The sequence below is a fragment of the Paenibacillus sp. FSL R5-0766 genome (assembly GCF_037971845.1).
Lineage (GTDB): Bacteria > Bacillota > Bacilli > Paenibacillales > Paenibacillaceae > Paenibacillus.
In genome coordinates this window covers 2421851-2479521 of sequence record NZ_CP150227.1, presented here as the reverse complement: position 1 = coordinate 2479521, position 57671 = coordinate 2421851, and the positions used below count along the sequence as shown (strand labels likewise).

59 protein-coding genes (2 of these 59 running past the window's edge) are annotated in these 57671 nt (G+C 45.1%); 2 read left to right on the top strand and 57 right to left on the bottom strand.

Features of this window, described 5'->3' with window-relative positions:
* The 36 genes from MKY66_RS11220 to MKY66_RS11045 form a co-directional block, all read right to left on the bottom strand.
* Positions 1-1867, bottom strand: partial view of a chemotaxis protein CheA gene (locus tag MKY66_RS11220; RefSeq protein WP_076208889.1) — the 5' portion only. Its footprint begins 206 nt before the window's first position; 1867 of the gene's 2073 nt are visible here — the first part of the coding sequence; the start codon lies at positions 1865-1867; the stop codon falls past the left edge of the window.
* Positions 1868-1899: 32 nt separating this feature from the next.
* Positions 1900-3342 (bottom strand): chemotaxis protein CheB, encoded by a 1443-nt coding sequence (locus MKY66_RS11215; protein ID WP_076208890.1) that lies wholly within the window; start codon positions 3340-3342, stop codon positions 1900-1902.
* Positions 3343-3374: 32 nt separating this feature from the next.
* On the bottom strand, positions 3375-4262 hold the full coding sequence (locus MKY66_RS11210) for a MinD/ParA family protein (protein WP_076208891.1): 888 nt from the start codon (positions 4260-4262) through the stop codon (positions 3375-3377).
* Entirely contained in the window at positions 4259-5611 is a 1353-nt protein-coding gene (gene flhF / locus MKY66_RS11205; RefSeq protein WP_076208892.1) for a flagellar biosynthesis protein FlhF, read from the bottom strand. The genes MKY66_RS11210 and flhF overlap by 4 nt, the downstream gene beginning before the upstream one ends.
* The gene (gene flhA / locus MKY66_RS11200; protein WP_076208893.1) at positions 5608-7641 is read right to left on the bottom strand and encodes a flagellar biosynthesis protein FlhA; all 2034 of its coding nucleotides are present in this window, start codon (positions 7639-7641) and stop codon (positions 5608-5610) included. Before flhA ends, flhF begins: the two co-directional genes overlap by 4 nt.
* A 25-nt stretch (positions 7642-7666) precedes the next feature.
* On the bottom strand, positions 7667-8749 hold the full coding sequence (flhB, locus tag MKY66_RS11195) for a flagellar biosynthesis protein FlhB (protein ID WP_179088479.1): 1083 nt from the start codon (positions 8747-8749) through the stop codon (positions 7667-7669).
* Positions 8750-8772: 23 nt separating this feature from the next.
* Positions 8773-9561: a flagellar biosynthetic protein FliR gene (gene fliR / locus MKY66_RS11190; protein WP_076208895.1), complete on the bottom strand. Its 789-nt coding sequence runs from the start codon at positions 9559-9561 to the stop codon at positions 8773-8775.
* Between the two features lie 10 nt (positions 9562-9571).
* Positions 9572-9841, bottom strand: coding sequence for a flagellar biosynthesis protein FliQ (fliQ, locus tag MKY66_RS11185; RefSeq protein WP_047842485.1), 270 nt, complete (start codon positions 9839-9841; stop codon positions 9572-9574).
* A gap of 25 nt (positions 9842-9866) precedes the next feature.
* The gene (fliP, locus tag MKY66_RS11180; RefSeq protein WP_036609355.1) at positions 9867-10622 is read right to left on the bottom strand and encodes a flagellar type III secretion system pore protein FliP; all 756 of its coding nucleotides are present in this window, start codon (positions 10620-10622) and stop codon (positions 9867-9869) included.
* Positions 10619-11155 (bottom strand): flagellar biosynthetic protein FliO, encoded by a 537-nt coding sequence (locus tag MKY66_RS11175; protein WP_143760270.1) that lies wholly within the window; start codon positions 11153-11155, stop codon positions 10619-10621. Before MKY66_RS11175 ends, fliP begins: the two co-directional genes overlap by 4 nt.
* A gap of 11 nt (positions 11156-11166) precedes the next feature.
* Positions 11167-11532 (bottom strand): response regulator, encoded by a 366-nt coding sequence (locus tag MKY66_RS11170; RefSeq protein ID WP_017689175.1) that lies wholly within the window; start codon positions 11530-11532, stop codon positions 11167-11169.
* 28 nt (positions 11533-11560) lie between these two features.
* Positions 11561-12835, bottom strand: coding sequence for a flagellar motor switch phosphatase FliY (gene fliY / locus MKY66_RS11165; protein WP_036609358.1), 1275 nt, complete (start codon positions 12833-12835; stop codon positions 11561-11563).
* Complete coding sequence (gene fliM, locus MKY66_RS11160; RefSeq protein ID WP_036609359.1) at positions 12825-13823, bottom strand: flagellar motor switch protein FliM; 999 nt, start codon at positions 13821-13823, stop codon at positions 12825-12827. Before fliM ends, fliY begins: the two co-directional genes overlap by 11 nt.
* 39 nt (positions 13824-13862) lie before the next feature.
* Positions 13863-14324 carry a flagellar basal body-associated FliL family protein gene (locus tag MKY66_RS11155; RefSeq protein WP_036609360.1) on the bottom strand — a complete coding sequence of 154 codons (462 nt, stop codon included), beginning with the start codon at positions 14322-14324 and terminating at the stop codon, positions 13863-13865.
* A complete protein-coding gene (locus MKY66_RS11150) occupies positions 14324-14545 on the bottom strand; it encodes a flagellar FlbD family protein (RefSeq protein WP_076208897.1) in 222 nt (73 codons plus the stop codon). Before MKY66_RS11150 ends, MKY66_RS11155 begins: the two co-directional genes overlap by 1 nt.
* Positions 14546-14613: 68 nt before the next feature.
* Positions 14614-15429 carry a flagellar basal body rod protein FlgG gene (gene flgG / locus MKY66_RS11145; protein ID WP_047842482.1) on the bottom strand — a complete coding sequence of 272 codons (816 nt, stop codon included), beginning with the start codon at positions 15427-15429 and terminating at the stop codon, positions 14614-14616.
* Between the two features lie 81 nt (positions 15430-15510).
* Positions 15511-15894: a TIGR02530 family flagellar biosynthesis protein gene (locus MKY66_RS11140; protein ID WP_047842481.1), complete on the bottom strand. Its 384-nt coding sequence runs from the start codon at positions 15892-15894 to the stop codon at positions 15511-15513.
* The gene (locus tag MKY66_RS11135; RefSeq protein ID WP_076208898.1) at positions 15891-16448 is read right to left on the bottom strand and encodes a flagellar hook capping FlgD N-terminal domain-containing protein; all 558 of its coding nucleotides are present in this window, start codon (positions 16446-16448) and stop codon (positions 15891-15893) included. The genes MKY66_RS11140 and MKY66_RS11135 overlap by 4 nt, the downstream gene beginning before the upstream one ends.
* A gap of 19 nt (positions 16449-16467) precedes the next feature.
* Entirely contained in the window at positions 16468-17856 is a 1389-nt protein-coding gene (locus tag MKY66_RS11130; protein ID WP_076208899.1) for a flagellar hook-length control protein FliK, read from the bottom strand.
* A 39-nt stretch (positions 17857-17895) separates the two neighbouring features.
* Positions 17896-18837: a DUF4088 family protein gene (locus tag MKY66_RS11125; RefSeq protein ID WP_076208900.1), complete on the bottom strand. Its 942-nt coding sequence runs from the start codon at positions 18835-18837 to the stop codon at positions 17896-17898.
* Between the two features lie 43 nt (positions 18838-18880).
* The gene (gene fliJ / locus MKY66_RS11120) at positions 18881-19333 is read right to left on the bottom strand and encodes a flagellar export protein FliJ (protein WP_076208901.1); all 453 of its coding nucleotides are present in this window, start codon (positions 19331-19333) and stop codon (positions 18881-18883) included.
* An 11-nt stretch (positions 19334-19344) separates the two neighbouring features.
* Positions 19345-20664 (bottom strand): flagellar protein export ATPase FliI, encoded by a 1320-nt coding sequence (gene fliI / locus MKY66_RS11115; protein ID WP_036609365.1) that lies wholly within the window; start codon positions 20662-20664, stop codon positions 19345-19347.
* Positions 20651-21514: a FliH/SctL family protein gene (locus MKY66_RS11110; RefSeq protein ID WP_076208902.1), complete on the bottom strand. Its 864-nt coding sequence runs from the start codon at positions 21512-21514 to the stop codon at positions 20651-20653. The genes fliI and MKY66_RS11110 overlap by 14 nt, the downstream gene beginning before the upstream one ends.
* Positions 21507-22523 (bottom strand): flagellar motor switch protein FliG, encoded by a 1017-nt coding sequence (gene fliG, locus MKY66_RS11105; protein WP_047842476.1) that lies wholly within the window; start codon positions 22521-22523, stop codon positions 21507-21509. The genes MKY66_RS11110 and fliG overlap by 8 nt, the downstream gene beginning before the upstream one ends.
* Before the next feature lie 11 nt (positions 22524-22534).
* Positions 22535-24118 (bottom strand): flagellar basal-body MS-ring/collar protein FliF, encoded by a 1584-nt coding sequence (gene fliF, locus MKY66_RS11100; protein WP_076208903.1) that lies wholly within the window; start codon positions 24116-24118, stop codon positions 22535-22537.
* Positions 24119-24255: 137 nt separating this feature from the next.
* Complete coding sequence (fliE, locus tag MKY66_RS11095; RefSeq protein WP_076208904.1) at positions 24256-24567, bottom strand: flagellar hook-basal body complex protein FliE; 312 nt, start codon at positions 24565-24567, stop codon at positions 24256-24258.
* Between the two features lie 58 nt (positions 24568-24625).
* Positions 24626-25075: a flagellar basal body rod protein FlgC gene (gene flgC, locus MKY66_RS11090; RefSeq protein WP_017689191.1), complete on the bottom strand. Its 450-nt coding sequence runs from the start codon at positions 25073-25075 to the stop codon at positions 24626-24628.
* Positions 25076-25081: 6 nt separating this feature from the next.
* Positions 25082-25489 (bottom strand): flagellar basal body rod protein FlgB, encoded by a 408-nt coding sequence (flgB, locus tag MKY66_RS11085; RefSeq protein WP_076208905.1) that lies wholly within the window; start codon positions 25487-25489, stop codon positions 25082-25084.
* A gap of 981 nt (positions 25490-26470) precedes the next feature.
* Positions 26471-27871 carry an ATP-dependent protease ATPase subunit HslU gene (gene hslU, locus MKY66_RS11080; protein ID WP_076208906.1) on the bottom strand — a complete coding sequence of 467 codons (1401 nt, stop codon included), beginning with the start codon at positions 27869-27871 and terminating at the stop codon, positions 26471-26473.
* A gap of 116 nt (positions 27872-27987) precedes the next feature.
* A complete protein-coding gene (gene hslV, locus MKY66_RS11075) occupies positions 27988-28530 on the bottom strand; it encodes an ATP-dependent protease subunit HslV (protein ID WP_076208907.1) in 543 nt (180 codons plus the stop codon).
* Between the two features lie 26 nt (positions 28531-28556).
* Positions 28557-29894, bottom strand: coding sequence for an FADH(2)-oxidizing methylenetetrahydrofolate--tRNA-(uracil(54)-C(5))-methyltransferase TrmFO (gene trmFO, locus MKY66_RS11070; protein WP_076208908.1), 1338 nt, complete (start codon positions 29892-29894; stop codon positions 28557-28559).
* 62 nt (positions 29895-29956) lie between these two features.
* Positions 29957-32056, bottom strand: a complete 2100-nt coding sequence (gene topA / locus MKY66_RS11065; RefSeq protein ID WP_076208909.1) for a type I DNA topoisomerase — start codon at positions 32054-32056, stop codon at positions 29957-29959.
* 105 nt (positions 32057-32161) lie between these two features.
* Positions 32162-33292 (bottom strand): DNA-processing protein DprA, encoded by a 1131-nt coding sequence (gene dprA, locus MKY66_RS11060; RefSeq protein ID WP_076208910.1) that lies wholly within the window; start codon positions 33290-33292, stop codon positions 32162-32164.
* Positions 33293-33535: 243 nt separating this feature from the next.
* Complete coding sequence (gene sucD / locus MKY66_RS11055; protein ID WP_036609382.1) at positions 33536-34465, bottom strand: succinate--CoA ligase subunit alpha; 930 nt, start codon at positions 34463-34465, stop codon at positions 33536-33538.
* Between the two features lie 63 nt (positions 34466-34528).
* Positions 34529-35689: an ADP-forming succinate--CoA ligase subunit beta gene (gene sucC, locus MKY66_RS11050; protein ID WP_076208911.1), complete on the bottom strand. Its 1161-nt coding sequence runs from the start codon at positions 35687-35689 to the stop codon at positions 34529-34531.
* Positions 35690-35933: 244 nt separating this feature from the next.
* Positions 35934-36389 (bottom strand): MarR family transcriptional regulator, encoded by a 456-nt coding sequence (locus tag MKY66_RS11045; RefSeq protein ID WP_076208912.1) that lies wholly within the window; start codon positions 36387-36389, stop codon positions 35934-35936.
* A 480-nt stretch (positions 36390-36869) separates the two neighbouring features.
* Here MKY66_RS11045 and MKY66_RS11040 point away from each other — a divergent pair, with 480 nt between their 5' ends.
* Positions 36870-38480, top strand: a complete 1611-nt coding sequence (locus MKY66_RS11040; RefSeq protein WP_076208913.1) for a YifB family Mg chelatase-like AAA ATPase — start codon at positions 36870-36872, stop codon at positions 38478-38480.
* Positions 38481-38720: 240 nt separating this feature from the next.
* Here the strand turns inward: MKY66_RS11040 and MKY66_RS11035 are convergent, their stop codons facing one another.
* The 10 genes from MKY66_RS11035 to rplS form a co-directional block, all read right to left on the bottom strand.
* Complete coding sequence (locus MKY66_RS11035) at positions 38721-39272, bottom strand: nitroreductase (protein WP_036609391.1); 552 nt, start codon at positions 39270-39272, stop codon at positions 38721-38723.
* Positions 39273-39553: 281 nt separating this feature from the next.
* Positions 39554-40750 (bottom strand): carboxypeptidase-like regulatory domain-containing protein, encoded by a 1197-nt coding sequence (locus tag MKY66_RS11030; protein WP_076208914.1) that lies wholly within the window; start codon positions 40748-40750, stop codon positions 39554-39556.
* 60 nt (positions 40751-40810) lie between these two features.
* A complete protein-coding gene (locus MKY66_RS11025; RefSeq protein ID WP_139331839.1) occupies positions 40811-40972 on the bottom strand; it encodes a paeninodin family lasso peptide in 162 nt (53 codons plus the stop codon).
* Between the two features lie 320 nt (positions 40973-41292).
* Positions 41293-41691 (bottom strand): YraN family protein, encoded by a 399-nt coding sequence (locus MKY66_RS11020; protein ID WP_076208915.1) that lies wholly within the window; start codon positions 41689-41691, stop codon positions 41293-41295.
* Positions 41685-41996 (bottom strand): EscU/YscU/HrcU family type III secretion system export apparatus switch protein, encoded by a 312-nt coding sequence (locus MKY66_RS11015; RefSeq protein ID WP_076208916.1) that lies wholly within the window; start codon positions 41994-41996, stop codon positions 41685-41687. The genes MKY66_RS11020 and MKY66_RS11015 overlap by 7 nt, the downstream gene beginning before the upstream one ends.
* Positions 41993-44035 carry a DNA ligase gene (locus tag MKY66_RS11010; protein WP_339807136.1) on the bottom strand — a complete coding sequence of 681 codons (2043 nt, stop codon included), beginning with the start codon at positions 44033-44035 and terminating at the stop codon, positions 41993-41995. The genes MKY66_RS11015 and MKY66_RS11010 overlap by 4 nt, the downstream gene beginning before the upstream one ends.
* 45 nt (positions 44036-44080) lie before the next feature.
* Positions 44081-44782 carry a ribonuclease HII gene (locus MKY66_RS11005; protein ID WP_143760254.1) on the bottom strand — a complete coding sequence of 234 codons (702 nt, stop codon included), beginning with the start codon at positions 44780-44782 and terminating at the stop codon, positions 44081-44083.
* Between the two features lie 462 nt (positions 44783-45244).
* Entirely contained in the window at positions 45245-46108 is an 864-nt protein-coding gene (gene ylqF, locus MKY66_RS11000) for a ribosome biogenesis GTPase YlqF (protein WP_036670353.1), read from the bottom strand.
* Positions 46109-46138: 30 nt separating this feature from the next.
* The gene (lepB, locus tag MKY66_RS10995; protein WP_076208919.1) at positions 46139-46759 is read right to left on the bottom strand and encodes a signal peptidase I; all 621 of its coding nucleotides are present in this window, start codon (positions 46757-46759) and stop codon (positions 46139-46141) included.
* A gap of 359 nt (positions 46760-47118) precedes the next feature.
* A complete protein-coding gene (gene rplS / locus MKY66_RS10990; protein WP_024630190.1) occupies positions 47119-47460 on the bottom strand; it encodes a 50S ribosomal protein L19 in 342 nt (113 codons plus the stop codon).
* 350 nt (positions 47461-47810) lie between these two features.
* Between rplS and MKY66_RS10985 the strand changes: the two genes are divergently transcribed.
* On the top strand, positions 47811-48776 hold the full coding sequence (locus MKY66_RS10985; RefSeq protein ID WP_076208920.1) for a polysaccharide deacetylase family protein: 966 nt from the start codon (positions 47811-47813) through the stop codon (positions 48774-48776).
* A gap of 3 nt (positions 48777-48779) precedes the next feature.
* Here MKY66_RS10985 and MKY66_RS10980 read toward each other — a convergent pair whose 3' ends face one another.
* The 11 genes from MKY66_RS10980 to smc all read right to left on the bottom strand — a co-directional run.
* The gene (locus MKY66_RS10980; protein WP_076208921.1) at positions 48780-50027 is read right to left on the bottom strand and encodes a hypothetical protein; all 1248 of its coding nucleotides are present in this window, start codon (positions 50025-50027) and stop codon (positions 48780-48782) included.
* Between the two features lie 152 nt (positions 50028-50179).
* Complete coding sequence (locus tag MKY66_RS10975; protein WP_076208922.1) at positions 50180-50551, bottom strand: VOC family protein; 372 nt, start codon at positions 50549-50551, stop codon at positions 50180-50182.
* 187 nt (positions 50552-50738) lie between these two features.
* Positions 50739-51506 carry a tRNA (guanosine(37)-N1)-methyltransferase TrmD gene (gene trmD, locus MKY66_RS10970; RefSeq protein ID WP_076208923.1) on the bottom strand — a complete coding sequence of 256 codons (768 nt, stop codon included), beginning with the start codon at positions 51504-51506 and terminating at the stop codon, positions 50739-50741.
* Position 51507: 1 nt separating this feature from the next.
* Positions 51508-52020, bottom strand: coding sequence for a ribosome maturation factor RimM (gene rimM / locus MKY66_RS10965; RefSeq protein ID WP_076208924.1), 513 nt, complete (start codon positions 52018-52020; stop codon positions 51508-51510).
* 301 nt (positions 52021-52321) lie between these two features.
* The gene (locus tag MKY66_RS10960; protein WP_017689218.1) at positions 52322-52552 is read right to left on the bottom strand and encodes a KH domain-containing protein; all 231 of its coding nucleotides are present in this window, start codon (positions 52550-52552) and stop codon (positions 52322-52324) included.
* 23 nt (positions 52553-52575) lie between these two features.
* Positions 52576-52848 carry a 30S ribosomal protein S16 gene (rpsP, locus tag MKY66_RS10955; RefSeq protein ID WP_017689219.1) on the bottom strand — a complete coding sequence of 91 codons (273 nt, stop codon included), beginning with the start codon at positions 52846-52848 and terminating at the stop codon, positions 52576-52578.
* 53 nt (positions 52849-52901) lie between these two features.
* Entirely contained in the window at positions 52902-54278 is a 1377-nt protein-coding gene (ffh, locus tag MKY66_RS10950) for a signal recognition particle protein (RefSeq protein WP_062833767.1), read from the bottom strand.
* 62 nt (positions 54279-54340) lie between these two features.
* The gene (ylxM, locus tag MKY66_RS10945; protein ID WP_017689221.1) at positions 54341-54691 is read right to left on the bottom strand and encodes a YlxM family DNA-binding protein; all 351 of its coding nucleotides are present in this window, start codon (positions 54689-54691) and stop codon (positions 54341-54343) included.
* A gap of 262 nt (positions 54692-54953) precedes the next feature.
* Entirely contained in the window at positions 54954-55601 is a 648-nt protein-coding gene (locus MKY66_RS10940) for a hemolysin III family protein (RefSeq protein ID WP_017689222.1), read from the bottom strand.
* A gap of 146 nt (positions 55602-55747) precedes the next feature.
* Positions 55748-56761, bottom strand: coding sequence for a signal recognition particle-docking protein FtsY (gene ftsY, locus MKY66_RS10935; RefSeq protein WP_076208925.1), 1014 nt, complete (start codon positions 56759-56761; stop codon positions 55748-55750).
* 108 nt (positions 56762-56869) lie between these two features.
* On the bottom strand, positions 56870-57671 hold the final stretch of the coding sequence (gene smc, locus MKY66_RS10930; RefSeq protein ID WP_076208926.1) for a chromosome segregation protein SMC. It continues 2768 nt past the right edge of the window; the window shows 802 of its 3570 coding nt (coding positions 2769-3570); its start codon lies beyond the right edge, outside the window; the stop codon is at positions 56870-56872.

Genomic DNA, 57671 nt, shown 5'->3' with positions numbered 1-57671 from the left:
CGTCATTGAAATCCGGTACGGAGAAAACTTCGCTCAAGGACAAATACGGAATCAGTGACTCACGGAACGTGATCATTTTATTGCCGTGAATATTACGAACTTGCTCACGTTGTACAATGGCCGTCTCTACAATGGAGGACAACGGAACAGCGTATTTCTCTGAACCAAGTCGTACAAGCATTGCAGCAATAATGGATAGAGTCAACGGAAGCTGAACAGAGAAGTTTGTGCCTTTGCCTGGAGTTGAATGAATGGTTACATTACCGCCAAGCGAAGTGATCTTCGATTTTACTACATCCAAGCCAACGCCCCGGCCAGAGATATCCGAGATAATATCAGCAGTACTAAAACCAGGTGCGAACAACAGTTGATTTACTTCATCGTCACTCATCTTGGCACCTTGTTCTTCGGTTACAACACCACGTTTGATCGCGGTTTTCAAAAGCTTGTCGCGATAGATACCTTTACCATCATCTTCAATCTCGATAAATACGTGATTTCCACTGTGGAAGGCACGCAGGTTTACTGTACCCATCTCTGGTTTACCTGCAGCTACACGCTCTGCAATGGATTCCACACCATGGTCAACCGCGTTACGCAGTAAATGCACAAGCGGATCACCAATCTCATCAATTACCGTACGATCCAGTTCCGTCTCAGCACCTGTAATCACCAGATCGATTTTTTTATCAAGTGTCTTAGCCAGATCACGGATCATGCGCGGGAATCGATTAAATACAGTATCTACAGGAACCATCCGCAATTTCAGTACAATATTTTGCAAATCTGTGCTAACTCGACTTAAATGAGCTACTGTATCAGATAAATCATTGTTGCCTGTTTCACTGGCCAGTTGCTCCAGACGTGAACGGTCGATCAACAATTCACTGAACAGGTTCATCAATACGTCGAGACGTTCAATATCCACACGAATGGTACGCGAAGGTGCAGCAGCTTGCTTCGGCGCAGCTGTTTTAGCTGGTGCCGTTGTGGCTTCTTCTTTGGGTACAGAATTCTTATCCGGCGAAGCAACCTCAGCTACAGCTGTTGGTGCGGGTGGCGCTTCAACTGTAGCTGCTACCTGATTGGCCATCTGCTGAAGAGTCTCCTGATCCAGTTGAATGAGCTTCGCACTTTCAATTTCAGAGATACTCATGATGCCTTCTTCCAGTTCGTGCGCCTCTTTAGTTGTTATGTAATACAACGAGAAACTGCGCTCAAACTTCTCCTGCTCAATATCCTGAACGGATGGGTAAGCCTTAACGACTTCACCTGAACGTTCCAGCATATCAAAGACCATATAAGCCCGTACACCTTTTAACTGGCTATGCTCGCTAACAAGCACATCCACGTAGAACACACGATGACCTTCGGCGATCGACTGATCCAGCACTGAATATTGGAATTCATCCAGCTCCACAGCCGAAGAGATTGAAGCGTTAGCCTTCTTGTTTGTTTCTGTAGCAGGTCCGTCTCCGTTTGTCATTTCACCATTTTCAATGGCCTGAAGTGAAGCTACGATTGCCGACACATCTGCTTTACCTTGTCCACCTTCGGTAATATCCTGAACCATGGTTTCCAAAGCGTCCAGACTCTTGAACATAGTATCAAAAATGTAATCCTGCATTTTCAACTTCTCATTACGAACCAGATCCAACACATTTTCCATTTTATGTGTCAGTGATGCCAAATCTTCAAAGCCCATAGTTGCTGCCATACCCTTCAAGGTATGAGCAGAGCGGAATATAACCTGAACTATGCCCAGGTCTTCCGGATTGCCTTCAAGTTGAAGCATGTTTTCGTTAAGCGATTGCAGATGATCATTAGACTCATCAATAAACATGGATAAATATTGGTTCATGTCCATTGTGAGGCACCTCCTCCGTGAGTTACACTCCGTTATTTCACTGCTTGAACAAGTTTAGACGCAATCTCCTGCAATGGCAGAAGATGACGAACGCATTGCAGCTCTACAGCAGAACGCGGCATACCATATACAACACATGTTTCTTCATTCTCGGCAAAGGTTGATGTAACTCCGGCTTCGTATAATCTCTTCATCATACGTGCTCCATCACTTCCCATTCCCGTGAGCAAAACAAGATGCCTTTGTAAAGATGTAAACGGCAGAAGTGACTCAAACATCGTATCCACTGAAGGTCTATGGCCATTCACTGGTTGATCTTCAGTCAACTTCACGATAAACTTCCCGTCTGCTGTTTTGTTAATTTTCACATGGAACCCGCCGGGTGCTATATAAGCGGTTCCTTTTTTCAGAACCATGCCCTCTTCAGCTTCAACCACATGCAGTGGACTGAATGTATTCAATCGTTGAGCCAGAGAACGTGTGAAGTTGGGCGGCATATGCTGCACAATAATGACCGGTGCAGGCAAATCAGCAGGCAACTGCTCAAGCAATGTTTTGAGAGCCCTCGGTCCACCCGTAGAACAACCTATTGCCACAAGTTTGTTGAATGGTCCTTCCAGCCCCCCTCCACCTTTGGGGACAGGATTAGGCTTGATTACATCCTTGGCTTTTGCAGAGGCAGAAGTTGCCGCTATTTGATCAGCTGCCACTCTAGCTGCATTAGGTAGTCGAACTTCCTTTGGAGTCTGTACTGGATTAGCTGACCTCACTGCTTGTTCTGCCTTCGTCCCCAAATTACGCTCAGCCTTCGGCAAAGGCTCTGGTTTGTTCTCTACGCGACCTGGTTTTGAAGGTGACAATGGTTCAATTGGTTTCTTTGACTTGGCCTGAAAAGCTTCAGTCCGCTCTCGAAGAGAGCGTTGACTCGTCTGGACAGGTTCGATCGTTTTTTTCACAGGTTCCGCTCGATCCCTAGCCGGCAGTTCTTTCTGCACTGGCTGAGTTGGGGGAGCAACTGCTCCTCGCAACATGTCTCTATTTTTCATGGATAACTCACGATCAGCTTTTCTTTTGATCTCATTCATCGCAGCACGCATGCGCTCAACCAAGGCTTTACCGACTTGAGCAATATCCTGGTCATGTGAAATAGATGGTTTGCGAATGAAGTCAAATGCCCCTGCTTCAAGCGCCATAATGGTTTCTTTCATACCTTGTTCATTGATACCAGAGAGCATAATCACAGGAACGAAAGATTCCTTCATAATTGATTTTAAAGCATCCAAACCATTCATTTCGGGCATCTCAACGTCCATTGTAATAATATCGGGTTTCAATTCTAGTGATTTTTGAATCGCTTCTCTACCGTTTGATGCCGTTGCCGTAACCTTGAATTCCGGATCCGCTTGGATCAAATCCGTAACAATCTTACGCATAAAAGCGGAATCATCGACAACCAATACTTGATACGCCGCCATGTTGTGTCACCCCTGTTTCCTTTATTCAGAAATCATGTTGTCCGTTTAAGCCACTTATTCATAAATCCCCTGATTCCTGTCAAGGTTCCGGATCCCGGAGTTGCAGGTACAGCCAGATAACGAAGAGCAAGTTTCTCAATATCTTTGGAGGCTTTGGCATTGGGATAAGCCAGACTATAGGGCATTTGCCTTTTAACCGCCTTGACTACCTGGGCGTCTTCTGAAATATACCCAAGCAGCGGAATATCCGTCTGCAAAAACCGCCTCGCCACTCCAGCTATTTTATCTGCCACCCGTTCCGCTTCTCGTTCGTCTTCCACCCGGTTAACGATCATCCGAAAGGGCGTAGCATTTTCCTGGCCGTGCATAACTTTGACTAAAGCATAAGCATCGGTTATTGAAGTCGGTTCAGGTGTAGTTATAATCAGGCATTCATCAGCAGCACCGATGAACTTCATATTCTCTCTGGAGAGTCCTGCCCCAGTGTCAAAGATGACATAATCCATTTCCTGGGCAATATCCTCGACTTGACTGGCGAAGAACTCCAGATCACGATCAGACAATGAGAACAACTCTTTCATGCCTGATCCCCCAGCAATGTAAGGCAAGCCACTGGCACCCAGTTGTATGATTTCCCTTATGGATTTATGTCGGTACAACAGGTGGTAAAGATTATAGGAAGAAGACGTACCCATAAGAACATCAATATTAGCCATTCCAATATCAGCATCAAATACAAGTACCTTTTGCCCCAAAGCCTGCAATGCCAAGGCAAAGTTCAGTGTAAAATTGGATTTACCAACACCTCCCTTACCACTGGCCACAGTAATGATTTTCGAGGATCGAATATCTCGCTCAATGCCTTCCAATTCCAATGGCGCGGAGACCATACTTCGAAGTGCAGCTGCCTGATCCTTCATTGTGACCATTCTCCCAGCAACTGTTTAGACAACAAATCTGCATCCGGCTTCAACAAATCGTCCGGAACATTTTGACCATTTGCCACATATGCGAGCTTGAGTGGAAAACGGTGTAACAAGTTAAATAACGGACCGCAACTCCCAGTCTCATCCATTTTGGTGAAAATCACCTTATCCAGACCATATTTACTGAAATGTTCCGTGATCTGAACCATATCAGCACTTTTGGAAGTCATACTCATGACCAGAAAGGTTTCGCTATTCTCTACAGGAGCAAGCAAACTTTGCAGTTCCGAAACAAGTAATTCATTTCTGTAGTTTCTACCCGCTGTATCCATAAAGATCAAATCACAATTCTCTAATCGAGAAATGGCACGTTGTGTATCACCGGGCGATTGCACCACCTCAAGTGGAACATTCAGTATAGATGCATATGTTCTAAGCTGTTCTACCGCCGAGATCCGATACGTATCTGATGTAATGAATCCAACTTTACGCTGTTTTTTGAACATTTGTTCAGCAGCCAATTTTGCAATTGTCGTTGTTTTCCCTACACCGGTTGGTCCAGCTACATAGACGATTCGCGTGGTAGGAAGAATGCCTTCTTCAATACGTTGCTCCAAAAAGTGCATAACCTCAAGCTTCACTATTTGTTCTACATCCTGTTCTTTCAATCCATTCTCAGACCATTTTGCTTGAATTGAATCAAACCAGGATTCCCATACTTCAGGCCAAACATCTTGTTCTGTCAAACGTTCTCGGATCGTATGCAGTTCCTCTGGTACAGGGTCCGCAGAAGTACCTTGCTTTGAAAGCCTGGTCACCATCTGTTTAAGATCCTGCAATTCAGTCATCAACTTGTCCTGCTGCAGGTCTGAACCTGTTGGCTTCGGACCAGTTGTTGAACCCGAAAAATCCGCCCCTTGCGGTCGCGGTTTATGATCCATGCTCGAAGAACCAGAGCCGCTGTCTATGTCTGAACCGATATTACGCGATTCAAACACAGACGACGCAGCCGCAGATTGATCCTGTACACTTTGATCAGCTGCACTCATTGTCGCCGACTCATCAGAAGCCGCAACAAACGAACGAGCTGTTTGCCGATAAGCCTCAGGTACAAATGCACGAGGTACAGGTGTGAATTGATTTTGTACTGGCTTTGTTATTTGCTTGTTTTCTTCCTTATCCACTGCAGCTACAACTTCGATCCGTTTTTTGCGAAACATTCCCATTACACCACCCACCTTAATCTCTTTGGTGGACAGAATAACGGCATCACTTCCCAGGTCTTTGCGAATTTGAAGCATAGCTTCGGGCATGGTCTCAACAACGTATTGTTTTACTCTCATAAGTTCACCACCCCGATACTTTGAATTTCAACATTCGGCTCCAACTCGCTGTAGGAAAGCACAGGAATGTCCTGCATAGTACGTTCAATAACCTGACGCAGATACATCCGAATGGTTGGAGAAGTTAATACAACAGGTTGCTGACCTGATTGAATCAAACGGTTCACTTGTTCACTGAGCTTCTGATATACACTTTGTGTAGATACAGGGTCCAGCGCAAGATAACTGCCTTGATCCGATTGTTGCACACTTTCAGCAATTTTCTTCTCAAGACCAGGTCCAACCGTGATCACTCGAAGTGTCTCACCTTTTTGAGAGAACTGCTGAGTAATCTGACGTGAGAGGGATTGTCTGACGTATTCAGTCAGCACATCAGGATCCTTCGTATACGTACCATAGTCCGCCAGTGTCTCGAAGATGGTAACCATATCCCGAATAGATATTTTCTCACGCAATAACTTGGCAAGCACTTTCTGTACATCACCAATAGAAAGTAGCGATGGGATCAGTTCATCCACAAGGGCAGAATAGTTCTCTCTGAGATTATCCACAAGTGCTTTTGTCTCTTGTCTTCCAAGTAACTCATGCGCATGTTTCTTAATCAGTTCCGTCAGATGTGTAGCCACAACGGAAGGCGGATCAACGACCGTATATCCTGCAAGTTCCGCTCTGTCTTTGGTGACTTCATCAATCCATAGTGCCGGAAGTCCAAAAGCAGGCTCCGTCGTTTCAATACCTGTCACAGACTCCTCATCATAGCCAGGACTCATGGCAAGGTAATGATTCAACAACAGTTCTCCCCCGCCTACCACATTACCCTTGATTTTGATAACATACTCATTGGGTCTGAGCTGAATATTATCTCGAATCCGTATGACGGGAACGACCAACCCCAGTTCAAGAGCACACTGCCTCCGAATCATAATGATCCGATCCAATAAGTCCCCACCCTGCTGATTATCAGCAAGCGGGATTAAACCATAACCAAATTCAAACTCAATAGGGTCAACCTGAAGCAGGTTAATTACACTTTCAGGACTTCTAACCTCTTCAATCTGCTGTTCTTCTTCCAACTGTTCTTCCGCTACTTGTTTCAAATTCAGATTATTCTGCATACGCCACGCGGCATATGCCAACACACCTGCCAACGGAAGCGTAGTAATAACATGAATGGGTGTGAAGAAACCGAGCATGGCAATAACGAAAGCTACGATATAAATAAGTATTGGATATGTAAACAGTTGCCCCGTAATATCATCTGCCAAGTTTCCTTCTGATGACGCTCTGGTGACGATAAGTCCTGCTGCTGTAGAAATAAGCAGAGCAGGGATTTGGCTTACTAATCCATCTCCAATAGTCAATACAGAGTACGTTGCCATTGCATCTGCAAAAGCCATCCCATGCACAGTCATACCGATAATAAATCCACCAATGAGGTTGATCAGGAGGATGATAATACTTGCAATTGCGTCACCTTTTACGAATTTACTTGCTCCATCCATCGCTCCATAGAAATCGGCTTCACGTTCAATTTTGGAACGACGCTCACGAGCTTGTTGCTCGTTGATCAGACCCGCATTCAGATCCGCATCAATACTCATTTGTTTACCAGGCATCGCATCGAGGGTGAATCGGGCAGCAACTTCAGCTACGCGCTCAGACCCCTTTGTAATAACGATAAACTGAACAACAACGAGGATCAAAAACACGATAAATCCAATCGCAATTTGCCCTCCGGCAATCCAGCTACCAAAGGTAGCAACAACGGCTCCCGCATCCCCGCCACCAAGGATTAGCTTGGTTGTCGAAATGTTCAGTGCAAGTCGGAATAGTGTAGTGATCAACAGCAAAGCTGGAAAAATAGAAAACTGCAACGCTTCTTTGCTGTTCATGGCAACAAGGAGTATCATCAGAGCAATTGAAATATTCACGACCAGCAACAAGTCCAACAGCCAGGGCGGGATCGGGAGAATCATCATCAACACAATGCCAATGATACCCGCAAGGACAGCTATATCTTTAATCTTCAATGAATGTACGGCCTCCGATCCCCTTTTATTTCGTTCTGCCCTTTAGTTTATATACATAAGCCAGCACTTCGGCTACCGCTTGAAACAAATCGGCCGGTATAGCGTCACCAATCTCGGCTCTCTGGAACAATGCTCGTGCTAACGGCTTGTTTTCCATGGTAATAACACCGTTTTCTTTGGCAATTTCCTTAATACGCAAGGCGACATAATCCTGACCTTTGGCAATAATCTGCGGTGCCTCCATCTCGGAACCTTCATACTTTAGCGCAACCGCAAAGTGGGTCGGGTTCGTGATGATTACATCCGCATTCGGCACTTCCTGCATCATACGCTGCATAGCCATACGACGCTGACGTTCCCGGATTTTACCTTTGATCAGCGGATCACCTTCCATTTTCTTGTACTCATCCTTAATGTCTTGCTTGGACATACGAATCTTCTTCTCATGGTCATACTTCTGATACATGTAATCAAATATCGCAAGTATCATTAATGCCACTGCAATCTTGATACCAAGACTTAAAGTGATCGACGCAGCGAAATGTAAAATAGCATCCAATGAAAAATGAGAAAGTGAAGCAATATCTGACTGGTAGCCCTTAATTGTACTGTAAACGAGATAACCGATAATCGACATTTTCAAAATGGATTTAGCAAATTCCACTAATGAGCGGAGAGAGAATATATTTTTGAAACCTTTAATCGGGTCCAGTTTCTCAAGTTTTGGCTTCAGACCTTCCCCTACAAGAAGAAAACCAACTTGCATGTAGTTAACGATCAAAGCAACCAATAACGCACCCAGCAAAACGGGAGCGATCAATAACAAAACTTCAATGCCATAGCGCATCATAAGCGCCATCACATTCTCTCCGGTGATATCCATACTCAATCGATTGATGAAGATATCTGTAAACAGACGAACTATACGTTCTTTATAAAAATTGCTGAATACCATCATGATCAAAAACGCGATTAGGAGAATGGATGCGCCAGATAGTTCAGCACTTTTTACAACCTGTCCTTTTTTTCGTGTATCCTGTCTCTTTTTCGGGGTAGCTTTCTCCGTCTTCTCCCCTGAAAATAACTGGAGGTCGAGTTGAAGTTTCATCCGTGTCTTTTCCTCCGTTTCACTCAGCCGGGCCTTTGTCCAATGGTTCCAAGCAATTTTTCCATCGATCTGAATATCGCTTCGAACAATTGACTAAATACAAAGGAGAAACTGGGAACCAGCAAAAGCAAAATAGCAAGACCAACGAGTAACTTAAGCGGCAACCCAACTGCAAATACATTAAATTGAGGAGCAGTTTTGGCCAAAAAACCCAATCCAACATCCGTCAAAAACAGCGCAACTACAATTGGAGCCGACATCTGAAAAGCCAGCATAAATGATTGACCTAAGGTCTGTATCAAAAATTCAGCAATACTTCCATCTGCCAACCGTAGGAAAAACATATTCGATAATGGTACCCACCGGTAACTGTAAACTATCGCATCCAGCAAATAATGGTGTCCATTCATCGTCAGAAACAGAAGCATTGCAAATGCATACTTCAAGTTACCCGTAAGTGGAGCTGAAGCACCTGTCATTGGATCATATACATTAGCCATACCAAAACCGATCTGTAGATCGATAAAGGTCCCTGCAGTCTGAACAGCCGTCATCAACAGATAAGCCACAAAACCTAAAAGCAGGCCAATTAAAATCTCTCTGATGATCAATAAGACATAGCTCAGGTCTGTGGGCACGGTCTGGTCTATTCCATAGATCAGATAGACAGATAATGTGACAAATGCAGAGATACCAATTTTAACTGAAGCCGGCACATTTCGCGCCGAAAAAACTGGTGCAGTTACAAAAAATGATGTGATTCGACAAAACATAAGCAGAGCGACAGGGAAACTTTGCAACAATGTCTCCATCTGCTAAAGCCTACCCTATGTATCTGTATAGATTATCGAGAATGTTAAACGTAAAATCGACCAAGATATTTAAGATCCAAGGTCCAAACAAAAGTACCGCCAGAAGTACGGCAACAATCTTGGGCACAAAAGCTAATGTTTGTTCCTGAATTTGAGTTGTCGCTTGAAAAATACTGATTGCAAGTCCTACAACCAGAGCTAGTATAAGCATGGGTGCGCTGGCCAGCAATGACGTGTATACCGCTTTCCCGGCCAGACCGATAATAAATTCCGAAGTCATGACCGTCCTCCTTTAACTTTCCGGATCAAGTGTTAAAACTCAGTAACAGTGACTTGACAACCAGGTACCACCCGTCCACAAGGACAAAGAGCAGTATTTTGAAAGGTAATGAGATCATGACCGGCGGAAGCATCATCATCCCCATTGCCATGAGTGTACTCGCGACAACAATGTCTATAACCAGAAACGGAATAAAAATCATAAACCCCATCTGGAATGCTGTCTTCAACTCACTGATTACATATGCCGGCACCATAACAGTAATTGGGATATCCTGATAGGTCTTTGGTTGTTCAGTCTGATTGTACTTCATAAACAGTAACAGATCTTTTTCTCTGGTGTGACTAAACATAAATTTCTTCATGGGATCCGCTGCTTTTTCAAGTGCCTCGGTTTGCGTAAGCTCTCCCTGGAGATAGGGCTGAAGCGCTACCTGATTTATGGAAGACAATGTCGGCGACATAATGAAAAGTGTCAGAAATAGCGCCAAACCGACCAGCACCTGATTGGGTGGCATTTGTTGTGTACCCAAAGATGTACGTATAAAACCGAGCACAATCACAATCCGAGTAAAACTGGTCATCAGTACAAGCATCGCTGGAGCAATACTAAGCACCGTAATTAACAGAATGATGGACAGTGAACTCGTGCTTGGTGTCCCTCCATCACCGTTTCCAATCTGAATATCAATATTCGGAATGGGTTCGGCAAAGGCAACCGTTACAGATGCCAGACTGATAAGTCCTAATAAACAACACGCTAACCAAATCTTTTTCTTCATGAATCCCTCGACCGATCTGTAGTATTGTCTTTATCCAGGAGCTTTTCCATCTTCTCTTTACGGTTAGGCATCTGCCGAAGTTTGGATTCAAACATTTCGTGAAAAGAAGTTGTGTCCTCTAGTTCCATTTCCCGCGGCGGTTCTTCTCTACGGAAACGTTTTGTGAGCTTGGCAATGAGAGGTGAGAGATTCCCTTGTTGTGCAGCAGCATCTCTTTCGAAGGAATCAATGATTCTTTGCGCCTCTTCCAGATCTGAAACCTTATCTACCAACTGAATGTCTTCACCTACACCAAGCAGATATACACTTCCACCAATTTCAATAATTTGCAGCGACTTGTTTTGCCCCAGTCCAACCCCGCCCAGGGTACGAATTGTGCCGTGCCGGAACATTTGCTGATTCCGTTTGTTTAAGAACCGGATCAGATAAACAATAAGGGCCAGGATGACGGCCAGGACAACAATCACCCATACAAGCTGTAAATAATAATTGGTTCCCACGCCAGCTCCTCCTGGAATATCACCCTGAGCCATCATCATGTCTCTTAAACGCCCAGTGTCTTGCTGATCGCTTCGATAACCCGGTCAGATTGGAACGGTTTAACGATAAAGTCTTTAGCACCTGCTTGAATAGCGTCGATTACCATCGCTTGTTGACCCATCGCGGAGCACATAATTACTTTAGCGTTAGCATCAATCTTCTTGATTTCTTTCAAAGCTGCAATGCCGTCCATCTCAGGCATCGTAATATCCATTGTGATCAGATCCGGACGAAGCTCTTTAAATTTCTCAATTGCTTGTGAGCCATCCTGTGCCTCACCAACAACCTCATATCCATTTTTGGACAAAATGTCCCGGATCATCATTCTCATAAATGCAGCGTCGTCTACGACTAAAATTCGGTTTGCCATCTTGATTCAAGTCCTCCCTAAATTGTGCTTATTGTAATTTCTGAATTCGGTCCCATTGGCTAACGATATCTATAACACGAACACCAAAGTTTTCGTCAATAACGACAACTTCTCCCTTGGCGATCAGTTTGTTATTCACCAAAATATCGACAGGTTCCCCGGCTAACTTATCCAGTTCGACAATCGAACCCTGTGACAGTTCCAAAATATCTTTAATTTGCTTCTGGGTCCTTCCTAATTCTACGGTGACCTTAAGGGGAATGTCCATCAATAAATTCAAATTGTTTTCGTCTACCTGACCATACGCCCCATTTTGCAAATTGGCGAATTGAACTGGTTGTACGTTAACATTCCTATTTGGCATTCCACCGTAATGTTGAGGTGCACCATAAGGTTGCTGCGGTGGCATGCCATACGGCTGCTGTGGCGGCATTCCTTGAGGCATACCCATCGGGGCCTGTCCATATCCGTTATAGTCCTGAGCAGGCTGTTGTGGAGCCTGTGGAGCCTGTTGGTGCTGAACGGGCGGCTGCTCCGCAACCGGTGGCGGCGTTGCTGGTACAGCTGCTGGCGCAGGTTCAGGTGTTGATGCCACTGGTGCGCTGGCAGTTGACTCCTGAGCGCCTCCAATCAGCATATCTACCATGCTTTTGGCAAAATGTACTGGAAGCAACTGCATCAGATTGGAATCGATCAAATCCCCGATTAACAAACGAAATGAAACTTGGATAAGGGTCTCATCTGCTGGAAGATTACTTACACCCTCTCCACTCTCCAGATTGAGAATATCGATTCCCGGAGGGGAAATATTCACAAAACGATTAAAAATCGTGGACATTGAGGTTGCAGAGGAACCCATCATCTGGTTCATCGCTTCCTGTACTGCACTAATATGGATTTCATTCAGTTCTTCATCGACCGGATTTCCTTCGCCACCCAGCATCAAATCAGCGATGACTTGAGCATCTCTCTTCTTGATAACAAGTGAGTTAATGCCTTCGAATCCATCCACGTAGTTCACATGAACGGCAACATGCGGCTTAGGAAAAGCTTCTTCAAACTGCGTTCGACTAATGATAGAAACTTTAGGTGTTGTAATATCTACTTTGAGGCCTAATAGCGTGGACAAGGCTGTTGCCGCGCTACCAAATGTAATGTTACCAATCTCCCCCAAGGCATCCTGCTCCAGCTCGGTCAAAAAATCATCAACCGTCTTTTCAGCGGGTTCCGAGCTGTTTATCGATTCCGATTGCCTGAGCAAAGCATCGATTTCTTCTTGGGATAAATAATCCTTACTCGTCAAATTCTTCAACTCCTTCGGTGACAATCTTGTCTATTTGCACAGCCACACGGTCTTTGATTGTCCCCGGACTGCCCATGTATTTCAGTTTGTCACCCACTTTAATGGAAAGTCCCTCATCAACTGGTTTGTTCAATGTAATGACATCACCAACGGACAGACCCAGAAATTCTGCAATTGAAATTCTCGATTCTCCCAATTCCGCAACGATTGGTAACTTGGCTTTGTTTACACGCTCTTTTAGAGCATCATACTCCTCCGGAGCTCTCGTTTTCTTCTCCGAAACAAACCACTGATGAGTTGACAACCGTGACATAATAGGTTCAAGAACGACATGCGGTATACATAGATTGATCATGCCTGTCGTGTCACCAATTTTGGTACTGAGCGAGATCAGAGCAATGGTCTCATTGGGAGATACAATCTGCATAAATTGCGGATTGGTCTCGAGCGCTTCCATCCTTGGGGAAATATCCAACACAGTCTTCCATGCTTCCTGCAAACTTTCAAATGCTCGGCTGAATATCCGCTCCATGATGGTCGTCTCAATCTCCGTCATGGATGCGATCTTGGTTGGAGCAATTCCGGTTCCACCAAGCAGGCGATCCAACATCGCATATCCCACGTTTGGATGGACTTCCATCACCATTCGTCCCTGTAGTGGCTCCGCTTCAAAAATGTTCAATATCGTCATCTTAGGAATAGAACGGATAAACTCATCATAAGGCAACTGTTCGACCTGAACGACATTGATTTGAACGAACGTCCGCAGTTGGGCTGAAAAATAAGTGGTGAGAAAGCGTGCAAAGTTTTCGTGAATACGAGTCAAGCTTCTGATATGGTCTTTGGAAAAACGCACTGCCCGCTTAAAATCGTACGATCTGATTTTCTTCTGAGTTTCTTCCTTCTTCAATTCTTCTGCGTCCATTTCACCAGAAGAAAGGGCTGCTAATAGGGCGTCAATCTCATTTTGTGATAATACATCCACCATGTTCTCACCCCCTTACAGGTCTACAGCGTGTTCTGTTCATTACATTGGCGCCATTACAAAAGCTGAAAAACTGGTGCTGCTCAACTTACCTTCAGGTAAAGCTTCATTAATTAGTCCCGTCAATCTCTCATTAAATTGTACGCGGCCCTTCGCTGTAGCCAGCTCCTCAGACTTTGTATCCGCAAACGTCTGAATGATAATAGGCTTCACTGTAATTTCTTTGATTTTCTCGAAATCTTCTTTGGCTGTCTTGTCTGACAACTTGAATGAGAAGCTGACAACTACAACATGATCCGTATCAGCCAAATTGGTTTTAATTTCTCCAAGCTCAGAAGAAACCTCTACAATCTCATCCGCAGTCATCTTCTTGGCTTCTGAAGCTGCCGCCGTATGTGTGTCGTCCTTATTCCCGTTCTGTCCTTGCATAAATACAAACACAACCACCACAATGAGTGTTATCGCCAGCAACATCGTTGCAAGCCAGGGCATCATTTTTTTCATCAGGATTCCTCCGTTTGCTGCACTTTAATAGTGGCTGCCTGAACCCCGATTTCACGGTTGTAATCTTTAATCTTGGAAATAACGTCATCGGCTTTTTCAAGCACAATCAGTCTCTTTCCAGTTACCAGAGTAATATACGTATCCGGCGTCTCTTCCACAATTTCAACCATCAGCGCATTTAACCACATGGGAGAACCATTTAACCGCGTAACCGAAATCATGCTAAGCCCCCTTGATCAGAGTGGGAGGAGCAAGCTCCCCCACGTTTTAAAAATTCATTAATCAGCTATTAACGTTTCAGGTTAACAACTTCCTGAAGTATTTCATCCGACGTTGTAATGATCCGGGAGTTTGCCTGGAATCCACGTTGAGCTACAATCATCTCAGTAAACTCTCCTGTCAGATCCACGTTAGACATCTCGAGCTGTCCAGCAATGATTGCTCCTGTTCCGTCCTCAGCACTGTTCGCTGTTAATGGTTCCAGCGCCCCATCCGGATTCGCGTTTGCTGTCATACGGTACAAGTTGCCCCCAATTTTCTCAAGGCCTTCTGGATTGACAACTTTACCTATTCCAAGCTGTGGACCCGCTTCGATGGTTCCGTCTGCCATGGTTTGGTTAATTGTTCCATCCTGACCTATCGTGAAGGAAACCACATCATCCGGTATCGTAATATTTCCACCACCATTATCCAGAACAAACAATCCATCCGAAGTCAAAAGGTTACGTGCAGCATCCACATGGAAATCCCCTGCACGAGTCAGGTAAGGTATTTCCTGATCTTCACTCAAACGTACCAAGAAGAATCCATCTCCATTAATCCGAAGATCTGTTGGATTATTCGTTGTCATTGGGCTACCTGCCAGATGCAGCGTATCAATTGAACCTACCGTTACACCAAGACCGATTTGTTTCGCATTGACACCACCACTTGCATCGCCAGGGGCAGTTACCCCTGCCGTTGTTTGGCTCATAATATCTTTGAACATAACCCGACTGCCTTTGAAGCCAACCGTGTTTACGTTCGCAATATTGTTACCAATTACGTCGAGTTTTGTTTGGAAACCCCGCATCCCGGAAACGCCTGAGTACATTGATTTTATCATTTTAAAAAATCCTCCCAGTCTTCATTTGGTTACCGCATCAGTCGGTCAGCGGCATTCCGGCTCCCGAGAAGGGCCAGCCGGTTAAGAAATGATTACGGCACTATCAATCTGAGTGAACACATTATCCTTCATGCTCTCACTATCCATAGCTGTAACCACAGTACGATTTTTGACATTGACGATAAAAGCCATATCCTGCATTAAAATCAATGACTCTTTGGCTCCTTTAGCAGCAGCTTTGTCCAAAGCAGAACCAATCTGTTCCATTTGCTCGGTCTTGAGTTCAATACCACGCTGTTCCAATCGTTTGGCAGCATGATTGCTCAATTTCAGAAGATTATCTTCCAGCACCTTTGCAAAAGGTTTTTCGGGTATAGCCGAAGCTTCTCCCGTTTTGGGTCTTTGAAGCATATTCGGTGTAATCGGGCCTGCGTATAATTGTCCAACCGTTATGCGATCACTCATATCGTTTTCCCGCTATCTTCCGTATCACCCGTTTCAGCGGATGATTCAACTTCCTGGCTCTCGTTCGTTTCAGGAGTTACATCCTGAACATTCTCTACTGGAGTTTGACTCTCTTCTGCCTGGTTTGGATAATTCACCTGAATGATCTCATCCAGCTTAATCTCGTCGTTGCCCACTTTTGCGTATTGAACGCTATCTCTTACAATGATGGAATCTACAATACCCTGACGAAGAGTTCCGTTATCATCTTTATTAGAAGAAAGCCAACTTACCTCCATGCCAATCATACCGGATACAGCACCAAGGGACTGGTTCAATGTTTTAAGCTGGGTAGAAATATTGACCAGTTGTTCCACTGAGCTGAACTGTGCCATTTGAGCGATAAATTCCTTATCCTCCATCGGCTGCATCGGGTCTTGATTTTGCAGCTGGGTAATCAGGATTTTTAGAAACTGATCTTTACCCAATTCTTTTGTTGCAGCACTTGTAGTTGCTTTATTGGCTGCCGAATAGTTCGGCCAGGTATTATTCGTTGAAACAATTTCATTAGCCATTTGCTCACCTCATTTCTGTTTAAGCCTTAGCACTAAACGTATCTCTCTGTAATTCGTTTCCTTCGACTTGCTCGCTACGCCAGTTACGCAATTCTTCTTGAATCCCTGCTGTAGCTATAGCATCATCCGATTGTTCTTCACGCTCACGCGAACGGCGTTGTTGCTGAGAGTTACTTCCCGGCTGACGGCCTCCGTCCTGATACATCTGTGATCCGATTGAACTGTTCTGTGTAACCTCAAGTCGTTCCACTTGAATTCCCTGGGCTTGAAGTGAAGAACGCAGCTGCGTCATTTGTTGTTCAAGCATGTCTTTAGCCATCGTGTGCTCAGTCATAAACCGTGCAACCAACTGCCCGTTCTGCAAGGTAATTTGAACATCCAACTTCCCTAGATGCTCAGGCCGAAGTGAGATAGTCGCCTCGGAAAATCCTTTTTGCTGGACAATATCCAGCTTGTTAACAACAAACTGTGTCATTTCTTTGGCAAACTGTGATGTTTGCATTACTGGTTCAGCCGGTTTTCCTGCTGTTGTACCTGATGAACGCAAGGACAGCTCTCCTGCAGTAATGATGGTTGAGTGTTCCACTTCTCCACCTGCATTTGAAGCAGATGTGGTAACAGCCTCATCTTTCACCTGGGTTCCAGAATTCGCCACTGCCGCAACAAGAACTTGTGGTACAACAGAATCCTGTTTGGATGATTGAAGCGAAGTATTTGGAGCGACTTGTGCAGACTGATCCTTAACTGCAGTCAATGTATCCAGTATGGATTTCAGTTCAGTCCATCCTTTGTTACTCGCGGTATCCACTCCAGCCTCTTGAAGCTGACTCTGCAGAGATTGTAACAAATGTTTGAATTCAGGAGCGTTCTTTGCAACGTTACTCTCTGGATCATTCATTCCAGCCACTAATTGTGTAAGCACATCTTGCAGAACAAAACGTACTGCTGCCGGATGCTGCGACAGTTCAATTGCGGGTACTGTATTTACGCTTTCCGCTCCGTTCGAAGACTCGTCGGAACCTTCTGTGTTAGTACCTGAAGGATTACTTAATTGTGTATACAGCTGTTGAATCAGAGTTTGCAAACCTGCAAGTAGAGCTGGGTCATTTTCCAAAGCTTCGTCAAGTGAATCCAAGTCCGTGAACAACGAATTCAGTATAGCTGTGATTGATGCCGCTTCTCCTTCTTCACTTGTAGCAAAGGAAAACACCAACGGATTGGCAGTTAAGCTTCCAGTAGCGCTTGAACTATCACCTTCTGTATTTCCTCCAGATAACGATTGTGCAAGAGTTTGGAGAAATTCACCGCTGGCACCTGCAGCTGAACCTTTAGATTGTGCTCCGGTTGTCTGACCTGCTCCTGTTGCTTTTGCAGTTGCTGTGGATGCCATTTGATATACAATCGACATTTATTTTCACCTCCTCTCGGTTATACAGTGTAATCAGCTTTACTTGTTGCCCATTAATTTGTTCAAAATTTTTGCAGTTTCAACCGAGTCCTCTGAAGACATGTTCTCAAGCAATTGAGAGCGTGTTGCATCATCTACTGAGTTCAGAATGGTCAATGTTTTGTCAGGACTTAACTTGTATGTTTCCAATAATAACTTGGCACCACTTGAAGCAGACATCGAAGCAAATGTTTGACTAAGCTGGTTTTTATCCAGGTTTTTGCTTGTGGTTGTGGATGCAGTTGAAGTTGCTGCGGTTTCTTTCTTCAATCTGGATTGCAGCGCATCCAGTGCCAGATCCCCGGACGGTTTGGCATCCTTCATCATCATGGTGACATCGGCTGCTGTTTTCGGGTCCATCTTTTCAAGCACCTTGGTCCGAGCAGATGACTGCATGGCATTCAACAACAATACCATTTCCTCATTCGTCATATTTTGCAAAATCGGTGCAGCTTTGCTTGGACTCATGTCCGCATACATTTTAGCCAAATCTTTGATTTGCTTTTGATAATCGGATTCTGTTTCCGGCGTTGCTGCTGTAGCCGTTTCAGCGGCTTTCTCCGCATCATCCAACTTCTTCTGAAGATCTGTTGCTTTCTTCGCTTCAGTTGTTGTCGCTTCCTGTGCTGCCTTAAGCTCTGTTTCTTTTGCCGTAACTTGGGACTTCAGCTTTTCGATTGTCGCTTCAGCACTTTCAACCTGCTGCTCACTTTTCTCCAGCTTCTCTTTCTCAGGGTCCAGCACAGGATCAGGTACCCATTCCTTAACTACCGGGATCTTGTTGGCGAATTCGAACAAATTATTACGAATATCTACATTAAAAAGCGTAAGCAATACGCCCAGCAATACTACGGTGAATACAATCGGGATGGAAATCATGAGAAATTTTTCCCAGCCGCCTCCCGATTCTTTTTCCATGTCACTATCGTCTTTAACAGCCATCGTTCATTCCTCCTTCACGAGACAACTTCGCGTCCGGCTCACATCAATTCGCGCGTCCGGCTTTGGCAGCGAAGCGTACAGTAGCCATCTCGTCCAGATCGTTCTGTTCCCGGAGGAGCATATCCTGCTGAAATTTGATCTTGGCCTTGTCTCTCGCTCCAAGCCATACTTTTTCATCAACCATCTTACCGTTCAGAAACGTCTGATTCCGCTGCACATTGACCTGAGCATGTTTAACATCATTGTTTTTACGTGAAATGCACTCGTCAAGATGATGTACATATCGCTGCATCTCCTGCAGACTGTTTACAGACGCTGTATTTTCCGTAGCAGATTGGATAATCCCGACCAGATTATTTCTATCGTTCAGAAGTTGTATCAGATGTTCTTCCTCCGTCTGAAGTTTACCGATCGCTGTGGATAACATCCACTCTGCCTGTGTTTTTTCATTACTCTTCAGGTCAACAACTTTCTGGAAATGATATCGAAATTTCATCGCTTAACCATTCATCTCCTTGCAAATTCAAGAATCAAACGTTCCTGCACTTCACTTAAGGTGACTTTCTCGTCGACTTTCTGCTTGGTAAAGTTCCATATACTATCAATCTGGTCTATGGATTCATCTATGGCTGCATTTGATCCCCGCTGGTAAGCTCCAATATTGATCAAATCCTCAGATTCTTTGTACACAGCCATCAAACGTTTCATATTATTAACGGCTTCCAACTGCTCTTCCGGAGCAATATCCTTCATAACACGACTTATGCTGGCTAACACATCGATCGCTGGAAAATGACCTTTGTTCGCAATGGATCGGTTTAACACAATGTGGCCATCCAATATACCCCTCACCGCATCGGCGATCGGTTCGTTCATGTCATCCCCATCAACCAGAACGGTGTAAAAGGCTGTAATCGAACCGGTAGGTCCTGTACCCGCTCGTTCAAGCAGTTTGGGCAAACTCGCAAAAACCGATGGCGTATATCCTCTCATTGCCGGAGGTTCACCTACGGCCAAACCGACTTCCCTTTGAGCCATCGCATATCGGGTAACCGAATCCATCATAAGCATCACGTTCATTCCACGATCTCGGAAATACTCTGCAATGGTGGTTGCAATAACTGCTCCCTTAATCCGAATCAGGGCAGGCTGATCTGATGTTGCAACAATGACTACGGAACGTTCCAATCCTTCCGGACCCAGATCCCGTTCAATAAAGTCACGTACCTCACGTCCACGCTCACCTACAAGCGCGATGACATTGACATCTGCTGCTGTATTACGAGCGATCATGCCCATCAAAGTACTCTTACCAACACCAGAACCGGCAAAAATACCTACACGCTGTCCCTTACCTACGGTCAGCAATCCGTCGATAGCTCTTACACCAACACCCATCGTTTCAAGTACACGTGGACGATCCATTGGATTAACCGGAGTATTGGAGGTAGAGTACATCGGCATTCTGGATGGGAGAAGGGAACCGTCTAGCGGCTGCCCAAGTCCGTCCAATACTTTACCGAGCAATTCAGAGCCTACCTGAACACCGAGTGGTTTACCCGTACCTACTACATCACAACCAGGGCCGATGGATTGAAGTTCACCCAGTGGCATAAGCAGCACTTTGTTATCTCGAAACCCAACAACTTCGGCTTGAAGAGGCTTGGCAGATTTACCAGGATAGATATAACATACGTCACCGATACTTGCATCTGGCCCTTCTGACTCCACCATAAGACCAATGACCTGAGTAACTTTGCCGTTAATACGAACAGGATCGAATTGGCGCAAATGTTCCATGTATCGCTGTGAACTAAGAACCTTCATGTTGAATTTTTCGCTCCTCATCCTCAAGTGCTATGCGGACCAGTTCTTTTTTAATCTCAGCAAGCTGTGTATCAATTCTCGCATCTACACTTCCGAACGAAGAACGAATGACACATCCCTTATCTTTGACCGTTGAATCAGGCAAAATCTGCAATTCTGCCTGAGAGTCAATAGACAGAGACAATTCTTCACGAGCTGCCTGTACAAATGTAAACTGATCAGGTGCCACACAGAGTGTGATCAAACCCTGTTCCCGTTTACGTGACAAACTCTGACGAATCAGTTCCAATGTATGATCGGGTTCAATGGTAAGTTGCTTATCAATGACTTTCTCAGCGATCCCGCAAGCGAGCTCCACGAGGAACGGTTCGGCTTCCTGAATGATCTGATCTTTAGCTACATAAGCTTCCTTGAGCACTTCCTGGGCTTCAATCATCATCTTTTCGATCTGCACCTGGAGATCCAGTTCAGCTTGTACTTTGCCTTCTTCAAAACCCTGTTGGAAACCTTGTGAACGTAGTGCTTCGGTCAGATGTTCATCCTGTTGTCGTTGTTCCTGCCACCAGCTGTCGATCTGTTCACGGGCTTCTTGAAGCATGCGCTCTGCCTCTTCTGAAGCTTCACGTACTTGCTTTTCTGCAAACTCCTTGGCATCTTCCAGCATCTCTGCGGTAAGACGTTGTGTTTCTTCGTCCACGCGTGCTTGAAGCGTTTCTGCTTCAGAACCTTCAGCACTATCACCGTATAATTCCGCTTCAGACTCCTCAGCACCACCATAATGATGATGATTTTCAAGTTTTTTGCGGTCATCAACGGGTACATACTGGAAAGACTTAATCAAATTAGACAATGATATCATCTCCTCCACCGCGTGCGATAATGATCTCACCGGCTTCTTCCAATCTGCGTATCGTTCCTACGATACGAGTCTGAGCTTCCTCAACATCACGCAATCGCACAGGTCCCATGAATTCCATCTCTTCTTTGAATGTCTCGGACATCCGTTTCGACATATTCCGGAACACGGCATCCCGAACTTCTTCGCTTGCCACCTTGAGTGCGAGTTGCAGATCTGCGTTGTCGATATCCCGAATAATGCGCTGGATCGAACGATCATCCACATTGACGATATCTTCGAATACAAACATGCGTTTTTTGATTTCCTCTGCAAGCTCTGGATCCTGAATCTCGAGCGAGTCCAAAATGGTACGCTCTGTCCCCCGATCGACTCCGTTCAAAATCTGAACGATCGATTCGATACCACCCGCATTCGTGTAATCCTGCGTTACGGTAGAAGATAGTTTCTGTTCCAGAACCCGCTCCACTTGAGAGATAACTTCTGGCGAAGTACTATCCATAACAGCCACTCGGCGAGCGACATCTGCCTGTTTCTCTTGTGGCAAGGATGATAGAATCGCTGCTGCCTGTTCGAATTGCAGGTAAGACAGAACCAGGGCAATCGTTTGCGGGCTTTCATTCTGAATAAAGTTCAAAATTTGATTCGGATCTGCTTTGCGCGCAAAGTCAAATGGTCTGACTTGCAGCGTAGCTGTCAAACGATTAATGACTTCAAGTGCTTTTGATGAACCCAGAGCTTTCTCCAGGATTTCTCTCGCATAGTTGATACCGCCCTGAGAGATATATTCCTGCGCGAGACAGATCTGGTGAAACTCGGCCATGATCATGTCCTTTTCGGAAGAATCAACCTTGCGAACGTTGGCAATCTCCAACGTAAGTTGCTCAATCTCCTCATCACGCAGATGTTTGAAGATCTGAGCCGATACTTCCGGACCTAATGTAATCAACAAAATTGCTGCTTTTTGTCTGCCAGTCAAACCTTGACTGCTTGCCTTTGCCAATGCGTTCACCTCTATTCGTCAGCCAGCCATGTACGCAGCAGATTGACGAATTCGTCTGGCTTTTTCTTGGCCAAACTCTCCAATTGTTTGCGCACCTGACTTTCGTTCGTTACACTGTCCAGCGTAATGGACGGGAACTCTGTTGCTATTGGAAGAGGAATCTCTTCTTCTTCGACTTCGTTTTGTTTGCGGCGACGGCGTACTAACAAAATAACTACCGCTGCGATCAATGCCGCTATGAGTGCGCCCCCACCCCACATCATCGTTGAGGAAAGCTGGAAACCTGTATTGTCTGCAGAGGCAGACTGGAATCCTTGTGACATGACTGAAACTTTCTTTGTCAGATCGGCGTCACTTATTACAGTGCCTGAGTCTGCCAGTGAAGCACGAACAATGTTAACCAAAATGTTCTCAATTGCATCCTGAACCGGTCCCTGTAATTCTGTTTCTCCATTCGGTGGTTCAACTGCAACGTTAATGGTTAAGTCTTTTACAGTATACGGACTGGAAATGATATCCTTGGCGATTCGATTAACATCGTAGTTTATAGTGCTTGATGATTCTTCGGAGGTAGAATTACCGGTTGCATCAGATGATGGGTAACCCGGAACTTCCTCTTGTCCTGTGCCAGCAACACCACCTGTTGGGTTGCTTGCACCAGTGTAGCTCTTTTGAATCTCCTGCACACTGATCTCGATGCCTTTCATATTATCTACATCAACAGGTGTGACCAGATTTTCCTTACGTGTTTCTTTGTCAAAATTAAGCTTGGAGGCTACCAAAACATTAACTTTGTCTTCGCCTACAATCTGGGAAAGGAATTGCTTTACATTATTACGGACATCGTTTTCAAACTTTTTCTGTAGTGCCATGTTCTCTTGAACTTCGGAAGACAACCCGCCACTGCCACCTCGGGCAGTTGGAATCAATTCTGCTTCATCTGTGTTCGTAATCGTGATGTTCTCAACAGGCAGATTAGGAATTGCAGTTTTAACCAAGTTAAAGTAGCCATCTACCGCTGCCTGATTTGGGTGATAACCCGGTTTGAATTGGAGAGCTACCGATGCTGATGCTTTGTCTTGTTCTTCTAAACCAGCAAAAATGTTATCTTTCGGCATATTAACGAGTACTTTAGCGTCCTGTATCCCTTGCATCCGCTGAAGTAACTGTTCAACTTCTCCGTTTATAGCGTTGTTGTACTTTACATCAAACTCTTTATCCGTCATCCCGATGGGGGATGATGACTCCTCGAATGACTTATACCCTAATGAACCATTCTGAATAATCCCTTGAGATCCAACATTCACCTTTGCGATTGCAACACTTGTACTCGGTACGGATATGGTCTTGCCATCTGAACTTAATTTGTATGGAATGCTAGATGAATCTAGATAACTGATCACGCCCGCTGAATCACTTGCATTCAAATCTGTAAAAGCAACTTCATATTCCGTCTTGGACAACTGCATCGTGAGCACAACTGCAGCCAAAATCAGAAACAGGAAGGTAGATATAAATAATACTTTTTGCTTTTTGCTAAAACTATTCCAATACTGGGATGCCTTATCCCTGTACTGGGCGATTCTCTCATTCACTCTGTCACCCCATCCGAAACTTTGCTTAGTCTGTCCTTACTCAACCCTAGCCGTTTCATAGGTTGACGATCAGGAGCAGCATCGCAGCTGCTTTGTTGTAATGATCAGCGCTATTATCGAAGCGCAAGTAGGTTATTTTATAACTGCGTTCGCATAATTTCCTGGTAAGCTTCGACCACTTTGTTTCGGACTTGAGTTGTGAGTTGTAGGCTTAACAAGGCCTGTTCTGAAGCAATCATCACTTGATCCACATTCGCTTTGCCGACCAAAAATTGATTCGACATTTCATGCGATTGAGCCTCCTGTGCTGCAACGGACCCTAATGCATTTTGTAAGTATGTACCGAAGCTCTGAATGGTTTCGGCTGGTGTAGAAGGCTTACTTTCGGTTACACTCTTCATCTGTAGCGGTTGTATCCCCTGTGTGCTAAACATGTTGTTCTGAATCATTAATGTCCCTCCCCTTCATCCCTGGTTTGTATTTTTCCTATTTTCATTTCAAAGCAACTTATCTTCCAATCTCCAAAGCTTTGGAGATCATCGCTTTGGTTGAATTCAGTGCTGTTACGTTTGCTTCATAGGAACGCGAAGCAGAGATCATGTCGACCATTTCTTTCGCAATATCCACATTAGGCATAAATACATATCCTTCTGCATTGGCATCCGGATGAGAAGGGTCATACACAGGCTTCAAAGGTGACTGATCCTCGCGAATCTCCGTTACTCTTACGCCATCTCCTGAACCGCTACCTCTCATCTGATTTTGCAGCATCGTACCAAATGACGTTTTATTCGGCTCAAGCACAACCATTTTACGTTTGTAAGGGACCGCTTCACCATTGGATACGCTCGCGCGCGTCGTCTCTGCGTTGGCAATGTTGGAAGATATAACGTCCATCCGCAACCGTTGGGCTGTCAGAGCTGAGCTACTGATACTAAAACTATTACTAATGTTCAATTTAGGTTATCTCCCTTCCACGCCAACACGCATGATTTTAATTTGTTCGTTCACTTGCTGAATATAAGCGTTATAACGCAACTGATTCTCCGCCAGAAGACTCATTTCTCTGTCTATATCGACATTGTTTTCGTTGTTATTCATGGAGGTTGACTGGTCCATATTAACTACTGGCGTTGGTACGGAAGAGGAAGGACCTATGACAAAATGCCTTGCATCAGTTACTTTACCCTTAAGAACAGGCATATCTCCATTCATTTGCCCTTGCAACATTTCTTCAAAAGAAACGTTCGAGCGCTTGAAATACGGGGTATCGGCGTTCGCGATGTTGTCAGCAATCGTTCGTTGTCTGATATTGGACGCATCGAGTGCACCTTGCAATCTTTTAAAACTGATATCGTTTAAAAGATTCACAATCCCCCTCCTCTCTTTAGAAGTAATGGAAAAAGATTGAATCTTTTCCCTTGAAAATTCTTATGTTTTTTTCGACAAAAACATTCGTCTTTACACGGTTTTCTAGGACTTAAGTAGAATTAACTCTGATGTTGTCGTATAACATAAGTTTCTTCGAGTTTGGGATTTATTACAATAAGAAAAAAGCCCTATCTTTTCTGAAAGACAGGGCTTTTTGTGTATTTTCTGCAAATTATGAATTTTTTCGTAAATGTTCGGGCCCAAAACAAAAGTATGTTAATACTCTCCCTTATTGTTCTTAAACATTCTTAAAATAAAAAAGAACTTTCGAGTCTCAACATGAGCTTATAACGCCCGTAATTATGTATATTCCCGAATATTTCATAGTTGATAATGTTAGAAATTTTTGCCGTCATACTAAGGGTTTACGGACAGTATGATAGGTATACATACAAAGCTGTATATTAATCAATTGACAAGTTATCATTCAAGAATGAAGAAAACTCGTCCTTCCTACACAACACTTTCTTAACAATTAAGTGGAGTCTATATATTTTAATTTTAAGAAAACAATTAGTGACTTCACACTTTTCTACAATTCATCATTTTGCGCATTTACGCAACATTTACCAATCTGTCAACTAAACCGATGCCCAGACTTGGAATAAGAAACATTCTTTTAATGGGAATTACTGGATATAAAAATTATAAATAACTACCACTCCGATAGGTTTTAACACGCTTTGCATGCGGCACAAGTCCTAGGTTTTGTCGATCCAGACAACAACCACACATCTTTTATCGGCTATCTCATCGAAATCCTTTAGATAGAAACAAAAATAAACGATATGCGTCAAGCAAGAGGGCCTTTATGAATCGCTAAAGGATTGCTACCCTTTGTCGATCTCGCAAATGCTCTCTACTCTCGTGCATACCGTTCATTTATAACATCATTTTAACAACTACATTGCTAGTTCCATGTTACAGGATATACTGACTCAAATCACGATCAAGCGCAATATCATTTAATTTCTCCCGGACATACTCCGGCGTGATCACCATACGTTCAAGTGTAAGCTCAGGTGCCTCAAAAGATAAATCCTCCAAAAGCTTTTCAAGAATTGTATGCAATCGACGAGCACCTATATTTTCTGTATTTTGATTGACGGATTCAGCCAATTTGGCAATCTCGCGAATAGCCTCATCCGAGAACTCAATCTCAATATTCTCGGTGCGCAACAGATCCACATACTGTTTGGTCAGTGCATTTTGGGGTTCAGTCAGAATGGATACAAACTCCTCCAATGTTAGACTGCTTAGCTCCACACGAATTGGGAAGCGTCCCTGAAGCTCGGGAATCAGATCAGAGGGTTTAGCGACATGGAATGCGCCAGCTGCCATAAACAGAATATAATCCGTTTTGACAGGGCCATATTTCGTCATTACTGTAGAGCCCTCTACGATAGGCAGAATGTCACGTTGCACACCCTCACGGGATACATCGGGTCCACTACCGCGTCCTTGACTGGCAACCTTGTCGATTTCATCGATGAAAATGATACCTGTCTGCTCCGCCCGGCGAATGGACTCCTGGGTAACATCATCCATGTCGATCAATTTCCCTGCTTCTTCCTGAATCAACACTTTACGCGCTTCTTTAATAGCGAGTTTACGTTTTTTTGTACGACGAGGCAACAAGCTACCAAACATCTCCTGCATGTTCATGCCCATCTGATCATTACCTTGACCAGCAAACATGTCCATCATGTTAGGCGCAGTGTCTTCGACATCAATTTCAATGATGTCATCCTCCAACTTGCCAGATAACAGATCAAACTTGATCTTACGGCGGCGTTCGGCAACCCCGGTATCCGGTTCTGGCTCATCCTGTTCCTGAACGTTGTTGCCATTATTACCAAAGATCATCTCAAAGGGATTACGCTGATTCTTGGACTTAGACTGTGAAGGAGCCAAAATATGTACAATTCGCTCATTGGCCGCTTCTTCAGCTTTGTCCTTCACTTTTTCAGTCCGCTCCAGCTTCACCATCCGCAGTGATGTCTCAATCAGATCACGCACCATCGATTCAACGTCACGGCCAACGTAACCTACTTCAGTGAACTTGGTAGCTTCCACTTTCACAAATGGCGCACCTACCAGTTTAGCAAGGCGACGGGCGATCTCCGTTTTACCCACACCGGTAGGTCCAATCATCAAGATATTTTTAGGCACAATGTCGTCCTGGGTGTGCTCAGGCAAAAGACTACGACGATAACGATTACGAAGGGCTACGGCTACCGATTTTTTAGCTTTCTTTTGACCTACAATATACTTGTCAAGCTCTGCAACAATCTGTCTCGGTGTTAACGCTTGAGTATTCATATTGCTTCCCTCCTACCAGTATGTTGAATTTATTTTACCTAACAAGGACAAAGAATCCCCTAGACGTCCTGGAGCAGATTACAGAATCATGCTCCACTACGGGAGATTTCTTTGGCTTATAACTCTTCTACAATAATATTACTGTTGGTATATACACATAGCTCTGAGGCAATCTGAAGCGATTCACGCGCAATATCTTTTGCTTCCAGGTTTACTGCATGACGTTTCAACGCACGCGCAGCAGATAAGGCAAAGTTTCCACCTGATCCGATAGCGATCACGTCATCATCCGGTTCAATAATCTCCCCGCCGCCTGAAATGAGCAACATACCTGATTTGTCCATCACAATCAAGAGTGCCTCAAGCTTACGCAAGATCCGATCCTGACGCCAATCCTTGGCAAGCTCTACAGCAGCACGCTGCAAGTTACCATGGTGCTCCTCCAGCTTACCTTCGAATTTCTCAAACAGGGTAATCGCATCCGCCACAGAACCAGCAAAGCCAGCAACAACCTGGCCGCGGTACAAACGTCTTACCTTCTTGGCTGTATTCTTCATCACAACACTTTGGCCCATGGTCACCTGACCATCTCCTGCGATTGCAGCCTTACCATTATGACGAACAGCACAGATCGTTGTAGCATGAAATGACATATCCATGATATCAGCATCCTCCCACGAATAATTTATACGCGTTCCGGAACAGTTAGACCTTCTGCCTCAGCAAAACTCGTGATGCCATCCAGTGCACGCTGTGCAAGAGCTTCATTTTTTTCCTTTTTGTTACGAATCTTCGTTTCAAGCTTGGGCAACAAACCAAAGTTTGCGTTCATTGGTTGGAAGTGCTTGAAGTCAGCAGTTGTAATATACTGAGCCATACTGCCAAGTGTTGTTTCTACCGGCAATACCACCAGTTCCTGCCCAAGTGCTGCTTTGGCTGCGTTCATGCCGGCAATCAGCCCTGATGCAGCAGATTCCACATATCCTTCTACACCCGTCATCTGACCTGCAAAGAACAGGTTTGGACGCTCTTTAAACTGATACGTCGGAAGAAGCAGTTTAGGAGAATTAATAAATGTATTACGGTGCATTACGCCATAACGAACGAACTCTGCATTTTCAAGTCCAGGAATAAGGGAAAAGACTCGTTTCTGTTCTCCCCATTTCAGATGCGTTTGGAAGCCAACCAAGTTATACAGGGTTCCAGCTGCATTATCCTGTCTAAGCTGAACAACCGCATGTGGCAACTCTCCTGTATGAGGGTTAACCAGACCTACCGGTTTCATTGGACCAAACAGAGCCGTCTGTTTTCCGCGTTTCATCATCACTTCGATTGGCATACAGCCTTCAAAGTAGATTTCTTTCTCAAACTCTTTCAATTGAGCGACTTCAGCAGTAATGAGAGCTTCATAGAAGACATCAAACTCTTCTTCTGTCATCGGACAGTTCAGATATGCCGCCTCACCCTTATCATAACGGGAAGCCAGATACACCTTGTTCATATCAATTGAATCTTTTTCGATGATCGGTGCAGCTGCATCATAGAAGTAGAAATATTCTTCACCCATTAGTGCCTTGATCTGCTCAGACAATGCCGGTGAAGTCAACGGACCCGTTGCCACAACAACGATGCCATCTTCCGGCAGGGAAGTGAGTTCTTCATTCACTACTTCGATGAGTGGATGCTGGTGCAACGTGGATGTAATCTCACCTGAAAATCCATCCCGGTCCACAGCAAGTGCCCCACCTGCAGGAACTGCATGTTTGTCTGCTGCTGACAATACAAGAGAATTGAGCATTCTCATTTCTTCTTTTAACACACCCACTGCATTGGTCAATCCATTCGCACGCAGCGAGTTGCTACATACCAGTTCTGCAAATTTATCCGTATGATGAGCTGGCGTTTTCACAACAGGTCTCATCTCGTATAATTTTACGCGTACGCCGCGACTTGCAATCTGCCAGGCCGCTTCTGTTCCTGCCAGCCCGGCACCAATAACGGTTACTTGTTGTTCATTTGTCAAAATCATTTACCCCCATAAAGCAATTTCATATTTCACTATAATTGAATTGATTCACATATATACTAATCTGCTGATTCGTCATCCGGTTCATCCACTGGCTCCTGATGATCACATGAAGTACACTGCAGTCGTGCTCCCTTTTTGTTCCGCTTCTCAATCATTAGCGATCCGCAACTTGGACATGGTTTGGCTGAAGGTCTGTCCCATGAGACAAAATCACATTCAGGATATTTGTCACAACCGTAGAAAATACGTCCTTTTTTGCTACGACGCTCAACAACATGACCTTCCTTACACTTCGGACAAGTCACGCCGATATCCTTGATAATCGGTTTGGTATTCCGGCAATCAGGGAAGCCAGAGCACGCAAGAAACTTGCCAAAACGTCCGAGTTTATAAACCAGCGGTTTGCCGCACTTCTCACAGATCTCATCCGATACTTCGTCTTCAATCTCGATTTCTTTCATTTCTTCTTCCGCAAACTCAAGGCGTTTCTCAAAAGATTCATAGAATTCTGCGAGTACTTTGACCCAATCCTCGGAACCTTCCTCCACATGGTCAAGATCGCCTTCCATGTTTGCGGTAAACTCTACATTCAGGATTTCCGGGAAAAACTCTTCCATCTGTTCGATGACCAGTTCACCAAGCTCGGTTGGCATGAATTTCTTTTCCTCTATCGCAACATATCCGCGCTTCTGAATGGTCTCCAGTGTTGGCGCATATGTACTCGGACGCCCTATACCCAATTCCTCAAGCGTCTTAACCAACCTTGCCTCCGTATATCGGGGTGGCGGTTGTGTAAAATGCTGTTTTGGCTCAATCTCCTGCTTATCAAGCACATCTCCACTTTTCAACGGAGGCAGCAGACGATCTTCATCGGTTGTACCATCGTCGTTTCCTTCAACATATACCTTCATGAAACCTTGGAACCGCACCTTCGAACCTGCTGCACGGAAAATGGTGTCACCCGCAGCAATATCTACAGAGAGTGTATCCAGGATAGCCGAAGACATCTGGCTCGCTACAAAACGTTCCCATACCAGTTTATACAACCGGAACTGATCGCGACTCATGAATGACTTGATTGAGTCAGGGTCACGCAGAATTGAAGTTGGACGAATTGCTTCATGCGCATCCTGAGCATTAGTTGCTTTTTTGGAATAGTTTCGTGGAGTCTCAGGTGCAAATGGCTCACCATACTTACCAACGATATATTCTTTGGCTTCTTCTTGTGCAGATGCTGCAATTCGTGTGGAGTCCGTACGCATATACGTGATGAGACCTACTGTGCCTTCTTTTCCAAGGTCTACACCTTCATATAGTTGTTGGGCGACCGACATCGTCTTGGAAGCTCTGAAATTCAATTTACGCGCTGCTTCCTGTTGCAAAGAACTCGTCGTAAACGGGGCGGAAGGGTTACGGCTCCGTTCTTTCTCTTTAACTTCCTTGATCGTAAAGTCGGCTCCTTCGATCTGTTTCAAGATCGCTTGCACTTCCGCTTCACTGCCCAGCTCTGTTTTGGCCCCGTTCAGTTTATGAAACTTGGCTTCAAACGGATTGCCGTCTGCTGTCAGTTTGGCGGTAATGCTCCAGTATTCTTCCGGCTCAAAATCATCAATTTCATTTTCACGATCTAAAATGATTTTAACAGCCACGGACTGAACCCGGCCTGCAGACAAACCTTTTTTCACTTTCTTCCATAATAACGGACTAATTTTATATCCAACGAGTCGATCCAAAATACGTCTTGCCTGCTGCGCGTTAACCAAATCCATATTGATTTTCCGCGGCGTTTTGAACGCATCTTTGACCGCCTGTTTTGTAATTTCATTAAATACAACCCGGCAATCTGCCGTATCGTCCAGTTCAAGGGCATGGGCCAAATGCCATGCGATAGCCTCACCTTCGCGATCCGGGTCAGCTGCGAGATACACTTTTTTCACTTTCTTCCGTGCATCCTTCAGTTCTTTCAAAATTGAACCTTTGCCGCGGATCGTAATATATTTCGGATTAAAATCATTCTCTACCTCAACGCCGATCTGACTCTTTGGCAAATCGCGAACATGCCCCATCGAAGCTTTTACGATGAACTTGCTGCCTAAATATTTGCCTATCGTCTTCGCCTTTGAGGGCGACTCCACGATTACGAGTGCATCCGCCATAGGTCCATCCTCCTCTCAGTCATGAAACTGTTTCTGTAAGCTTATGCATAGTTAATAACTTCTGCTAATTATATATTTCCACGCACCACGTAGGTTGTAGCTTCGTCATACCCTCGCGTATTTAGTGCCTGGTAATTGGCTAATCTGCTTTTTTATGATTAAAGATAACAGAACTGAATGCAAATGTCCAAAATCCCAACCAAGCAGCTCAACCAGTTGATCCAATGATTGTTCTCCCTGTTCCAACAGATAAATCACGCGTTGTTCATCTGGAGAGAGCTTAACCTCAGCGAATATCCCTCGCCAGGAAGGCTCGGTTGTTTCGGTCGAACGTCCTCTATTGTAAGGAAGTTGTTCTGTATTTGGCAAGCCCAATCGATACTCTTCCAATACATCTGCTGCACAAGTGACCAATTTGGCCCCCTGACGGATAAGATTGTGTGCTCCTCGACTTTTCGGCGATGTAATAGGTCCAGGGACTGCAAATACATCCCTGCCTGCTTCAAGTGCAGCATCTGCTGTAATGAGTGAACCACTGCGAATGTCAGCCTCAACAACCACTGTTCCCAGTGTCAGACCGGCAATGATTCGATTCCGTTCCGGAAATAATCCCTGGCGCGCTCTTGTACCTGGTGGATATTCCGACAAAAGCAGCCCAGTCTCCGCGATTCGCTCAGCGAGGCTTGTATTTTCGGGTGGGTATATATGATCAATCCCTGTTCCGAATACGGCAATCGTTTTTCCTTTAGCACGCAGTACTGCCTCATGACATACGCTATCAATACCGCGGGCAAGCCCGCTTACAATCGTCAGTCCTGCATTGCATAATTGCTCTGCCAGCTTTTCTCCAACTTTGCGCCCATACACGGTTGGCATACGAGTTCCCACCATGGCAATAGACGAATTGTGTAGCAAACTAACATCCCCTCGAGCATACATTACCCAGGGAGGCTGAACGGTTTCCTTCATTAATATGGGATAATTCTGATCCAGATAAGTAATAACCTCTATCCCCTGATTGTAAACGTGTTCTCTTTTACTCTCAATCCAGTCGATAGTAAATTGGCTAGCCAAACGGGCAGCCTGATCTTTGCGCAAGCCTGCTGCGACCCAGTCGCTTTCCCCATAATTCAATAGATCGGGTAATTCATGTTGTCCCAGAATCAGTTTCGAGATTGTTTTTTTACCAATGCCCTCCATCTCATGTAACCCAAACAAGATCCATCTTTCTTCCATACCATAAACCTCCCAAAGTGGGAAGAGATCTTCCCTCATATTGTGTGTTAAGTGACCACGGAATGCAAGCGTTTACGCAGGTGGGAGACAAATCCTCCCCTTTTTGCCGTAAAAAAACGCAAAAAAGCAACCCTTCGCCCTGTTTAAGGACAAAAGGTTGCTTACCTTTTCCGTAACCATAATAGTCGGTCTACCAGAAATAGATCATTTCCGTGCCGTTTCTTCTATTATAACGAAAAAGAATTAATGTGTCGTGCACAAATTCAAAATACCGCGTTCCTCAAGTACACTCACCAAAGTCGAACCCATCTCAGCAGGAGTTGGTGCTACTTTGATTCCACATGATTCCAGTTTCGCAATTTTCTCTTTGGCTGTACCTTTACCGCCAGAGATAATAGCGCCAGCATGGCCCATCCGTTTGCCTGGAGGCGCTGTTACGCCACCGATAAAGCCAACAACCGGTTTGGTCATGTTTTCACGTACCCAATCTGCAGCATCCTCTTCAGCTGTACCACCAATCTCACCAATCATGATGACCGCATGAGTCTGTGGATCTTCATTGAACCGTTTGAGGATATCAATGAACTCGGAGCCTTTTACAGGGTCTCCCCCGATTCCTACAGCAGAAGATTGTCCAATGCCACGCGTCGTCAGTTGATGAACGGCTTCATAGGTAAGTGTTCCACTACGGGAAACAACGCCTACGTGCCCTGCCATATGGATATAACCAGGCATGATACCGATTTTACATTCGCCTGGTGTAATGACACCTGGACAGTTTGGTCCGATCAGGACGGTATTTTTACCTTCCATGAAGCGGTCAACCTTGATCATGTCAAGAACCGGAATACCTTCTGTAATACAGATTACGAGGTCCAGCTCAGCATCAACAGCTTCCATAATGGAATCTGCTGCAAATGCAGGAGGAACGTAAATGACGCTCGCTGTTGCGCCTGTAGCTTCCTTCGCTTCCTGCACAGTGTTGAACACCGGCAGACTAGCTACTGTACCATCTTCCAACGTGATATCCACATTAGTTCCGCCTTTACCCGGTGTAACTCCGCCTACCATCTGGGTTCCGTAGTCCAATGCGCCCTTCGTGTGGAACATTCCCGTTGAACCCGTAATGCCTTGCGTAATGACTTTTGTATTTTTATCGATCAAAATACTCACGTTGCTTCACATCCTTACGGTTATTTTTCAATTCCCGGACAGCTCCGGTACTAAGGAATGAACTTATTTTACGAGGGCAACAATTTTCTGTGCACCATCGGCCATGGAATCAGCAGGAACGATATTAAGGCCAGATTCACCCAGAATACGTTTGCCAAGCTCCACGTTAGTTCCTTCAAGACGAACAACCAGCGGTTTGGTCAGGCCAAGTTGCTTCGCGGCTTCAACAACACCATTGGCGATAACATCACAGCGCATGATGCCACCGAAAATGTTAACAAAGATCCCAGCTACTTTGGCATCGGACAAGATGATCTTAAATGCTTCAGTCACCTTCTCCGTTGTTGCACCGCCCCCAACGTCAAGGAAGTTGGCCGGGTCTCCACCGTAGTATTTGATAATGTCCATCGTTGCCATCGCAAGTCCCGCACCATTGACCATACAGCCGATGTTGCCATCCAGTGCTATGTAGCTGAGGTCGTATTTGGAAGCTTCGATTTCTTTTTCATCCTCTTCATCCAGGTCACGCAGTTCCAAAATCTCTTTGTGACGGAACAAGGCGTTGGAGTCAAAGTTCAATTTCGCATCTAGCGCGATAACGTTTCCATCTCCGGTAACAACGAGAGGATTGATCTCGGCAATAGAGCAATCTTTTTCGACAAATGCAGTGTACAGCGCAAGCATGAACTTAACAGCTTTGTTCACCAGTTCATTAGGAATCTTAATGCTGTAAGCCAGTTTACGGGCCTGGAACACTTGCAATCCAATGGCAGGGTCAATAATTTCTTTGAAAATTTTCTCAGGTGTAGCTTCAGCTACTTCTTCAATCTCAGTACCGCCTTCTTCGGAAGCCATCATAACTACACGGCCTGTGGCACGGTCCACAACAACACCAACATAATACTCTTTGCGGATATCGCATCCTTCTTCAATCAGAAGACGTTTCACTTCTTTGCCTTCTGGTCCAGTCTGGTGTGTTACCAATACTTTGCCCAGAATTTCGGAAGCATAGGCACGAACTTCATCCGTACTCTTCGCCACTTTTACGCCGCCGGCTTTACCCCGGCCACCTGCGTGAATTTGCGCTTTAACAACAGTCACCGGACTGCCCAGTGCCTCTGCGGCCGCAACCGCTTCATCGACTGTATAAGCAACCTTTCCATTTGGAACGGTAACTCCATACTGTTTCAGTACTTCTTTTCCTTGATATTCATGGATATTCATTCTCGAATCCTCCTATCAACATGACTGCAACAAGGCGGGTTGGTAGACTAACAAAAGACAAATGTTGACTATTTTCACTTAAACCCAATTCATTGTAACACGTTTTTAAAACGCTTTCCTTAAAAAATTAATGGTTAATAGACAGTATTTTGATATGAGTATGATCCCATATTGTGAATGCTTGGGTATAAATGGAAAAAAACCTCAGCTAAAAGCTAAGGTTTCCTTGATCTAAAACTACATTTTATTTTTTGGCTGCGTTCGTGTTGGTTTGGTGAACTTTCTCCAGCAACCCTTTGAACTGACCCAGCAAAGCTTCAAACTCTGTACTGTTCAAACACGCATCTCCCTGAATGGATTCAGGGATGGACAATGCCTTGTTCCGCAGCTCACGGCCGGAGTCGGTTAATGTAATTAACACTTTTCGTTCATCCTGAGCAGAGCGTTCGCGATTAATAAGTCCTGCTGACTGCAACCGTTTGAGAAGTGGTGTCAACGTTCCCGAATCGAGATAAAGTGCCTCCCCGATCTCCTTAACCGTACATTCTTCACGTTCCCACAATACCATCAGAACCAGATACTGTGAATACGTTACGCCGAGCACCTCGAGATAAGGCTGGTACATCTTCGTAATTTCACGTGAACAAGCATATATGGCAAAGCATAATTGGTTATCCAGCTTCAAACTGTCAGTCTGCATATGTCTTTCTCACCTGCCTATTGTGCATTCTATTCCTTATAAAAAGGAACTATAAATCTATCTTATCACAAATTAGAAAAAAAACAGAATAATTGAGCACAAATGATTTTACTATTCAATTTAATTATGATAAATTAGATTGTGTAAAATATAAAAACGAATAGATGACCCGTAAGTACATCTCATAATTCGATAAAAATATTACATAAGGTCCATGGAATACATTCGCGTTTTCTCAGGCCAAATTTGATAATCATAATGAAAGTTTAATACGTAACCATTTTCGCCAAAGCTATTTAATGATTTCCTTCCAAAAATAAAATTCAGGGATCAGGAAAGATGACTACAGCAATGAGAATGACAGGTTGACTCCATGATTCCTTTTATATAAAATGCTTAATAGAAGCTGAGGAAGCACCTTAATTCGTAGACTGGCCCGTATTATGCGGAGTCAAGAATCGAGTGAGGTGTTTCTTTGTCATGTACGGAAAATTGCACAGTGCGTGTTTGTACGGAATTGATGGTGTTCTGATCGAGGTGGAGACCGATTTATCCAATGGTCTGCCGCAGACATCCATCATCGGTTTACCGGATTCAGCCATTCGTGAGGCCGTTGAACGTGTCCGTGCAGCGATTAAAAACTGCGGATATCAGTATCCGTTACAGCGAATCACAATCAATCTGGCCCCCGCTGATCTGCGCAAGGAAGGATCTTCCTTTGATCTGGCCATTGCTATTGGTTTACTCATGACAAGCGGCCAGCTTGTACTTCCTCCCGAGGAACGGACACTAGTGGTTGGCGAGCTGGCGTTGGACGGTTCGATCAGGTCCGTGCCCGGCATTTTATCCATGGTGGATCTGGCCAAACGACAAGGCTTTACTTCCGTGCTCCTGCCTTTGGATAACGTAGAGGAAGCGTCACTGATCCGAGGTATCCAGGTGTTTGGCATTCGTCATTTACAGGATATTGCTCCGGAAAACCCAGATCAACCCGCTAGTTCAGTGGGAATACCAAATCATTCAAATGCAGGACCTGTCGTGTTAAAAAATTATGCACATCTCGCTGTGCCTATAACGGATAAGACACATATGATGGCAGATAGCAAGCCGAGACAAACACCAATATTTGCAGACGACTATAGCGATGTTCTGGGGCAGCACCATGTAAAACGCGCGCTTATGATTGCTGCAGCAGGCATGCATAATATACTTCTCGTTGGACCGCCAGGCACGGGCAAAACGATGTTAATCAAACGTCTGCCCTCCATCCTTCCGCCTTTGTCAGAAGATGAAGCGTTGGAAGTCACCAAAGTATTAAGTGCTGCAGGCAAATTAAAAGAAGCGCCTCAAGGCCTGATTGCAGATAGACCGTTTCGCTCCCCTCACCACACGATATCCACCTCTGGTCTGATTGGAGGCGGTGGTATCCCGAAACCGGGTGAAGTGAGCCTTGCCCATCGGGGCATATTGTTTCTGGATGAATTACCTGAATTCCAGCGTCAAGTGCTGGAGGTATTAAGGCAGCCGTTAGAGGATCGCACAGTGACAATTAGTCGGGCACGGGCTGCTTTCACCTTTCCGGCCCAGTTTATGCTTGCATGTTCCATGAATCCCTGTCCCTGCGGATATTTGTCCGCTCATTCCGAGGAACAACGCTGCATATGTAGTCCAGCCCGTGTTGCCGCGTACCGAGCCAAAATTTCAGGACCACTGCTGGACCGCATCGATCTTCAGGTTGAGGTTCCTCCACCAGGCGAGTGGCGCAAGTCTGCTGCTTCCCCTTCCTCTGAAGAAATACAGGCAAAAGTGATCCACGCTCATCAAATTCAGGCTACACGTTATGCTCAAAGTTCGGTCCGTTGGAATAGCCAGCTTTCCGGCACGCTTTTGCGACGTACAATCCAACTCCCTCAAGAGGCAGAGCAGCTGTTAGAGCAAACACTGCAAACGTTAAACCTGAGCATGCGTGCACATGATCGGATTATCAAGATGGCACAGACAATTGCCGATCTGGACCATGAAGGTGAAATTGTAACAGCTCATGTGGCTGAAGCCATCCAGTATCGTCAACTGGATCTTAATTTATTTTGAAGCTTATGGGTGAAGAACAGTCCAGGTTGCCGAAAGGCAGTGAAATACGCACAAACCTATAGACTTCAGATGAAAAGTCGAGAAGGATGTAAGGATATTTCATGCAGATTCTACAGACAGATCCGCCAACATAACAAAAAAAAACGTACAAGCCCCTCTCTTCTGTGAAGAAAGGTGCTTGTACGTAGGTTTCCCTGAAACATATAGAGCTCTTGTGCAGCTGCGTTTTACCATATTATATTATTCGAAAAGAGTCAGTTTGTCCTTGGCTGGTGTACGTTCTTTGGCAGAAGGAATAACATCGGGGTATCCCATATAAATCATACCTACAATCTTCTCTCCCGCCTCTATTCCAAGCGGTTTGCGGAATTTGGGAGCGTACAAAAATGGCTTGGTCACCCAGAATGTTCCAATGTCTTCACTCCAGGCTGCAAGCATAAAGTTCTGAACCAATGCACTGACCGCAGCAAAGTCTTCGTCCCAGATATTCTGTCTTGGATCTTCTTCCAGCACGACAAGCATAACGGATGGAACTTGCATAATATTGGGTGAAAATTTGTTGTCTTCCCCCATTTCTGCATCAATAGCCTCCGCCAGTTTCTTCCGTCCATTTCCGGTAAACAACAAAAATCTCCAAGGTTCACGCAGTTTATGGTTAGGAGCCCAGACTGCGGTGTCCAGCAATTCTATAATCTGCTGTGTAGGAACAGCTTCTTTTTTAAATTTTTTCACCGTACGACGGTTTTGAATCGCGTTTCTGACTTCATTTGTTGTTTTCGTAGCTTTACTCATCGGCCGTACCTCCTGTTTATAAAATCATTTGCAACCGCAATAGTGATTCGCGGCCTTGTACATTCAATATAATTTCTTTATGACATAATAAAATACCAGTTTACCTTCTTGATTATACACCCATCTTATCACGAGATTCAAAGGGGCGGCAGAGGTCATTATCGTTAAGGTCATTACGAACAGAAAAGACGACTCTGAATCTTGATTCACCGCGAGGGATCTCAAGTCAGAACCGTCTTTTATTCTCATGTTATTGATTCACATATCATATCAACGAGTAATCAATCGTCGTAACTCGCCCCTTCAAACGCGCCATTCCCTTCAAATGTGCCATTAACAAAATCCATTTTGTTGTACTTCTCCTGGTTACCTGCAACATCTGTACTATAGTACTCTACCACCTTGACATCTGGGGCATAAAACTTGACGGGTCCTTCATAGTTTTTCCATTCTCCCCCATTGATTCGATATTGCGTTGTTTTTACGCCCGAACCTTTGACTTCGTCTGTTGCCTGAAGTCTGAATGTAAATCCTTTGATGTATATTTTCCCGTTCACAGTATCTGTAATAGGAACTAATCTGTACTTGGTTACTGGAGGTGTAATATCTGCATCCTTCTTAAGTACGATATTAAACGTATTATGATCTCCTTTTACAAGAGTAACGCTTAGGCTCGTTTTTAAATATCCTGCTGCTTCTCCCGTTATCGTTCTGGCCCCTGTTGGTACGCGCTTTATTAAATAGTTGCCTTGAGCATCTGTTGTTGCCGAACCTCCAGCATTAACTTTAGCCCCACTTACTGGATTGCCCGACTCATCTACAACTTTTCCCCGCACGTGTGCCGCCTCTGCCAAAACAACATCCATTCTCAAGGTTCCTCCCTCCCGGACACCCAAGCGATCCTGTTCATATAACATATAATCATCGGCATCTACCCATATTGCAATGTTCGAATTATAGGCGTAATCAATTCCTGTAACCGCATATCGACCTTGCTGATCAGTTTTCACTATACGATCAAAGACACTTGTTACTTTTATACGAGCATCTGGAACAGGTCTGCCTGCCTGATCTTTGACTGTTCCTACAATCGTGGATGGCTCATAAATATGAAAATCAAGCTGTATTTGCTCTCCACCGGACAATCCGTAGGAGCTATAGTGTCTGTACGTCACATAACCCTCTGCATCAACTACAAAAGTAATGTCCGTATTGTCTTCAACGGACTCTATAATATGATACCGTCCATTCCCATCCGTCTTCACACTTTTCTCTGACGTATCCCCACGATAATTAAGCCAATACTTGACAGTAGCGTTCTGGACAGGTAATCCCTGACGATCAATAACTTTACCTGATACACTTGCCTGTGTAGACGGATCGGCTGCATAAGAAACTCCGGAATACATGATTCCAAACAAAATGAAACATAAAGATAGTGTACTTAGTCGAATGATCCATTTGATACTTGTCTGCATCTTCTCACTACACCTCACCATTTATTTTATTGATCAAACATTCCTCTTTAACCTCTTAAATTAACTGACCATAAGTTCAAGCTTCCAGAATTCTCCGTCCCAAACATATTGCCAAATCCCCTGTCCACCGTTCATGGTCTCGCTGATATCCAGCACTTCCATCCGAGGGCACTCCCATACTTGTTTTACTGTGTTGTTCGAAGTATTCTGAAGCTCTTTCATACATCCCACCAACCTCTCTTTAAATTTCAACTTTCTTAGTTTATTACAAATGATACATTTTGTATCTATAAATTTCTGAAATACAATGATTTTATTATCGATGCTCTATCCTCTGTTTAGTGATTTCATAGTTAAATCAAAAAAAGCCGCAGCTCCTGTATAAAGAGGAACTACGGCTTTAGTATATTAACTAATTTTATAACTAAAACGAATGCAAAGATAAGACATAATTAAACTTGTACTTCGAAATAACTGACCAACTCACATTAAAAAGATACAATTCGTATCAATTAAAGTGGCAATAACTTCGAGTGTAATTCTTAAAAAGCATTAACAATATGATTCAAAGAGACGATTTCTCCTGCTTGATCAAGCATTACGGCAATTACATCAAAACGGATCTGAAGTTCCGTCTCTCCCGTCATTTGCAAATATACGGATGCGGTTGAACGTACCTGCTGCATTTTACGCATATCAACCGATTCCTGAGGTGTACCGTACTGAGCGGCTCCACTTCTGCTTCTTACTTCCACAAAGACAATCAGGCCCTCGCAGGAAGCAATGATGTCAATCTCACCGCTACGGCAACGCCAGTTCTGTCTAATGATCCGATAATCGTTCTCTCGCAACCATTGACAGGCAGCCTCTTCACCTAATCGACCCTTCTGCTGTCGTGTAAGCTTCAGTCCCGGCTCCTTGCCTGATCTATGTTCTACCATGACTCGTCTTCCTCACGTCCTGAGGCCATTCGATCTGCACGGTAGACATATGTTAGCACCTCTGCGACCAGTTGATACAGTTCAGCTGGAATCTGTTCATCCAGATCCAACTTGGAGAGCACCTCCACAAGTGCTGCATCCTCCTGAACAGCCACGCCGTTTTCTCTGGCTTTATCCAGAATGGCTTCTGCCACTTTGCCACGGCCCTTGGCTACAACAACAGGTGCTTCGCTCTCTCCAGGGACGTATTTTAGGGCAACCGCCTTTTTGGAGAGCAGATCGGGTTGTGACGACTCGTCTTTCATACCTTCAAGTCCACCCCTTTGTATCGTTCTGGACTATAGTCCGAGGCCCTCGTTTTTCGTTCCGCGCCCGGTTCCTGCCCCACAGGCCACGGTTCTGCCTTGAAGGTCAGCAGTTGATAGCCCAGCTTGTCCAATGCCTGATGGATTACCTCTCGTCCGCTCTCCAGGAGCGATCCCATGCCTTCGCGATCATTTAATACACGCAGACTGACAATGTTATTAACCACATGTACATCTACCAGAGTTGGCCCAAGACTTTTCATGTCCAGATCAAACCATAGACGGCAGTTGGACGCATCCAGCTCTCCACGAGATCCACGACGTGATTGAATCTGAACAGACGCCGTTTCTTCCCCGTCCGGTCCAGTGATCGGAATAAACCAGTGCATCTGTGCAAAAGTAGCACTGCGATCTGTCGTCAGCAATAACTGCTGACCTGTCAGATATTGCACGGCCTGTCCGGCGGCATCCTTAAGCGCCGCCGGTGCACCTTCGCTGCTGGCAAGCTGCAGCAGCAAGCCCTTCAGCGTGTCCGCATTTGCCGGACTCGCCGCATCCCCCACGCGCGGCTGCGCAGCCGCGCCGTGAACGGCCTGCTGCTCGTGCTCTGCACCGAGCAGCTTCAGCACGCGCCCCACCCACGGGTCCCCCTCGTGGGTGACAGGCGCGAGCACTGCCGCAGCTCCCGCAGGTGCTGCGGCACTACCGCCAGCCGGCGGCGCATCAGCGCCGGCTGGCAACGGCTGCGGCACGCCTCCGGCAGCCGCAGCCGCCTGGCCGCCCTGCGATGCAGGGGCGGCCTGTGCTGCCGCACCAGGCTGTGCCGGTGCGGCAGTGGACGCGCTGCGCAGGGCGTCCAGCAGCGCCAGCAGCTTGGGCGCCAGCTGCGCTGCCGTAGGCGCTGCTGGCGCCGCCTGGCCTGCTGCGGACGGCGTCCCCGCAGCAGCAGGCGTTTCAGCGCGGCCGTCAGTCCGCCCGGCCGCGCCTGCTTCAGGCTGGCCTGCACTTGCACGGCCAGCCACAGATTCAGCTGCCGCCCCTGGTGTACCCGGGCGGCTCCCAGCTTGCCCCGCGTCAGCCCCGCGCAGGCCCTCTCCAGGTATTCCGGTTCCAGACGGAATACCTGCGCCCCCTTTGCCAGCCGTTTCAACGTTGCTGGCAACTGCCTTGGCCCCGGCTTCAGCATTTCCTGTGCCTCCGCCGGCCTGCATGTTTCCTTTCACCGCAGTACCTGCATCGTCTGCCCCGCCATCCGTCATGGATATAGATCCTGCCAATGCCGCTTGTCCTTGTTGCGTTGACAAAGCAGGTGTTCCGGTTCCAGTCACCTGACGACCATTGCCTGATGCAGCCAATCCTTCTTCCGTCTGTGATGTATTGGGTAATACAGGTGCGCCAGCCACGACTGCTGGTTTCAACGTAGCAGATTGTTCTCCAGGCAATAGCGGTTTACCTGTTGTTTGAGTCAGCATCGTTTCCAACTGATCAGCCAACCCGCTTAACAACTGGTGCAGAGGGGGGCCAAACACCGTCTGGTGTAATCCTTTTACTGTTTCCGCCGTAACCGGAAGGCCACGCTGAAAAGCAATCCCTGTCGCCTGCACCCATTCTTCCACAGGGACCTGTGCGGGTTTGGCAGTCATCATATTCTGGACCATAGCCACATTACCCTTCGTTAGCGGCAATCCGCTACGCTGCATGGCAAGTAACAGTTCCCGGTTCCCTTTTGTATCCGGCAGTCCTACATCCTTAAGCAGGTTGTTCAGCGAAGCTTGTGGCAGCTCAGCAAGTGTACCCGTCATAGGTTTCATTACCGTTATGCCATTTTCACCTGGAGGTTGCACTTGAAGCAACGTGGTCTCACCCGGACGGAGTGGAGTCTCCAACTTGGCGCGCACCTGCACACCTTGAATCTGCAGAACTGCTTCTCCCCCATCATCGGATACACTAACGACGGAGCCACGAACCACCTGACCTTCCTTTAATTCAAGCGGTTTGGCATTGCCGGGCTTACTGTCTCCCATTAACCCCTTTATCATGGAACCGATATTCAAATCTCTCCCCCTCCTTCCTTCAAACCTATGTTAAAACAAAGATTGCTGCTCTCCAAGCAGGTTGCCCAGAAAACTGCGCCGATGCATCGGGGTTGCCCCCAATGCCATAATCTGCTCCCGATGAACTTTTGTTGCATATCCTTTATGTATCGACAAACCATATTCCGGATATAACGTATCCCATTCTTCCTTGCACAGCCGATCTCGCGTTACCTTGGCAATAATAGATGCTGCTGCGATCGATTGACTGTTGGCGTCACCTTTAATAATAGACAGTTGAGGTACATTCACATCCACCTTCTCGGCATCCACCAGCATATAATCAGGAGTTTCTCCCAATGCTTCAACAGCTCTTTTCATCGCAAGTCTCGCAGCCTGCTTGATATTAAGCCGATCAATTGTCTCTGCATCCGCGTACCCGATACCTACCGCCAGCGCTTTTTCCATAATGACGTCATATAATGCATCACGTTTTTTCTCCGTTAATTTCTTGGAGTCATTCACACCTTCCAGGATGAGATCCTTCGGTAAAATAACTGCCGCTGCGACAACATCCCCAAACAAACATCCCCGTCCTACCTCATCAATACCAGCAATACGTTCAAACCCACTGTCCCAATACTCCCGCTCATAGAGCAACAGATCTCGAGGTTCACTCGCTTCTTTTTTCTTCTTTGGTCCAATCGGGGTATCCAGTAGATTCAACCCGATCTCTTCATTATTTTCAACCATAACGCTCATCTCCTCTACCCACGCTTTTTCAGCATGCGTATCACTTACAACTTTTTATAATATAGACGTAGATCCTCTGTCTTTTGTTCTGTACAACCTGTCTCTCTCAGCAAAACTTTTCCTTGAGGTTCACAATATAAAGATAGTGATGTCTTCATTTATCGGTATTTGATGGTTTAAATTGAATATATCAGACCTCGTGTAATTTAAATTGCACCACCATTCATCATAGCACGATTTAGATGCACCTGATATATAGGCCAGCCAATTCCATAAAGCATACTGTTCTTCAATCCTCTTCCATTTTATCGTTTTCAACGTATGTTCCAGCTCTACTTCCGCGTTTGTATACACAAAAAACGACCGCTCCCGGTAATCCGGTAACGGCCGCTTCTTTCGGCACTTGTATATATGAAATGAACAGATAAAGATAATGATCTTCATCGTGTAGAGTCCATTTTTTTAATAAGGAGCTTCCATAGAGAAACGTCCCATTTTACCCGCTCGCAGTTCACGCAGAAATGCTCGTGATGCCTTTTCCAGATCAATGCGTCCACCGCTTACAACACATCCACGGATACGGCCGACTTGTTCCATAATCGCAATAACACTGTCTGAATCATCTGCATCCTTGGAGAACTCCTGAAGTCCGTATCTCTCTTCCAAAGCGTCCCAGTAATAACGCATCAGGTAACTGATTCCAAAAAAGGCGATATCCTCTGCATTCAGAATTTCCTCTTTGATCGCACCAGTTACAGCAAGACGATAACCTACATTTTGATCTTCGAACTTGGGCCAAAGAATACCCGGAGTATCCAATAACTCCATTTCTTTGCCTACCTTGATCCACTGTTGCCCCTTCGTCACACCAGGACGATCTCCTGTTAACGCAATACTCCGTCCAGCCAGTCGGTTAATCAGTGTTGATTTACCTACATTGGGAATCCCTACGATCAACCCGCGAACCGCACGAGGATTAATCCCTTTAGCAATTTGACGGTCAATTTTTTCTTTAAGAAGAAGCTTGGCCTGCACGGGAATATCTTTAACATTGGTTCCCGTCGAAGCATCTACAGGGAAAGCGGTAATTCCTTCTTTTTTGAAATATTCAATCCATTCTTGCGTCACTTTTGCATCTGCCAAATCCGATTTGTTCAACAAAATCATCCGGGGTTTATCCAGCAATATTTCGTCAATCATTGGATTACGGCTGGAGACAGGCAGACGGGCATCCAATAGTTCGATGACCACGTCGATGAGCTTTAACTTATCCTGAATCTGGCGTCTGGCTCGAGTCATATGACCTGGAAACCATTGTATCGTCAACTTGTCTTCACCTCATTATTTACTTCAATTTCAGTGGTTGATCCACTTGATCTCACCAATCGGCCAGAAAATCACATCTGCACGACCAATAATATCTTTTAACGAAACATAACCGATCATACGGCTGTCTGTACTATTTGGACGGTTATCTCCCATGACAAATACATGACCTGCAGGCACTTTGCCATCAGGGAACTGCTCATTCGGGAAATCCTTCACGTTATAGGTTCCACCATTTGCTTCAGCTGCATCAATGGCTCCTTGAATATACGTTTCATCAATCTTTTTACCGTTAACCATCACGGTATCGTCCTGAACCTCAACGGTATCACCTTCTACAGCAATAACACGTTTAATGAAATCTCGACCTTCGGATGGTACGTGGAAGACGATAACTTCACCGCGCTTCGGTTCTCTGATATCATATAAGATTTCGTTGACGATCACACGTTCACCCGTTTCAAAGTTCGGCTGCATGGACGGACCGTCCACAACAAACGGTTTGAAGAGCAACCACCGAATCAGAATGACGAGAACTAATGCGATAACAATGGCTTTAAGCCATTCAACAATTTCATTTTTGGCTTTTTTGGATCGACTGTTTTTCTCTTCGGCAGGATTGCCCCGGTCATGTTGAACTTCTTGTTCCATTCAAGATCTTCCTCTCTTCACAGTACATGTTTATAGCAGTACACACATCCAGCATTCTGTATCGTTCCAATAACTCCATGGATGGATACAAAACATTCACATCAGTTATGTAATCTTTCACCAAGCATTACAGTACATTTAATCCACAATTCAAATGCCTTCAAGAGGTTGTTCAAAAAGTCGGTACTGAAAACCGGTCTTTTTGAACACGCACTTCAATAACTGATTTTACAAGCCTCCCGGACTATTCACCGCATGCGTTGCCATACCATTTTACTCGGAAGTGTACCTCCGGTTCAACTTTTCCCGGACAAAAACGAAAAGGGCTTGTCTCCAAGCCCTTCCCGGTATCCGTTATATTAACGAATTTCTTTAATTCTCGCTGCTTTACCGCGTAGTTCACGAAGATAATAAAGCTTCGCACGACGAACTTTACCACGGCGAGCCACTTCGATTCTATCGATTTTTGGGGAATGAAGCGGGAAAGCTCTTTCCACACCTACACCGTAAGAAATTTTACGAACTGTAAAAGTCTCACTGATTCCACCACCACGGCGTTTAATCACAACACCTTCGAACAATTGGATACGCTCACGAGTTCCCTCGATTACCTTAACGTGCACTTTCAAAGTGTCACCAGGACGAAAACTCGGAATATCCTTACGAAGTTGTTCTTGTGTAATCGCTTGAACGATATTCATCTATGACTCCCTCCTTCCGTACAGGCGTTCATACTTCTTCCAGAGATCACCTTGTCTCCTTCATTATCCATAGAGGACCGCCGTATTCCACATAACAGACTTATTGTATCACGCAGCATATCAAAACACAAGAGAAATTAAACAGAATGCCTATTGTTCAATCAGCAACGCTGATACTCATCCATCTCATGTTGACTTCATTCTAAAATACATTCTCTCATATGGATCATGAATCAACGTTCTCATCTGCAAGTCAACCTGATGCAAGAAAAAATACTGTAACTTCCCGTGTAGTAATATCGTCTATGATATAACTTATTGACCACTTTAAAAGGAGAATCCCAAGACTCATGAAATATTGGAAAAAGATCACACTTGCCCTACTTGCCATGCTCACATGCTCCATTACACTATATGCATATGCCGTAACTCATCCAACGAATGCACTGTCACACAAAGCCTGCACATCCTGGGACATAGTCAAACGCAAAGCATTCGAGCTGTCACACACTGACTTCTCTAACCAACCTGCGCTGGATCGTTCTACCTTCAGGGTTGAACGAGGTACCGCTACAGAAGTTCCTGTACTGATGTATCATTACATAGAACCCAAACTGAACAATCACGAGACAGGTAATAAATCCATCATTAATCTGGAGGACTTCGAGCAAAATATGAAATACCTGCATGATGAAGGCTACCGCACGATTACACTGGATCAGCTTGAACAATATGTTAGCGGGAAGATTTCCCTGCCACAAAAATCTATTGTGATTACATTTGATGATGGATACCACAACAATTATACGTTAGCTTACCCTGTGCTTCAAAAATATAATTTCCACGCCTCATTGTTTGTCATTGGCAGCAAAATTCAAGATCAGCCTTCGGAATTTGACCCTGCCAAAAAAAGTTTCATCTCCAGACCAGAGATGCAGGCCGCAACTGACGTATTTGAATTTAACAGCCATACCTATAACTTGCATCACAAGGGATTTATGCGCTGTGGCAACAGCGTACCTGTCGGTCTGGACACCAGTCTTCTGGATGATGATATCCAGCATATGAAGCAAACCGGAATAGACACACCTTATCTGGCCTATCCTTTTGGTTATACCAGTACACAGATGATCTACAAGTTACAACAACATGGATATCGCATGGCATTTACCGTAAAGTCTGGATTTGTGCATCCAGGAGATCATCCCATGAAGCTGCCTCGCTTGACGGTCACGACAGGTACTGATCTGGCGTCCTTGCTTCAACCCGAATCGAGTCCGCAGAACGAATTACCTGCATCGGAGAATGACCAGTGAAACCTAGAGTTTAACTTCACCGCCTGGATACAGAGTCGAGCTATACAGCCTTTTAAGCTGTGGCTTGGCTCTTTTTGCATCGGTAAGTGATAATGTCATTGGAGAGCTGGAATAAATCACTGCTTCCTCTGCGTCATAGATGATGATCTGTTCCTGTCCGGTCTGGACCAGATCTGCATGTACTACATATCCCTCTTTCGGGAATTCAGTAACCGTTTTCATATCTCCATCTACCAAAGAAGGCAACACATCTCCACCTCGGCGATACGCCAAAATATAATCGGGTTCACCTTCATCCCAGTTACATACAGGCTCTATAATGGTTAACCAACCACGAGTCGTGCGATTTTCTTTCCAAATTTCTCTCCCTGCGCTATCCAGCATGAACATTCCATCCTTACCATGCTCATCCCCACGGACAATCCGGTCCAGACCTGCAGTCTGTAAACCTTCCATTCCAGTACAAAAATGACCTAACGCAATATGCTGTGATTCAATCGAATCTTCATAACGCCACTTCTCATTACCGTAGCGGTCCATCATGACCGTAACACTGCCACCGATAACAACCTCAACTTCCCCATCACCGTCAACGTCTCCAAACCATATACAGTCAGCATGATCATCAAGATTATGACAAGACCATAATAACGTCCCATCATGATCCAACATGTCATATCCGGCCATCACTTCATCTTTCCCATCTCCATCGATATCATATACCCATGGAAAATGTCCTGGGTTCCCTTCGTGCTTCCATAACAAATTAAAATCATGGTCAAGTGCCCATAACGTCTTATAGCGGTCTTTCAGTAAAATGTCCATTCTCTGCTGGTTACCCGTCAGGTTGGCGAGAATAATGCAGTCATGTGCTTCATCACCTGGCAGATCACGTGTTTCTTTGATCTCTCCGGTCCGGCCATCCAATACGAGAAATTGTTTGTCCATGACACACAATACTTCATTATTGCCATCTCCATCCCAATCTGCGACCTGAGCGGGATAGTCTGAACCCGGACCACCTGCATCGGGATCGGGAGTTCCGACCTGCCATAGTAATGTTCCTTCCAGATCAAATGCAGTCAAACAGCATACCTGATGCGGAACATACCGATCGTCTATGCCCCCATCTGCCTGTACCAGCAACATTTCAAGTCTACCGTCCCCATTAAGATCTCCCAAAAGCATTTTGCAGCGTTCTCCGGCTTGGCTAATATCTACTCTGGCGATTTCATAAGGCTGATGATTCATAACCTTCCTCCTCAGCTATCTTTATTATTCAATTCCAGCTGAGTTCACCATAAAGAAAATCCCTTTCTTTTACAACCCTATTTAGAATCATGCAAAAAAGTTCAAAGCTGCAAAAAAGTGCCTATGTAATTAAACGATTTAAACGAATGATTTTAAACCCACTCTAAAAACTCAAGGCGATTGCCAAAAGGATCATTTATATAGAAACGTCTTACACCTTCATCTGCCCTTGCTTCGTCATCGACAATATGAATTTGGTTATGAATGAGATGTTCACGCAACTGATCCAAATGTTGTACATGAAATGCCGGATGAGCTTTTGTGGCGAGAATAAAATCTCTTTGTACTCCAATATGCACTTGGTGTCTGCCACACTCGAACCATACACCACCCCGTTTTCTCAGAATTTCAGGTTTAAGAATTTCCGTCCAGCCCAGTACTTTATTGAAAAAATGACGTGCCTCCGCTTCACAACCTTCTGGTGCTGCGAGCTGAATATGATCAAGACCAATAATATTGTACATTCATACACCTCCTTTTGTTTCATTGAGTGAAACTAAGTTTTGAAATATAACTCCATTTTATAGAATAACCCAATGAATATCCAACTTTATTTACAAAACACACGAAAAAAATCCAACCTTTGGTATCAAGGTTGGATTTTTCGTACTCTCTAAAAAGATATATTTACGTGTTCAACGATACATATACTTACTCTGTGCCATTTTCACGATTTGAGCGGATCTTTTTCAGCCAAACCCGCTCTTTATCCGTCAAATCGGCCGTTTCCAACATTTCTGGTCTGCGCTCCAGCGTACGAAGCAAAGATTGCTCTCTGCGCCACGCCTCAATGTTCAGATGGTGTCCTGACAACAGCATGTCCGGCACTTTCATCCCCCTAAACTCGGGTGGACGTGTGTAGTGTGGGTATTCCAAAAGTCCAGTGCTGAAGGAATCCGTCACGGCACTTGTCTCATTGCCAAGCACACCGGGTATAAGACGTACGATGCTGTCGATCGCAACCATTGCAGGTAACTCCCCACCCGTGAGTACGTAATCACCAATGGATAGTTCATCCGTCACGAGAAATTCGCGGATGCGCTCATCGTAACCTTCATAATGTCCACATATAAAAATCAGATGATCTTCCTGTACAAGTTCTTCTGCTTTTTTCTGTGTAAACGTCTCACCTTGCGGACACATTAGGATGATACGTGGAGCTTTCATGGTTGCAGCGGCTTCTCCGCGTTGCTCCAGCACATCTTCTACAGCAGCAAAGATCGGATCTGGTTTTAGCACCATGCCCCCGCCCCCACCGTAAGGAGCATCATCTACTGTGTTATGTTTATTGGTCGCATAATTTCGGAAGTTGGTTGCACCAAGGGATACGAGCCCCTTCGTTTGAGCTTTGCCCAGAATGCTTGCTCCGAACACACCTTCAAACATCTCCGGGAATAGCGTTAATACATCCACTTTCATGTTACAGCAGCCCTTCCATCAGGTGAATCTTCACTTGCTGCTGTTCGATGTCCACATCAAGCACTACATCATCAATAACGGGAATCAGCACTTCTTTGCCTGCTGGCGTTTTGACAACCCATACATCATTGGCACCCGGAGTCAAAATTTCAGAGATGGTTCCAAGCGTCTCACCCTCTTCGGTGATGACCGAACACCCAACGATTTGATGGAAGTAGTATTCACCTTCGTCCAGCTCAGCCAGGTTTTCTTTTAACACTTTGGCCATGCCGCCTTTAAACTTTTCTACTTCATTAATATTCCCGTACTCTTTCAGACGAAGAATATACATATTTTTATGCAAACGTGAAGACTCCACGTTAACCATGACGGGATGATTATCTGGTGTAAAGAAAAACAACTCTGCATTTTTCGCGAAACGCACTTCCGGGAAATCAGTTAAAGGCATGATTCTTACCTCACCGCGAATTCCATGCGTATTAACGATTTTACCTACATTCATAAATTCTGCCATATTTCCTCCTACGAAATTAAATCAGACTAAACTGCTACTTCGACTCTCGTATGGTCGTTCCGGCGACGGTTCGTTCTTTCAATCGCTGTTACCCCCTCATTTTTCGAACTTAATTTAAAAGGTGAAAATGAGGTGATAAAGGCGAACGCTAACGCTTCTCCAGAATCGATCCCGTCCCCTACACTGCTCCGAAGTCACTCATACCCAAAAATATTTCAATTCAATATCTAATCCAACATATTAAGTTCAGCATGCACGAAAAGGGGCTAGGACATGCATCCTAACCCCCTTTCGTATATCTTTAAGATATGATATCAACGGTAACCCGTTTATCCATCTTAACTGCTGCTGATGTGACGACCGTACGAAGTGATTTCGCGATTCGTCCCTGTTTACCAATTACCTTCCCGACATCGTCAGGATGAACGGTTAACTCATAAACGACAAGCCGGTCTTTCTCAACCGTCCGAACCGTCACATCTTCCGGATGATCGACTAAAGCCTTAGCAATTATGCTTACTAATTCTTCCATAGATGACCCTCCGAATCAGCACTTTATTTAGATAATTTAGACTCGTGGAACTTCTTCATCACGCCCGCTTTGCTAAGCAAGTTGCGGACAGTGTCAGATGCTTGTGCACCGTTTTGAAGCCATGCCAATGCTTTATCTTCATCGATCTTAACAACAGCCGGTTGTTCAACCGGGTTGTAGTAACCGATCTCCTCGATAAAACGACCGTCACGTGGGGAACGGGAATCCGATACCACTACGCGGTAGAAAGGAGCTTTGTGAGCACCCATACGTTTCAGACGAATACGAACTGCCATTTGAAAATTCACCTCCTTCAATGAAATCTGTATATGATCCAGCTTCGTTTAAATCAACGGAAAGGAAACTTCATTCCTTTTCCCATGCCTTTAAGCTGCTTCATCGCTTTATTTTTGCCGCCTTTAGGTCCCATCATATCCGAGAACTGTTTCATCATGCGGCGCATCTCATCAAATTGCTTGATCAGACGATTTACTTCAGCCAGAGATGTTCCGCTTCCGGTAGCAATACGCTTACGGCGGCTATGGTTGATCATGTCCGGGTTGCGTTTCTCCTCGGTCGTCATTGAGTAAACGATCGCTTCAATCCGGCCCATCTGTTTATCATCAACCTTCAGATCTTTGGCTTGTTTCATCTTGCCCATGCCAGGAATCATATCCATGATCTGATCGATTGGTCCCAGCTTTTTCACTTGATCCATCTGCTCCAGGAAATCTTCAAACGTGAATTCTGCATTACGCATCTTCCGTTCCATTTCCTTGGCTTTATCGGTATCAATGTTTAATTGTGCTTTCTCAATCAGAGATAACATATCACCCATACCGAGGATCCGTGAAGCCATACGTTCCGGGTGGAACGGCTCCAAAGCGTCAAGTTTCTCTCCAAGGGAAGCAAACTTGATTGGACAACCCGTAACTGCTTTGACGGAAAGCGCAGCACCACCACGAGTATCTCCATCCAGCTTTGTCAGGACAACCCCGGTCAGATTAAGCTGCTGGTTAAAGTGTTCTGCTACGTTAACCGCATCCTGACCTGTCATGCTGTCTACGACAAGCAGTACTTCATCCGGATTCACTACGCTGTGAATCTGGCGAAGTTCTTCCATCAGTTCTTCATCAACATGCAGACGTCCAGCTGTATCGATAATGACATAGTCATTACCGTTATCTTTGGCATGTTGGAGACCTTGACGTGCGATCTCAACAGGGCTTGTCTGATCTCCCAGTGTGAATACCGGCGCTTTGATCTGCTCGCCAAGTACTTGCAACTGTTTGATCGCTGCCGGACGATATATATCGCCTGCAACAAGCAATGGTCTACTGTTTTGCTTTTGCAGCATTTTAGCCAGTTTACCCGATGTGGTTGTTTTACCAGCACCCTGCAAACCAACCATCATCAGCACCGTAGGCGGTTTGTTCGCTTTAGCCAGTTTCGCTTGGCTTCCACCCATCAAATCCGTTAGTTCCTTGTTAACGATGTCGATGATGACCATTCCTGGCGTGAAGCTCTCCATCACTTCTTTGCCAACAGCCTTCTCTTTCACCTTGGCGATGAATTCCTTGACCACTTTGAAGTTTACATCCGCTTCGAGCAATGCCAGACGTACCTCGCGCATAGCCTCGGCTACATCTTCATCAGACACCTTGCCTTTGCCACGCAGCTTGCTGAACACATTCTGTAATCGGGTCGTTAATCCTTCAAATGCCATGATCCCACCTCCTTAAGCTTTAATACTGTTTTCAAGACCGATACGTTCCGTTCAGCCAATTTTCATTCACTAAGCTGAGCAACGATATCGTGTATTTGTTTGTTGTTATCAATGGAGACGCCTGCGCGTTCCAATGCATTTTGCAAATCTTCAAGATTGCGATTACGCCGTTCATGCTTTTCCAGCAAGCCCAGCTTGCTTTCGTAATTTTCCAGCACTTGTTCGGCACGCTTGATATGCTCGTATACCGCCTGGCGGCTGATCTCAAACTCGGCTGCAATTTCACCAAGTGAGAAATCGTCATGAAAGTAATACTTTAGAAAAGTCTGCTGTTTCTCGGTAAGTAACAATTCATAAAAAGCAAACAGCAAGTTAATCCGGTTTGTCTTCTCAAGCCGATTTTCTTGACTCACATCGGGGCACTCCCTTCGTCAAGGAAAAACACTTTACACTCTTGCAACGTTCCTAATAATACCTAAAACAAATCAGGTTGTCAAGCAAAAATACTTGTCACAATAAAAACAGCTCTGATGATATGTTATTTCGATGTTTAACGGGTGGTTTATACCCTTTTTCACTACAAGCAAATCCGATCTGTATCTCTGCGATCCACCTCTATGTAGAAGAAAAAACGAATGCGTCTCAGTCCGTGGAGATGCATCCGTTTATGGTGTTCTAACGAAGTGGTGTCAGGTACAGCAGTACCATAAAGAAATGAAGAATACTGCCTGCTAACACAAAGAGATGCCAAATCGCATGGTGGTACGGAAATCCACGCCATACATAAAAGAGCGTACCCAGTGTATACATCAGGCCTCCAGCAACCAGCAGCACGATTCCGCCTGTTGGAATGGCAGCCATAAGCGGTTGCCAGGCAATAACGATGAGCCAGCCCATCGCAATATAGAAAATCGTGGACATGAATAGAAACTTTTTCGTAAAAAATGCCTTAAAGATCACGCCGAATAATGCGATTCCCCAGATTATACCAAACAGGGTCCATCCAAGTGTACCGCGAACAGCAATAAACAAAAGCGGAGTGTACGATCCGGCAATAAACAAATATATGGAAGAATGGTCGAAAATCTCAAATAAATCTTTCACTTTTCCATCTTTCCATGCATGCACGAGTGTAGAGCTTGTATAGAGCAGCAGCATCGTGATCCCGTAGATCGTGAAACTGACCACATGCCAAGCCGTGCCTTTCATACTTGAAAATACAATCAATATCACCAGTGCAGCTACACTGAGTGCAGCGCCGATTCCATGTGTCACCGCATTGGCGACTTCTTCACGGCGAGAATAGGTATACGTATTGGCCATTTTCAACCGTCCTTTCTAACCCTTTAACATTGCCTTCTTTATTCCTCCATTATACACGTATTGCCAGTGACATTACACGTGACACTTATCACGTATATCACTGGCAATACGGTTAACATTACTAATTCATCCTATTATTAATGACTCTAGGAATTAGCTTCCTCTTCTTCAGCACTTTCCGCTGGCTGTTCCTGGATCAATCCGGCGAACAAAGCATGCACAAATTGCTCTGAATCAAACTGCTGCAGATCATCAATTTTCTCACCAAGTCCAACGAGTTTCACTGGCAAGTCCAGCTCCTGACGGATCGCAACAACGATCCCCCCTTTGGCTGTTCCATCCAGTTTCGTCAGTACGAGGCCAGTTACACCGCTTTTCTCACCGAAAAGTTTAGCCTGATTTAAGGCATTTTGACCTGTTGTTGCATCCAGTACCATCAGTACTTCATGCGGAGCATCCGGAATTTCACGCTGAATGACACGATAGATCTTGTTAAGCTCGTCCATCAGGTTCGATTTGTTTTGCAGACGACCTGCTGTATCACAGAGCAGAACATCCGCACCCCGTTGTTTCGCTGCTTGTACCGCATCATACATAACCGCTGCTGGATCAGAACCAGATTGCTGTTTGATCACATCGACACCGGCACGTTGTCCCCATACTTCCAGCTGTTCAATGGCTCCGGCACGGAACGTATCTCCAGCTGCCATGATGACTTTTTTACCTTGCTGTTTAAATCGATGTGCCAGCTTGCCAATCGTTGTTGTTTTACCAACACCGTTAACACCAACGAACAAAATGACGGTAATGCCATCCGGGTTCATTTTCAATTCGTTATTCTGTTCACCGCGAAGAAGATCCGTCAGTTTCTCGGACAATACAGGCTGCAGCTCAGCCGCGTCCTCAATTTTGCGTTTTTTCACCTCAACGCGCAGGTCTTCGATCAGATTCATGACTGTATTCACACCAACGTCTGCTCCGATCAAAATCTCTTCCAGTTCTTCATAGAACTCTTCATCGATTTTTTTGCGGCGGATTACGAGATCCGACACTTTTTCCACTAACCCTTTACGTGTCTTTTCCAATCCATCCTTGAACTGTTTGGTGACCGACTCCGTTTTGCTTGCAATGCTGTCTCTCAGCTTTTTAAAAAAACTCATAAAGCCCCTCCATCGTGTCCATAATCTAAGCGCTTTTGCAAAAATGCTCAATCTGAATGATTTTCAATGATTACAATGAGTTCGTTTGTCTCGCAGGTTTGGATCAGATCAGGCAATTACTGCTTCCTCATCTTCCAGTTTAACCGAAACAAGCTTGGATACTCCGCCCTCTTCCATTGTAACACCGTACAGCACATCTGCCTCTTCCATCGTACCTTTACGATGGGTAACAACGATAAACTGTGTCTGTTCGGAGAATTCACGCAAGTACTGGGCAAAACGTACCACGTTAGCTTCGTCCAGTGCTGCCTCTACTTCATCCAGCACGCAGAATGGTACAGGTTTGACATGCAGAATAGCAAATAACAAAGCCATCGCCGTCAATGCCCGCTCCCCACCGGATAACAACTGCAGGTTTTGCAGTTTCTTACCTGGTGGCTGAGCCACAATATCTATTCCCGTTTCAAGCAAACGCTCCGGGTCCATCAGAACAAGGTCAGCACGTCCCCCGCCAAACAGCTTGCTAAACACGGTACCGAACTCACGGCGGATGGCATCAAACGTGATTTTGAATCGCTTCGCCATCTCGTCTTCCATTTCCCGAATAACCTGATACAACGTTGTTTTGGCTTCCACCAGGTCATTCTTCTGTTCACTCAGGAACTCGTATCGCTCATTGACGCGCTGGAACTCCTCAATCGCTCCCAGGTTAACATCACCCAGGGCGGATATACTGCGCTTCAGCTTCTGTACCTCTGCCTGTGTATGCTCCACATCTTCCGGCACAGGATAACGCTCTTTGGCCAGTTCATAGCCCAGTTCGTATTCATCCGTCAGCTTTCGCAGTATATTTTCCAGCTCAACATCCAACCGGTTCACGGAAATTTCCGTCTGTCGCATCTGCTCTTCC

Excerpts from the sequence above, each read along its gene's own strand:
- MKY66_RS11215 (WP_076208890.1), bottom strand. The coding sequence starts at position 3,342 with ATGGCGGCGTATCAAGTATTGGTTGTCGATGATTCCGCTTTTATGCGT.
- MKY66_RS11210 (WP_076208891.1), bottom strand. The coding sequence starts at position 4,262 with ATGAAGGATCAGGCAGCTGCACTTCGAAGTATGGTCTCCGCGCCATTG.
- flhF (WP_076208892.1), bottom strand. The coding sequence starts at position 5,611 with ATGAGAGTAAAACAATACGTTGTTGAGACCATGCCCGAAGCTATGCTT.
- flhB (WP_179088479.1), bottom strand. The coding sequence starts at position 8,749 with ATGAAACTTCAACTCGACCTCCAGTTATTTTCAGGGGAGAAGACGGAG.
- fliR (WP_076208895.1), bottom strand. The coding sequence starts at position 9,561 with ATGGAGACATTGTTGCAAAGTTTCCCTGTCGCTCTGCTTATGTTTTGT.
- fliQ (WP_047842485.1), bottom strand. The coding sequence starts at position 9,841 with ATGACTTCGGAATTTATTATCGGTCTGGCCGGGAAAGCGGTATACACG.
- fliP (WP_036609355.1), bottom strand. The coding sequence starts at position 10,622 with ATGAAGAAAAAGATTTGGTTAGCGTGTTGTTTATTAGGACTTATCAGT.
- MKY66_RS11175 (WP_143760270.1), bottom strand. The coding sequence starts at position 11,155 with ATGGCTCAGGGTGATATTCCAGGAGGAGCTGGCGTGGGAACCAATTAT.
- MKY66_RS11170 (WP_017689175.1), bottom strand. The coding sequence starts at position 11,532 with ATGGCAAACCGAATTTTAGTCGTAGACGACGCTGCATTTATGAGAATG.
- fliM (WP_036609359.1), bottom strand. The coding sequence starts at position 13,823 with ATGGTGGATGTATTATCACAAAATGAGATTGACGCCCTATTAGCAGCC.
- MKY66_RS11155 (WP_036609360.1), bottom strand. The coding sequence starts at position 14,324 with ATGAAAAAAATGATGCCCTGGCTTGCAACGATGTTGCTGGCGATAACA.
- MKY66_RS11150 (WP_076208897.1), bottom strand. The coding sequence starts at position 14,545 with ATGATTTCGGTTACGCGGTTAAATGGTTCTCCCATGTGGTTAAATGCG.
- flgG (WP_047842482.1), bottom strand. The coding sequence starts at position 15,429 with ATGATAAAATCAATGTACTCAGGCGTTTCCGGGATGCGGGGTTTCCAA.
- MKY66_RS11140 (WP_047842481.1), bottom strand. The coding sequence starts at position 15,894 with ATGAGTGATCGCATAACGGTTGGACAATTATACGCAGGCCCGATTACA.
- MKY66_RS11135 (WP_076208898.1), bottom strand. The coding sequence starts at position 16,448 with ATGGCTAATGAAATTGTTTCAACGAATAATACCTGGCCGAACTATTCG.
- MKY66_RS11130 (WP_076208899.1), bottom strand. The coding sequence starts at position 17,856 with ATGTCGATTGTATATCAAATGGCATCCACAGCAACTGCAAAAGCAACA.
- MKY66_RS11125 (WP_076208900.1), bottom strand. The coding sequence starts at position 18,837 with ATGGCTGTTAAAGACGATAGTGACATGGAAAAAGAATCGGGAGGCGGC.
- fliJ (WP_076208901.1), bottom strand. The coding sequence starts at position 19,333 with ATGAAATTTCGATATCATTTCCAGAAAGTTGTTGACCTGAAGAGTAAT.
- fliI (WP_036609365.1), bottom strand. The coding sequence starts at position 20,664 with ATGAAGGTTCTTAGTTCACAGCGATACATGGAACATTTGCGCCAATTC.
- fliE (WP_076208904.1), bottom strand. The coding sequence starts at position 24,567 with ATGATTCAGAACAACATGTTTAGCACACAGGGGATACAACCGCTACAG.
- hslU (WP_076208906.1), bottom strand. The coding sequence starts at position 27,871 with ATGAATACTCAAGCGTTAACACCGAGACAGATTGTTGCAGAGCTTGAC.
- hslV (WP_076208907.1), bottom strand. The coding sequence starts at position 28,530 with ATGGATATGTCATTTCATGCTACAACGATCTGTGCTGTTCGTCATAAT.
- topA (WP_076208909.1), bottom strand. The coding sequence starts at position 32,056 with ATGGCGGATGCACTCGTAATCGTGGAGTCGCCCTCAAAGGCGAAGACG.
- dprA (WP_076208910.1), bottom strand. The coding sequence starts at position 33,292 with ATGGAAGAAAGATGGATCTTGTTTGGGTTACATGAGATGGAGGGCATT.
- sucC (WP_076208911.1), bottom strand. The coding sequence starts at position 35,689 with ATGAATATCCATGAATATCAAGGAAAAGAAGTACTGAAACAGTATGGA.
- MKY66_RS11045 (WP_076208912.1), bottom strand. The coding sequence starts at position 36,389 with ATGCAGACTGACAGTTTGAAGCTGGATAACCAATTATGCTTTGCCATA.
- MKY66_RS11040 (WP_076208913.1), top strand. The coding sequence starts at position 36,870 with ATGTACGGAAAATTGCACAGTGCGTGTTTGTACGGAATTGATGGTGTT.
- MKY66_RS11035 (WP_036609391.1), bottom strand. The coding sequence starts at position 39,272 with ATGAGTAAAGCTACGAAAACAACAAATGAAGTCAGAAACGCGATTCAA.
- MKY66_RS11030 (WP_076208914.1), bottom strand. The coding sequence starts at position 40,750 with ATGCAGACAAGTATCAAATGGATCATTCGACTAAGTACACTATCTTTA.
- MKY66_RS11025 (WP_139331839.1), bottom strand. The coding sequence starts at position 40,972 with ATGAAAGAGCTTCAGAATACTTCGAACAACACAGTAAAACAAGTATGG.
- MKY66_RS11020 (WP_076208915.1), bottom strand. The coding sequence starts at position 41,691 with ATGGTAGAACATAGATCAGGCAAGGAGCCGGGACTGAAGCTTACACGA.
- MKY66_RS11015 (WP_076208916.1), bottom strand. The coding sequence starts at position 41,996 with ATGAAAGACGAGTCGTCACAACCCGATCTGCTCTCCAAAAAGGCGGTT.
- MKY66_RS11010 (WP_339807136.1), bottom strand. The coding sequence starts at position 44,035 with ATGATAAAGGGGTTAATGGGAGACAGTAAGCCCGGCAATGCCAAACCG.
- MKY66_RS11005 (WP_143760254.1), bottom strand. The coding sequence starts at position 44,782 with ATGGTTGAAAATAATGAAGAGATCGGGTTGAATCTACTGGATACCCCG.
- lepB (WP_076208919.1), bottom strand. The coding sequence starts at position 46,759 with ATGGAACAAGAAGTTCAACATGACCGGGGCAATCCTGCCGAAGAGAAA.
- rplS (WP_024630190.1), bottom strand. The coding sequence starts at position 47,460 with ATGAATATCGTTCAAGCGATTACACAAGAACAACTTCGTAAGGATATT.
- MKY66_RS10985 (WP_076208920.1), top strand. The coding sequence starts at position 47,811 with ATGAAATATTGGAAAAAGATCACACTTGCCCTACTTGCCATGCTCACA.
- MKY66_RS10980 (WP_076208921.1), bottom strand. The coding sequence starts at position 50,027 with ATGAATCATCAGCCTTATGAAATCGCCAGAGTAGATATTAGCCAAGCC.
- MKY66_RS10975 (WP_076208922.1), bottom strand. The coding sequence starts at position 50,551 with ATGTACAATATTATTGGTCTTGATCATATTCAGCTCGCAGCACCAGAA.
- trmD (WP_076208923.1), bottom strand. The coding sequence starts at position 51,506 with ATGAAAGTGGATGTATTAACGCTATTCCCGGAGATGTTTGAAGGTGTG.
- rimM (WP_076208924.1), bottom strand. The coding sequence starts at position 52,020 with ATGGCAGAATTTATGAATGTAGGTAAAATCGTTAATACGCATGGAATT.
- MKY66_RS10960 (WP_017689218.1), bottom strand. The coding sequence starts at position 52,552 with ATGGAAGAATTAGTAAGCATAATTGCTAAGGCTTTAGTCGATCATCCG.
- rpsP (WP_017689219.1), bottom strand. The coding sequence starts at position 52,848 with ATGGCAGTTCGTATTCGTCTGAAACGTATGGGTGCTCACAAAGCTCCT.
- ffh (WP_062833767.1), bottom strand. The coding sequence starts at position 54,278 with ATGGCATTTGAAGGATTAACGACCCGATTACAGAATGTGTTCAGCAAG.
- MKY66_RS10940 (WP_017689222.1), bottom strand. The coding sequence starts at position 55,601 with ATGGCCAATACGTATACCTATTCTCGCCGTGAAGAAGTCGCCAATGCG.
- ftsY (WP_076208925.1), bottom strand. The coding sequence starts at position 56,761 with ATGAGTTTTTTTAAAAAGCTGAGAGACAGCATTGCAAGCAAAACGGAG.